Origin of the sequence: Cryobacterium sp. Hz7 (genome assembly GCF_004402815.1) — a bacterium.
In the GTDB taxonomy this organism is placed as follows: domain Bacteria; phylum Actinomycetota; class Actinomycetes; order Actinomycetales; family Microbacteriaceae; genus Cryobacterium; species Cryobacterium sandaracinum.
Map to the genome: position 1 here is coordinate 229,312 of NZ_SOFB01000049.1, position 57,671 is coordinate 286,982.

The window sequence follows — 57,671 nt, forward strand, 5'->3', positions numbered from 1 at the left end:
TTCGGCCGGGTGTTCAAGGCCGAGTCCGCGAGCTATTTCCTGCTGCTCGGCACGACCCTGTTCCTCGTCGTGTTCGGCCTGGTCATGGTGCTGTCGTCTTCCTCGGTCGACTCCTACCTGGAGAACACCGGCTTCTTCGGCACCGTCCTGCGCCAGGGGGGATTCGCGCTGATCGGCGTTCCGGTGATGCTGATGATCAGCCACCTGCCGCTGAAGTTCTGGCGGCGTGTGGCCTGGCCGTTGCTCATCGTCGCCTGTCTCCTGCAATGCCTGGTCGTGTTCACGCCGCTGGGCGTCGAGGTGGCCGGCAACACCAACTGGCTGTCGGTCGGCGGAGTCCAGTTCCAGCCCTCCGAGGCGATCAAACTCGCCCTCGTCGTCTGGCTGGGCATGATCCTGTCGCAGAAGGAGAAACGGCTCGACGACTGGCGCCACGTGTACATTCCGGTCTTCGGCGTGGGCGGCGGCGCCGTGCTGCTCGTGCTCATCGGCGGTGACCTCGGAACCGTCTTGATCCTGGCCGGTATCCTCTTCGGAGCCCTGTTCTTCGCCGGCGTTCGACTGCGCCTCCTGGCAGTGCCTCTCGGCGCCGGGGTCGTGCTCGCGGTTCTGATGGCATTGACGAGCACGAACCGGATGACGCGCATCCTGAGCTTCATGGGAGCCGGCTGCGAAGAGCTCGACGGCCCCATCTCGGCACCCTGCTGGCAGCCGCTGCACGGCACCTGGGCACTCGCCAACGGCGGGATCTTCGGCGTCGGGCTCGGCAACTCCAAAGCGAAGTGGTCCTGGCTGCCCGCGGCCGACAACGACTACATCTTCGCCATCGTCGGCGAGGAACTCGGACTGATCGGGGCCATCGTCGTCCTATTCATGTTCATCCTGCTGGCCTTCGCGTTCCTGCGCATCATGCGCACCAGCACGAGCCTGCAGGCCCGCGTGTCGACGGCCGCCGTGCTCGTCTGGCTGATCGGCCAGGCCTTCGTCAACATCGGCGTGGTCCTGGGCGTGTTCCCGGTGCTGGGTGTTCCACTCCCGCTGGTGTCCGCCGGCGGCACCGCCCTGCTCACGACCCTCGGTGCGATCGGCATCGTGCTCTCATTCACCCGGGGCGACCACGCGGAGCCGCCACGACGCACCGCCATGTCGACCGACACGTCAGGAGCCCGATAGTGACCACCTATCTGCTGGCCGGGGGCGGAACCGCCGGCCACGTGAACCCGTTGCTGGCCGTCGCCGACACCATCATGAGCCGGGAACCGGATGCGACAGTCATCGTTCTCGGCACCAGGGAGGGCCTCGAGGCCCGCCTGGTGCCGGCCCGCGGCTACGAGCTCGTCTTCGTTCCCCGACTGCCTTTCCCACGCCGGCCGAACCGACAGGCCCTCTCCTTTTTGCCACGGCTGAACCGGGCCATTGGCGACGTGGCCGATCTGATCCGGTTCCGCACGGTCGACGTCGTCGTCGGGTTCGGCGGCTACGTCTCGACCCCGGCCTACTTCGCGGCACGCCGGGCGGGGGTGCCGATCGTCATCCACGAGGCCAATTTCCGGGCCGGGCTGGCCAACCGGCTCGGCGCCTGGTTCACCCGCCACGTCGCGGTGGCCTTTTCCGGCACCCGGATCCGCCACCCGACCGTCGTCGGGATGCCGCTGCGACCCGAGATCGCCGAGCTTGACCGGGCTCAGGCGCGCCCGGAGGCCTTGGCGTTCTTCGGCCTCGACGCCGACCGCCCCACCCTGCTGGTCACCGGCGGATCCCTGGGCGCTCGGCGCCTGAACAACACCATCGCTTCCTCGGCTCCCGGTCTGATCAGGGCCGGCTGGCAGGTGCTGCACATCACCGGTGAGAAGTCGGAGGTGACAGACCCAGGTCTGCACCACTACCGCCTGATCTCCTACTGCGACCGGATGGACCTGGCGCTGTCCGCGGCGGACTTCGCGGTGTCCCGGGCCGGCGCCGGAACCGTGTGCGAACTCAGCGCCCTCGGCATCCCGGCCGTCTACGTGCCGTACCCCGTCGGCAACGGCGAGCAGCGCTTCAACGCGGCGGACGTCGTGCGCGCCGGCGGCGGGATCCTCGTCGACGATGCGGACTTCGTGCCGAACTGGGTGCAGCACGAGCTCGTTCCCGTGCTCACCGACCGGGAGCGCGTGCGCCGGATGGGCGTCGCGGCGGCATCCGTCGGGGGACTCGACGGCTCGGCGCGAATGACCGACTTCATCCACGCCGCCCTCGCCTGATCACAGCGGCTAACGTTGTTCCAGCACCAGAACACCAGCACCGAACGCACACCAGCATTCGTCTCCGACTGAGAAGAGCCAGCAACCGTGATCAAGCCCGACCTGAACCTCACCATTCCCCGTGACCTCGGCCCGGTGCATTTCGTGGGCATCGGCGGCTCCGGGATGAGCGGGATCGCACGGCTGTTCCTCGCCGCCGGGCATACCGTGACCGGCTCGGATGTGCGCGAGTCCGACAACGTGCTCGCCCTGCGCGAGCTGGGAGCCCACATCGCGATCGGCCACGCCGCTGAGAATGTCGGCGAAGCCGACAGCCTCGTCGTCACGGGGGCACTCTGGCAGGACAACCCGGAATACGTGCTGGCGAACGAACGCGGCCTCCCCGTGCTGCACCGCTCCCAGGCGCTTGCCTGGCTGATCGAGAAGCACCGCCTCGTCGCCGTCGCGGGCGCCCACGGCAAGACCACCTCGACCGGCATGATCGTGACCGGCCTGCTCGGCCTGGGAACTCATCCCAGCTTCGTCAACGGCGGTGTGATCGAATCGCTCGGCGTGTCGGCCGGCGCGGGCACCGACGACCTCTTCGTGGTCGAAGCCGACGAGTCGGACGGCTCGTTCCTGCTCTACAACACGACCGTCGCCCTGGTCACCAACGTCGACCCTGACCACCTCGACCACTACGGTTCGCTCGAGGCCTTCGAGGCCGCGTTCGTCGAATTCGCACAGAACGCGACCGAGTTCGTGGTCATCTCCTCCGACGACGCCGGCGCGGTCAGCGTGACCGGCAAGCTCGCCGGCAAACGTGTCATCACCTTCGGCGAGGAGGCCGCGGCCGACGTGCGCGTGCACTCGGTCGTCACCGACGGACCGGTGCGTTTCGGCGTGGCCTGGGCCGGAAGCGACTACTTCGCCACCCTCCGAATCCCAGGTCGGCACAACGCCATCAACGCCGCCGGCGCCTTCGCGGTGCTCGTCGGCCTCGGTTTCGCCCCGGAGGCGTCCCTGGCCGCCATCTCGGATTTCGGCGGCACCGAGCGCCGCTTCGAATTGCACGGCACCGTGGGTGGGGTCAGCGTCTACGACGACTATGCCCACCACCCCACCGAGGTGGCCGCGGCGCTGTCCGCCGCCCGCACGGTGGTCGGCGGCGGCCGGATCATCGCCGTGCATCAGCCGCACCTCTACAGCCGCACTCGGCTGTTCGCCCAGGAATTCGCCCAGACGCTTGAGGAGAAGGCGGACCAGACCGTCGTCCTCGGCGTGTACGGCGCCCGGGAAGACCCGGAGCCCGGCGTGACCGGCGCCCTCGTTTCCGAACGGTTCACGGATGCCGGCAAGGTCGTCTACGTGCCCGACTGGCAGGAGGCCGCCGACTACGTCGCCTCGATCGCCCGGGACGGCGACTTCGTCGTCACCCTCGGCTGCGGCGACGTCTACCGGATCGTTCCCCAGCTGCTCGCCTCGCTCACGCAGGCGCGCGGATGACCCGCCGACGATCATGAAGCGGCCCGAGGGCTACGACCGCCCGCCGGCAGGCGCTGAGCGGGCCGCGGGGCCGAAGACGACCGCCGCGAAGAGCGCCGGCGCGAAGCCTGCCGCAGCGAAGACAGCCCGTCCCAAGCCGGGAGGACGCCAGTCGAGCGGTCGCAGCGACCACACGAATACCGAGCCGATCACGCTTCCCGCCGCCGACACGATCGCACCCGTGTCCCGGCTGCGGGCGCCGGACTCTTCCCTTTCGTCCGCGCCCGCATCCACGGAGCCCCGCGACTCTGCGCTGACTCCGGCCGGGGCCAGACGCAAGCTCCGGGCAGCCCGTCGTGCCCGCAAACTCTATGAACGGGAGGAGGTGCGCCGCTTCACCTGGCGCTCCCGTCGGCGGCGCAACGTCTGGCTGGCGGCGCTCGGCACCCTGGCCGCGCTCGTCACCTTCGTGCTCGTCGGCACCTTCTCGCCCCTGATGGCGCTTCGCACCATTGAGGTCGTCGGGGCGAACCGGGTGCCCTCCGAGAAGATCCGATCGGCCCTCGACGACCAGCTGGGCACGCCGTTGCCGCTCGTGGACTTCGACGCGGTGCAAAAGGAGCTGTCCGCCTTCACCCTGATTCAGAGCTACGTCACCGAGAGCCGTCCGCCGAACACCCTCGTCGTGCGCGTCGTCGAGAGGGAGCCCGTCGGCGCCCTCGTGACCGAGTCCGGGTTCGACCTGGTCGACGCGGCCGGGGTAGTGATCCAGAGCAGCGCGGAGCGCCCCGCCGGGTACGCCACGATCGATGCGCGGGCCGGGGTCGGCAGTGCCGGCTTCCGGGCGGCGGCTGCCGTGATCGCGGCCCTGCCGGCAGACATCCGTTCCACCCTCGACACCGTCACCGCCGCCACCACGGACGACGTCACCCTCACGCTCGTGGGGGGCGCGCGCGTTGTGTGGGGGAGTGCGGAGAAGTCGGACTTCAAGGCGGTCGTGCTCGCGGCCCTGATCGTGAGCCACCCGGTCGGCAGCGTCGGCGAGTACGATGTGTCCTCCCCGGATAGCGCCGTTCTCCGCTGAGATCTTGGTTGGATCTTCGCGACACGCGGGCGCGCCTCCCCGAGCCTGTTCGGCTGGCGCATAACTTTCTAAGCAGGAATTGCATACTCAGCATAACTTTAAACTTCGACAAGAGGTTTAGGGTTCCACCGGAGGCCGGACGTGTCAACAACAAATCAGAACTACCTCGCAGTCATCAAGGTTGTTGGAATCGGTGGCGGCGGTGTCAACGCCGTCAACCGCATGATCGAGCTCGGCCTCCGCGGAGTCGAGTTCATCGCCATCAACACGGATGCCCAGGCGCTGTTGATGAGCGACGCCGACGTCAAACTCGACGTGGGCCGAGATCTCACCCGCGGCCTGGGCGCCGGCGCCGACCCTGAGGTCGGCCGCCGCGCCGCCGAGGATCACGCCGAAGAAATCGAAGAGGCTCTGGCCGGCGCGGACATGGTCTTCGTCACGGCCGGCGAGGGTGGTGGAACGGGCACCGGCGGTGCGCCGGTCGTCGCCCGCATCGCCAAGTCCATCGGCGCGCTCACCATCGGTGTCGTCACCAAACCCTTCGGCTTCGAGGGCAAGCGCCGCCAGGCTCAGGCCGAGGCCGGCGTCGCCTCCCTCAAGAACGAGGTCGACACCCTCATCGTCGTGCCGAACGACCGCCTGCTGGAGATCAGCGACCGCGGAATCAGCATGCTCGAGGCCTTCGCCACGGCTGACCAGGTGCTCCTGGCCGGCGTGCAGGGCATCACCGACCTGATCACCACCCCCGGTCTGATCAACCTCGACTTCGCCGACGTCAAGTCGGTAATGCAGGGTGCCGGCTCCGCGCTGATGGGTATCGGCTCGTCCCGCGGCGCGGACCGAGCCATCAAGGCGGCCGAACTCGCCGTTGCGTCCCCGCTGCTCGAGGCCTCGATCGACGGCGCCCATGGCGTGCTGCTCTCGATCCAGGGTGGCTCCAACCTCGGAATTTTCGAGATCAACGACGCCGCTCGCCTCGTGCAGGAAGCCGTGCACCCGGAAGCCAACATCATCTTCGGTGCCGTCATCGACGACACCCTGGGTGACGAGGTGCGGGTTACCGTCATCGCTGCCGGATTCGACGGCGGTGAGCCCGGTGCCAAGGCGGTCGAGGTGCGCCGCGCAGACCTGGTCGCCGCCGGTGTCGCGGTCGGCGCGGGCGTGGGCACGGCGGGTGCTGCGGCGGTCGGCGCGACCGACTCGGCTCCCTACACGGATGCCGCGGCCTCGTCGGTCTGGTCCGGCGTCGAGCCCGGTGCGGCAGTGGCCGACCCGGCCTTCGAGGAAGACCCGGACGACCTGGACATCCCGGACTTCCTCAAGTAGTGCCGCAGGCAGCGAGAATGCCGATGGCAACCAGATGAGTGAGTCGGTCAGGCCCGGGGCCGGTGGCCTCGCGGAACGGTTGACCGCCGTTCAGGGTGGGATCGTCGCCGCGGCTGCCGCCGCCGGGCGCGACCCGGCGGAGCTCACCACGATCGTCGTGACCAAGTTCCAGCCCGTCTCGCTCCTCCAGGAACTTGCCGCCCTCGGCGTGCGCAACTTCGGGGAAAGCCGCCACCAGGAAGCCCAGGCCAAGGCCGCCGAGCTCCTCCAGCTCGACCTCACCTGGCATTTCGTGGGCCAGGTGCAGGGGAAGAAGGCCCGGCAGGTGCGGGCCTACGCCGACGTCATCCACTCCGTGGATCGAGCATCACTGGTCGATGCATTGGCGTCGGAGGATTCGGTCGTCGACTGCTTCGTGCAGGTGAACCTCACGGATGACCCGTCTCGCGGCGGAGTCGCTCCGGGGGAGCTGCCCAAGCTCGTCGAGCACGTGCTCTCCACGGCCGGACTGCGGCTGATCGGGCTGATGGCGGTGGCCCCGCTCGGTGCCGAACCGCGCCCATCCTTCGCCCGGGTTCGCGAACTGGGCGAGCAGATTCAGCAGTTCGCGCCGAACGCGAAATCCTTGTCCATGGGCATGTCCCAGGACTACGCGGAGGCGATCATCGAAGGGGCGACACACCTTCGAATTGGCACAGCAATCACCGGGAATCGCCCGGTATCCGGTTAATCTGGACAAGAAGAATCACCAACACGGAGGTCGAGATGTCCAACCCGCTCAAGAAAACCATGGTTTACCTGGGTCTGGCAGACGAGGAACTCGAGTACGAGGCGCCCACTGCTGCGCCCGCATCGACGGCCACTCACTCGACGGCGACCGGCGCTGCGGCATCGAAGTCCGCTGCTCCCCACTCCGCCCCGAATTCCTCGCACGCCGCGTCGTCCGCGTCGTCGTCACACACCGCCGGCGCACCCGCCTCGGCCGGTCGCGCATCGGTGACACCGCTGCGCAAGACCTCCGCTCCGAAGAATGTGGCTGCCTCAGACATGAATGAAATCCTCACCGTCCACCCGCGTCAGTATAAGGACGCTCAGGTGATCGCGGAGTCCTTCCGCGATGGAATCCCGGTCATCATCAACCTGTCTCAGATGAGCGACGCCGATGCGCGCCGCCTGATCGACTTCGCCAGCGGTCTGTCCCAGGGTCTGTACGGGAAGATCGAGCGCGTCACGGCGAAGGTCTTCCTGCTTTCCCCGTCCCACGTTGTCGTGTCCGGCGACAATGCCGCGGAGGACTCCGATGCCGAGGCGTCCTTCTTCGCGCAGTCGTAGTTACCGCCGTGTTTGCCGTCAGCCTGATCGGTGCGATCGCCTACTACGCCCTCCTGCTCTACTTCTTCGTGATGTGGGGTCGGTTCATCATCGACCTCGTACGCAGTGTCAACCGGTCTTGGCGGCCGCAGGGCCCCCTGCTCGTCGTGATCGAGTTGGCCTATTCCCTGACCGACCCGCCGATCAAGTTCTTCCGCCGGCTCCTGCCGCCGCTTCGAGTCGGCCCGATCGCCTTCGACTTCGGCTGGAGCATCACCATGCTCTGCGTCATCGTCGGCATGTCGATCACCGGGCTCATGCGCTGACCGATACCTCGCGCCCCGGACTGGGCATGTATTCTTGTCCGACGGCGTGCCGGGCTGACGCGGTCTGACTACGCGTCGGACCTTGATAGCGTTGGTTGAACGCAAACACAATGTTCGCAACTCGAGTTTTAAGGGTGGAAAGCCATGGCGCTAACTCCGGAAGATGTAGTCAACAAGCGGTTCCAGTCGACTAAGTTCCGCGAAGGATACGATCAGGACGAGGTCGATGACTTCCTCGACGAGGTCGTCGTTGAACTTCGCCGACTGAGTGCGGAAAACGAGGAGCTCAAGGCTCGCGTCAGCTCTGGCGGCGCAGCGGAGGTCGCACCGGCGCCCGAGGCCGTCGCGGAGCCCGTCGTGGCTCCCGCCGTCGTGGCCGCACCGGTTGTCGCCGGGCCCATCGACGAGACCGCCGGCACGACCAACCTTCTCCAGCTGGCTCGTCGCCTGCACGAGGAGCATGTCAAGGAGGGTGCCGAGAAGCGCGATGCACTTATCGCCGAAGGCCACGCCACCGCAGCCCGTCTCGTCGCCGAGGCCGAAGCCAAGCAGCGCGCGCAACTCAGCATTCTCGACCAGGAGCGCTCCGTCCTCGAGACCAAGATCGACGATCTGCGCACCTTCGAGCGCGAGTACCGCCAGAAGCTGAAGAGCTACATCGAGACCCAGCTGCGCGACCTCGACGCCACGTCGCCGGTCGAGTCGAGCAACGCTTCGAAGTCGAGCTTCCAGAGCTTTGGCGCCTAAGGTTCGAACGAAGAAGCGCCCCGGTGCGTTGATCCTCCTGGCCGTCGTGGCCCTGGGGATTTACGCTCTGGATCAAATCAGTAAGTACCTCATCGTCAGCAGACTGACCGAGGGTGACATCGTCCGGGTTCTGGGAGACGTGCTGCAAATGCACTTCGTCCGGAACCCGGGCGCTGCCTTTTCCCTGGCAGCCGGCATGACGTGGATCTTCTCGATCATCGCCGTGGCCGTGGTGGTGCTCATCGTCTGGTTCGCCGGGCGCATCCGCTCTTTGGCCTGGTCTGTCGTCTTCGGGCTCCTGCTCGGCGGCGTGCTCGGCAACCTGACCGACCGGCTGCTGAGGGAGCCGTCCTTCGGCCTCGGTCACGTGATCGACTTCATTTCCACGCCCTGGCTGATCCCCGCCATCTACAACGTGGCGGACATGGCGATCGTGTCGAGCATGATCATCTTCATGTATCTGACCATTCGCGGAATCGGCCTTGACGGTCGCCGCACCGACGCCTCGGACCCGTCCGAATCCACCCCCACCCAGATAGCATCCTGATTCTCGCCATGGAAACACGCTCCCTTCCTCTTCCGGACGGACTCGCCGGAGTCCGCGTCGACGCCGGCATCGCCAAGCTCTTCGGCTTCTCGCGCAGCTTCGCGGCCGAAGTCTGCGAGGCCGGCGGAGTCACGTTGGACGGGGTCGTGGCCGGTAAATCCGACCGGTTGCACGGCGGTGCGTGGCTGGAGGTGTCCTGGCAGCCCAAGGAGGCCCTGGCGATCGTGCCCATCCCAGTGCCGGATCTCACGATCGTGCACGACGACGAGAGCATCGTGGTCATCAACAAGCCGTCCGGGGTGGCCGCGCATCCGAGTGTGGGCTGGACCGGTCCCACCGTGGTCGGCGCGCTCTCCGCGGCCGGCTACCGCATCGCCACCTCCGGGGCCAGCGAGCGGGCCGGGATCGTGCACCGCCTCGACGTGGGTACCAGCGGTCTGATGGTCGTCGCCAAGTCGGAGACCGCGTACACGGCGCTCAAGCGCGCCTTCCACGACCGCGAGGTCGAGAAGATCTACCACTCCGTCGTTCAGGGTCACCCCGATCCGAGCACGGGCACGATCGACGCGCCGATCGGGCGCCACCCGCGGTCGGACTGGAAGTTCGCGGTCATCGCCGGCGGCAAGGATTCCGTCACGCACTACGAGACGCTCGAGGCCTTCCCCTCGGCGTCACTGGTGGAGGTGCACCTGGAGACGGGGCGCACACATCAGATCCGGGTGCACATGGCCGCCCAGCGACATCCGTGCGTGGGTGACGCCATGTACGGCGCGGATCCCTCGATCACGGCGCGCCTCGGCCTGACCCGCCAGTGGCTGCACGCCAAGCAGCTGGCGTTCCACCACCCGGACACTCGGGAGTGGGTCACCTTCACCACCGACTACCCGGCCGACCTCGCGCACGCCCTCGACGTGCTGCGCGACGCCTGACGCGTAGCGCCCAATTACAACACCTCGGAGCCGTTTTGTCCTCTCAGAATAAGTCGGGTGGATCGACAGATTCCTTCGTGCACCTGCACGTGCATAGCGAGTACTCGATGCTCGACGGCGCCGCGCGGGTCAAACCGCTGATCAACGCGGCCATCGAGCAGGGGATGCCGGCGGTCGCCATCACCGACCACGGCAACGTGTTCGGTGCGTTCGATTTCTGGCGAACCGCGACGGAGGCCGGCATCAAGCCGATCATCGGCACCGAGGCGTACATCACCCCCGGAACCAACCGGCGAGACAAGACCCGGGTGCGCTGGGGAACCAGCGGTCAGAACCGTGACGACGTCGGTGGCGCCGGTTCGTACACGCACATGACGCTGCTCTCGGAGACTACGGCCGGTATGCACAACCTGTTCCGGCTGTCGTCCAAGGCCAGCCTGGAGGGGTACTACTTCAAGCCCCGGATGGACCGGGAACTGCTCGCCGAGTTCTCGGGCGGGTTGATCGGCACGACCGGGTGCGTGGGCGGCGAAGTGCAGACCCGCCTGCGCCTCGGCCAGTACGACGAGGCGAAGAAGGCGGCCGGGGAATTCCAGGACATCTTCGGCAAGGAGAACTTCTTCTGCGAGATCATGGACCACGGCATCGACATCGAGCGCCGCACCATGACCGACCTGCTCAAACTCGCCGGCGAACTCAAACTGCCGCTCGTGGCCAGCAACGACCTGCACTACACCCACGCCCACGACGCGACCGCCCATGCGGCCCTGCTCTGCGTGCAGTCGGCCTCGACCCTCGACGACCCGAACCGCTTCAAGTTCGACTCGAACGAGTTCTACCTGAAGACCGCAGCGCAGATGCGGCATCTCTTCCGCGAGCACCCGGAATCCTGCGACAACACGCTGCTGATCGCCGAACGCTGCCAGGTGGAGTTCAACACCAAGGCCAACTACATGCCCCGGTTCCCCTGCCCGGAGGGGGAGAACGAGGAGAGCTGGTTCGTCAAGGAGAACGAGATCGGGCTGGCCAAGCGCTACCCGAACGGCATCCCGGACGATGTGCGCAAACGAGCCGACTATGAGATCGGCATCATCATCCAGATGGGCTTCCCCGGCTACTTTCTCGTCGTGGCCGACTTCATTATGTGGGCCAGACAGCAGGGCATCCGGGTAGGTCCCGGCCGTGGGTCGGGCGCCGGTTCGATGGTCGCCTACGCCATGGGCATCACCGACCTGGACCCGCTCGTGCACGGGCTGATCTTCGAGCGGTTCCTGAACCCTGACCGCGTCTCCATGCCCGACTTCGACGTGGACTTCGACGAGCGTCGCCGCGGCGAGGTCATCCACTACGTGACCGAGAAGTACGGCGAGGAGCGCGTCGCCCAGATCGTCACCTACGGCACGATCAAGGCCAAGCAGGCCCTCAAGGATGCGTCCCGGGTGCTCGGCTTCCCCTTCGGTATGGGGGACAAGCTCACCAAGGCCATGCCGCCGGCGATCATGGGCAAGGACGTGCCCCTGACCGGCATGTTCGACAAGGACCACGCGCGCTACCGCGAGGCCGCCGATTTCCGCGCCGTGATCGAGTCCGACCCCGAGGCCCGCACCGTCTTCGACACCGCCCTCGGCCTGGAGAACCTCAAGCGTCAGTGGGGCGTGCACGCCGCCGGGGTGATCATGAGCTCCGACCCGCTGATCGACATCATCCCGATCATGAAGCGTGAAGCGGATGGCCAGGTCGTCACCCAATTCGACTACCCGGCCTCTGAGGCCCTCGGCCTGATCAAGATGGACTTCCTGGGATTGCGCAACCTCACCATCATCGACGACACCCTCGACAACATCGCCGTGAACCGCGGGCACCGGCCCGTACTCGAAGAGTTGGGGCTCGAAGACCCGGCCGCCTACGAACTGCTCGCCCGTGGCGATACCCTCGGGGTGTTCCAACTCGACGGCGGGCCCATGCGATCGCTGCTTCGCCTGATGAAACCCGACAATTTCGAAGACATCTCGGCCGTCATCGCGCTGTACCGGCCCGGCCCCATGGGTGCCAACTCACACACCAACTACGCGCTGCGGAAGACCGGCCAGCAGGAGATCATCCCGATCCACCCGGAGCTCGAGGAGGCGCTGGCCGACGTCATCGGCACCACCTACGGCCTGATCGTGTACCAGGAGCAGGTCATGTCGATCGCGCAGAAGCTGGCCGGGTTCTCTCTCGGCCAGGCCGATCTGCTGCGCCGCGCGATGGGCAAGAAGAAGAAGTCGGAGCTGGACAAGCAGTTCGAGGGCTTCTCCGGCGGCATGGTCGCCAACGGCTACTCCATGGAGGCGGTGAAAACCGTCTGGGACATTTTGCTGCCGTTCTCCGACTACGCCTTCAACAAGGCGCACTCGGCTGCCTACGGGGTGCTCTCGTACTGGACCGCGTACCTCAAGGCGAAGTACCCGGCCGAGTACATGGCCGCGCTGCTGACCAGCGTCGGCGACTCCCGCGACAAGCTCGCGCTGTACCTGAACGAGTGCCGCCGGATGGGCATCCAGGTTCTGCCGCCCGACGTGAATGAATCGATCGGGTACTTCGCGGCCGTGGGCACGGACATCCGTTTCGGGCTCGGCGCAGTGCGCAACGTGGGATTCAACGTGGTCGACGCGATCCGCGCCGCCCGCACCGAGAAGGGCGCGTTCGAGTCGTTCCACGACTTCCTGCGCAAGGTGCCGATCCCGGTGGCGAACAAGCGCACGGTCGAGTCCTTGATCAAGGCCGGCGCATTCGACTCGCTCGGCGCGACCCGCCGGGCCATGTTCGAGATCCACGAAGCCGCGGTCGAATCCGCCGTCAAGATCAAGCGCGACGAGCAGCACGGCATGGTCGGCTTCGACTTCGACAGCCTCTTCGACGACCCGCAAGAGAGTGAGCAGGTTCCCGACCGTCCCGAATGGAGCAAGAAGGAGAAGCTCGCGCTCGAACGCGACATGCTCGGGCTCTACGTCTCCGACCATCCGCTGGCCGGGCTAGAGCTCCCGCTGGCCAAGCACGCCAGCACGACCATCGTGGACCTGGTGGGATCGGAGCAGACGCAGGATGCCGACACCGTCACCATCGCCGGGCTGATCACCAGCGTGCAGCACCGGATCGCGAAGAAGTCGGGCAACCAATACGGCATCATCCAGGTCGAGGATTTCGGTGGGGAGATCGCCGTGATGTTCATGGGCAAGGCCTATCAGGAGTTCTCGTCCGACCTGGTCAGCGACTCGGTCGTGGTCGTGCGGGGCCGGGTAAGCCTGCGCGACGATGGCATGAACCTGCACGCGTACAGCATTTTCGCGCCCGAACTCGGCTTGGCCTCGGACACCGGCACGCTGACCGTCACGCTGGCGGAATCCCGGGCCACGACCGACACTGTGACGGCGCTGGGCGAAGTCATCACCCGCCACATCGGCAGCTCCGAGGTGCGGATCAAGCTGGTGAAGGGCCATACGGCGCGAGTGTTCGAGCTGCCCCATCATGTGAAGATCAGCGCCGACCTGTTCGGGGAGCTCAAGAGCCTGCTCGGGCCGAACTGCCTGACCTAAAAGAGCGAGTCCTGGCCGACCGCTGGTGTCGCCCTCGGCAAGTCAGAGCTGACGGCACGCCGTGGACGCTGTTCCTCACCCGTAACGCGAAGTGCCCGGTGTCGAACCAATTCGACGGAGATTCTCGTGTGAAACCGCTTTCTCGGGGTGGAATGGGGCCGATTCGGCCACAATCTCCGTCGAATTCGTTCGGGACAGACCTGACTGGCAGCACCGTGAGGCGCGCTGCCGTCAGGCTCTACCGACGTAGGCCGCGAGGTGCTGGCCGGTGAGGGTGGAGCGGTCGGCGACCAGGTCGGCCGGTGAGCCCTCGAAGACGATCCGGCCGCCGTCGTGACCGGCGCCGGGTCCGAGGTCGATGATCCAGTCGGCATGAGCCATCACGGCCTGGTGATGCTCGACGACGATGACCGACTTGCCGGAGTCCACGATTCGGTCGAGCAGGCCGAGCAGCTGCTCGACGTCGGCGAGGTGGAGTCCGGTGGTCGGCTCGTCGAGCACGTAGACGCCGCCCTGCGCAGCCAGGTGGGTGGCCAGCTTGAGCCGCTGGCGCTCGCCCCCCGAGAGCGTCGTGAGCGGCTGGCCGAGGCTGAGGTAGCCGAGCCCAACGTCGGCAAGCCCGCCCAGGATGGCGTGGGCGGCCGGCGTGCGCGCCGCACCGGCGCCGAAGAACTCCCGGGCCGCGGTCACCGACATCGCGAACACCTCACTGATATCGCGGCCGCCGAGGCGGTACTCCAGCACGGATGCCTCGAACCGCTTCCCCGCGCAGACCTCACAGGTGGTGGCGACGCCCGCCATCATGGCCAGGTCGGTGTAGACGACGCCGGCACCGTTGCAGTTGGGGCAGGCACCCTCGGAGTTGGAGCTGAACAGCGCGGGCTTCACGCCGTTGGCCTTCGCGAAGGCCTTTCGGATCGGGTCGAGCATTCCCGTGTACGTCGCCGGATTGCTTCTGCGGGAACCGCGGATGCCGCCCTGATCGATGGACACCACGCCCGCGCCAGCGGGGATCGACCCTTGCACGAGCGAGCTCTTTCCGGAGCCCGCGACCCCCGTCAGCACGACGAGCACGCCGAGCGGGATATCCACGTCCACTTCCTTCAGGTTGTTCTTCGTCGCGCCGCGAATCTCCAGCGTGCCCGTGGGGGCGCGCACCGCGGGCTTGAGTGCCGCGCGATAGTCGAAGTGGCGGCCGGTGAGGGTGCCGCTGGTGCGTAGACCCTCCACGGTGCCCTCGAAGCAGACGGTGCCGCCCGCCGCGCCGGCGCCGGGTCCGAGATCGACGACGTGGTCGGCGATCACGATCGCCTCCGGCTTATGCTCCACGACGAGCACCGTGTTGCCCTTGTCCCGCAGCTGCAGCAGCAGTGTGTTCATGCGCTCGATGTCATGGGGATGCAGCCCGATGGTGGGCTCGTCGAAGACGTAGGTGACGTCGGTGAGTGAGGAGCCCAGGTGCCGGATCATCTTGGTGCGCTGGGCCTCCCCGCCCGACAAAGTACCGGCCGGCCGGTCGAGCGAAAGGTAACCCAACCCGATCTCCACGAACGAGTCGAGGATCTGGCGCAACGCCTGCGTGAGCGGGGCCACCGACGGCTCACTCTGGCCGCGAACCCACCCGGCCAGGTCGCTGATCTGCCAGGAACAGGCGTCGGCGACGCTCACTCCGGAGATCTTCGACGAGCGAGCCGCCTCGCTGAGGCGGGTGCCGCCGCACTCGGGGCAGGTGGCGAACGTGACCGCGCGCTCCACGAACGCGCGGATATGCGGCTGCAAAGCGGCGACATCCTTGGACAGGAAGGACTTCTGAATCTGCGGGATGAGGCCCTGATACGTCAGGTTGATCCCGTCGACCTTGATCTTGGTCGGCTCCTTGTAGAGCAGGTCGTCCAGTTCCTTCGTGCTGTACCGATGAATTGGCTTGTCCGGGTCGAACCAGCCGCAGCCGCGGAAGATGCGGCCGTACCAGCCGTCCATCGTGTAGCCCGGGATCGTGAGCGCGCCCTCGTTGAGCGACTTGGAATCGTCGTATAGCGCGGAACGATCGATGTCGTTGACGGTGCCCATGCCCTCGCAGCGCGGGCACATGCCGCCGGTGATGCTGAAGCTGCGCCGCTCCTTCACGGTCTTCCCGCCGCGCTCGAGCGTCACCGCCCCGGCACCACTGATCGAGGCGACGTTGAACGAGAACGCCTGGGGCGATCCGATGTGGGGCTGACCGAGCCGGCTGAAAAGGATGCGCAGTAGCGCGTTGGCGTCGGTGGCGGTCCCGACCGTGGAACGGGAGTTGGCCCCCATTCGCTCCTGGTCGACGATGATGGCCGTGGTCAGACCATCCAACACGTCCACCTCGGGGCGCGCCAGGTCCGGCATGAATCCCTGCACGAACGCACTGTAGGTCTCGTTGATCAGCCGCTGCGACTCGGCGGCGATCGTGCCGAACACCAGTGAGCTCTTGCCCGAGCCGGAAACGCCGGTGAACACCGTCAGCCGCCGCTTCGGGATGTCGAGGCTGACATCCCTGAGGTTGTTCACGCGCGCGCCCCGCACCCGGATCCGGTCGTGGCTGTCGGCCACGTGCGGCGCGGGCATGCTCGTGCTCGCGGCGCTGCTCAGGTCAGTGCTCATGGTGTCTCCCTCTGGTGGCCGGTCCGCCCACGTGGTCTCGGTAGTCGTCGCCTGGTCGAGTCAACCAGCTTCAAGGCCGGTTGCTGCGGTTCCGCCGTGGATGATTCCAGTGTCAGTGCGGTCGAGGCTGTGTGCAAGCTCCATAACCGACGACACAGACGGGGGTGGAAGTTCGCGGCGCAGGTTCTGGAGCCGGGCGAGCGTTAGAACGTGCGCCCACGTTTACGGGTGCGCCGCGAGTGCGAGCCGGGTCCCGAAAGGCTCGTGGGACGGACGCGGAATCCCGCACGCAGGTCGTAGCCTTGAGGTATGAGCACAGGCACTCGGGAACCTCTGTACACCACGGCGATTCTGGCCGGGCGGGCCGTGTTCGGCCTGCTGCGGCTGAAGCCATCCGTGACCGGTCTGAAGAATCTTCCGGACACTGGGGGGGCGGTGCTGGCGATCACCCACTTCGGCTACATGGACTTCGCCCTGGTCGAGTGGATGCTGTGGCAAAAGAACCGACGTCACATCCGTTTCATGGCCAAGAAGGGCGCGTTCGACCAGAAGCTCGTGGGCGTGCTGCTGCGCGGCATGCGTCATATCTCGGTCGACATGAAGGCAGGGGCGGAGGCTTACGGCCAAGCCGTGACCGCGCTGCGGGCGGGCGAACTGCTCGGCGTGTTTCCGGAAGGCGGCGTGAACGCCTCCTTCACCGTACGCGAGTTGAAGTCGGGTGCCATCCGGATGGCCGCCGAGGCCGGGGTCCCCGTGATCCCGATCGCGGTCTGGGGCGGGCACCGCGTGCTCACGAAGAACCACAAGCCGGCCCTGCGCGAGCTGTTCGACGTGCCCATCCGCTTCGCCGTCGGCGAGCCGTTCACGGTCGCGGCGGGGGAGGGCACGCAGCCGATGACGCTGGCACTCCACGACACACTGCAGGGTCTCGTCGACAAACTGCAGAAATCCTATCCGGTGGACGGCGCCGGCCAGTGGTGGCAGCCGCGGCACCTGGGCGGCACCGCGCCCACACCGGAGGAGGCCGCCGTTGCCGAGACCGAGCGGCGCCGGCGTCGCGACGAGGCCGGCGCAGCCCCGTCCAGGGGCTAGGCCGGGGCGCCGGGCACGCGGTAGGTGCGCTCGTAGTACAGCAGGGCCTCGTCGTTCTCGCCCATGCCGCCTTCCTCGATCTTCACGACCACGACGGCGCTGTTGTGCACCAGTGTGCGTTCGATGATTCGCCCGACCATCCACGAGGTGACGCCCTTCAGCACAGGCAGGCCGTGGGGTCCGGGCTGCCAGTGGTCGCCGATGAAGCGCTGGTTCGCGGGACCCGACATCACCTCGGCGACGGCACGATTGTGCGCCCCGAGGATGTGGATGACGACCCGGTCGCTCTCGGCGATCGCCGGCCAGGTGCTGGCTGACCGGGCCATGTTGAAGGTGGCCAGCGGCGGAACGGACGACAGCGACGCCAGCGAGGTGGCGGTGAATCCCACCGGGGCGCCGTCCGGGCGCAGCGCGGTGATCACCGCGACACCGGCGGCGTGACGCCGGAAGGAATGTTTGAAGGCGGCCAGGTCCAACGGTGCATTGGGATCTTCGGCCAGCGGTACGGTGGCGGGCTGGGGTACTTCGGTGTCGCTCATGTGACTGAATCAATCTCCTCACCATTGAGCCTATTCCCGGTGCACGGGAGTTGATGGCTAGGCTGGAACGCGATGATCCAGACTATTGACCTCCGAGGGACCCGGCCCACTCCGGCGGAATTGCTTGCAGCCGTCCCGCGTGCGCTCACCGACGTGACCGCGGCCAGCGACGTCGCAGCCGAATTAATCAACGATGTGCGGGCCAGAGGCGAGGATGCCCTCCGCGACCAGGCGGAACGCCTCGACCGGGTGCGTCCGTCCCATGTGCGGGTTCCTGCGTCCCACGTCACCGAGGCACTGGCCGGGCTCGACCCGACGGTGCGCACGGCCATCGAGGAGACCATCCGTCGCGTGCGCATCGCCAGCGCGGCCCAAGTGCCGCCGCAGGTGACCACCACGATCGCAGACGGCGCCACCATCACGCAGCGCTGGCAGCCGATCAACCGGGTCGGCCTGTACGTTCCCGGCGGCAAGGCCGTCTACCCGTCGAGCGTCGTGATGAACGTGGTTCCGGCTCAGATCGCCGGCGTATCCTCGATCGCGCTGGCGTCGCCGCCGCAGAGCGACTTCGACGGACGCGTGCACCCCACCATCCTCGCCGTGGCGAGCCTGCTCGGCATCGACGAAATCTACGCCATGGGCGGGGCCGGCGCGGTCGGCGCCTTCGCCTACGGCGTTCCGGGGCTCGGCCTGGACCCGGTGCAGCTCGTCACCGGCCCCGGCAACGTCTATGTGGCCGCCGCCAAGCGGCTCGTGCGCGGGGTGACCGGCATCGACTCCGAGGCCGGCCCTACCGACATTCTGGTCATCGCGGATGAGACCGCCGACCCCCGCATCGTCGCGGCCGACCTGGTCAGCCAGGCCGAGCACGACGAGCTGGCCGCCGCCATGCTGGTCACCGATTCGGCCGAGCTCGCCGACGCCGTCAATCTGCACCTGGTCGACCTGATGCAGAGCACGACCCACAGCATCCGTGTCACCGCGTCCCTGAACGGGCGCCAGTCGGGGATCGTGCTCGTGGACGACCTCGACGCCGCGGCCGCGTTCAGCAACGCGTTCGGTCCCGAGCACCTCGAGATCCAGACGAGCGACCCGGATGCCGTGCTCGCGCTGATCGAGAACGCCGGCGCCATCTTCCTCGGCCCTCATTCGCCCGTGAGCCTCGGCGACTACGTGGCCGGCTCGAACCACGTGCTGCCGACGGGAGGGCAGGCCCGGTTCTCCTCCGGACTCGGCGCCTACACCTTCCTGAGGCCCCAGCAGGTCGTCACGTACAGCCGGGAGGCACTGCGCGAGGTCGCGGACCACATCGCGGCCCTGTCCACGGCGGAGGCGCTGCCCGCGCACGGCGACGCCGTCACGGCCCGTTTCACGACGGCGCTGTAAGCTGGTCACACGATGTTCTGCCCGTTCTGCCGCCACCCGGACTCCCGAGTCATCGACTCGCGCACGAGCGACGACGGACTTTCCATTCGCCGGCGTCGACAGTGCCCTGAATGCGGCCGGAGGTTCAGCACCACCGAGACCGCCAGCCTGAACATCGTCAAGCGCAGCGGGGTCGTCGAGCCGTTCAGTCGCGACAAGATCGTGGCCGGCGTGCGCAAGGCCTGCCAAGGTCGTCCGGTAACGGATTCCGACCTGGCCATGCTTGCCCAGCGGGTGGAGGAGACCATCCGGCAGACCGGCGCGTCGCAGGTGAAGGCGAACGAGGTCGGCCTCGCGATCCTGCCGCCGCTGCGCGAACTTGATGAGGTGGCCTATCTCCGCTTCGCGAGTGTCTACCAGGCATTCGATTCGCTCGAGGATTTCGAGACCGCGATCGCCCGGCTGCGCACCGAACACGGATCCCGCACCGAACACGGCTCCCGCCCCGAGCAGGGCAGCGGCGCGGGCGCCGCACACCCGTCCGAGTCGTAGGCGGCGCCGTGTACCCGCTGATCTTCTCGCTGTTCCTGACCCGCCTCGACCCCGAACGAGCCCACCACCTCGCCTTCACCGTGATCCGGGCGCTGCCCGCGTTCGGTGTCGGCCGGGTCGTGCACCGCTTCACGCGCCCGCGCACCGACCTCGGTGTCCAAACCCTGGGTCTGCGATTCCAGTCGCCGTTCGGCGTGGCCGCCGGCTTCGACAAAGACGGTGAAGCCGTGCTCGGGCTCGGCCAGCTCGGGTTCGGGCACGTGGAGGTCGGCACCATCACCGCCGTTCCTCAGCCCGGAAACCCGAAGCCGCGCCTGTTCCGCCTGATCCCCGACCGCGCGGTCGTCAACCGGATGGGCTTCAACAACGCCGGTGCCCGCGCCGCCCGGGTGCGCCTCGCGCACGTTCGCACCGCTGCCGGTCGCCCGGTCCTCGGCATCAACATCGGCAAGAGCCGCGTCACCGCGGTCGAGGACGCCACCGCCGACTACCTGGTCAGCGCCGCGCTGCTCGCGCCCCTGGCCGACTACCTCGTCGTGAACGTCAGCTCGCCCAACACGCCCGGGCTACGCGGACTGCAGGAACTCGACCGGCTCGCCCCGCTGCTTCGGGCGATCAAGACCGAGGCCGGCGCCACGCCCCTGCTGGTAAAAATCGCCCCCGACCTCGCCGATGCTGAAGTGACCCGAATCTCCGAACTCGTGGTGGAGCTGGGTCTCGACGGCATCATCGCCACGAACACCACGATTTCCCGCGCCGGACTGAAAACGGATGCCGCAACCGTCGAGGCTGCCGGCGCCGGCGGTCTCTCCGGTGCCCCGCTCCAGGCGCGGTCCCTGGCCGTGCTGCGCGTGATCCGGGCCGCTGTGCCCCGCGAGCTGTGCGTGATCTCGGTCGGCGGCGTGGAGACCGCGGAACACGTGGCCGAGCGCCTCGCCGCGGGCGCGACGCTCGTTCAGGGCTACACCGGGTTCCTCTATCGAGGGCCGCTCTGGGCTCGCCAGATCAACCGTGGCCTCGACCGCATCCTCGCCGCAGAACTGTAGAGAACTGAGACAGGCCGTCGAGCCCGCAACACGCCGTCGCGCCTAGATCAGACCGCGGTCCGCGAGCTGCCGGGCCAGGGCCGAGCCGTCCGGCCCGTACACCCAGCGGGGATCGCGGGGCGCGGGCGCGGCATCCTTCGCCCGGCGACCGGCCAGAACGGCCTGGCTGGGGGAGAGCTGGCGGATCGCGACGGCCTCGACATTGTCGGGGAAGTCTCGCTGGAACTCGCTGTAGATGGCCTCATCGTGCTGGCCGTCGTCGCCGAACAGGATCCAGCGGATCTCCGGGAATTCCTGGGCCAGACGGCGCAGGTTGGCCCTCTTGTGGTCCTGGCCGCTCCGGAACCAGCGGTCGTGGGTCGGACCCCAGTCGGTGAGCAGGAGAGCCCCCGACGGGTACAGGTTGCGGTTCAGGAACCGGGTCAGTGTCGGGGCGACGTTCCAGGCCCCGGTCGACAGGTAGATCATCGGGGCACCCTCGTTGACCGCGGCGAGGCGGTCGAGGAGGACCGCCATGCCCGGCGTGGGAACTCGGGCGTGCTCGTCGAGCACGAAGGTGTTCCAGGCGGCGAGCAGCGGGCGGGGAAGGGTGGTCACCATGACCGTGTCATCGACGTCGGACAGGATCCCGCGGCGTACCGTCGGGGCCACGATGAAGAGCGGGGCCTCGACCGGCGCGGCCGTGTCGTCGGTGTGCAGCCGGGCCATCTGCCAGCCCGGGGTGAGCGTGACCGGAATGACGGTGTCGACCACGCCCCCGCGGTCGGCCTGCACCCGGTGGGAGAAACCGTTGATCTCGATGGTCACCGTCACATCGTTGACCGGAACGCTCGTGAAGCTGTGCCAGCCGCGAATTCCGGCCTCGCGGCGGTCGGCGTGCCAGTGGCGCCGTGCCAGCTTGGAGCCGGGCTTGGCCGGTTTGGCCAGAAGCACCCGGCACAGAATGCGTACCCACTCGGTCGTGCCGTAGCCGGCATAGGGGATGACCGTGGGCAGGTAGCCGCGTTTGCGGGCGTGGCGTTCGCGCTTGAAGTGCAGCCAGTCCTCGATGCGGGCTGCGCGATGCATCATCTTCGCTGGCGTGCCCGTGGGCGGGATTCGAGGATATGTCGGCACGTCCCTAGTCTGGCACGCGCATGACGCTACCCGGCATCGAAGTCGGGTCGCCCGGAGAGCCGAGGGTTATTCCTGCCCAATCGGGCGAGACACGCTGTCACGTCACAGTGAGGGGGACATTGCCGCCTAGTATTAGTGACTTAGTCTCAAGGAGGACAAGTGTCACTCAGTGACCTTTTTGGTGGGGATCCTTTTGTGCCGGCCCAGCAGGCCCGCACCGAGCCGATCCAACAGCGCAGCACGGCACGACTGTCCGGTCTGCTCGACGCCGCCGCCGTCGTCGTGGACGAGGTCGGCTTCGACCGCATCACGACCGCGATGGTGGCCGAGCGCGCGGGCGCGTCGATCGGGACCGTGTACCGGTACTACCCCGATCGCGTCGCGGTGCTGCAGGCTCTGCGCGAGCGCGCGGTGCTGCGATTCCGGAGCCGGGTTGCGGAGCAGCTGAAGACGAACGCTCCCCAGGGCTGGTGGCAGGCCGTCGACGTGGCGATCACGGCCTTCGTCGACCTGTACCGCTCTGAGCCGGGGTTTCGCATCATGCATTTCGACGACCGGCAGGGTGTGCCTGTCGTCGTAGACCCCGACACGGGTTACTTCGCCCGCCGGGTGGCCGGCATGCTGGTCGAGGAGTTCGGCCTCGAGGGCGGCGACGAACTGATCTTCCGGCTTGAGGTCGCCGTCGAGATGGGCGACTCGATTCTGTCGCGGGCGTTCCGCTCCGACCCGCAGGGCGATGAGCGGTTCATCGAAGAGTGCCGCGTGGTCACGCATGACTACCTCGCCGGATACTACGGGCCGAGCGTTCGCTAGGAATTCCGCGATCCGGTGGCTCGCGGCGCCGTGTGATGGTTGGGTGGTATACCTGCTTCCCGTGTTGTGTCGACTTCGGTCGAGAAATGAGCCATTTCCATGATCGAGTTCTGCTCGGTGAGCAAGCAGTTCCCGGACGGCACACTCGCCGTCGTCGATTTCAGCCTGACCCTCCCGTCGCGCCAGACGACGGTGCTCGTCGGCTCCTCCGGCTCGGGCAAGACCACCCTGCTGCGCATGATCAACCGGATGGTCGACCCGAGCAGCGGCACGATCGAGATCGACGGGGCCGACATCGCCCAGCTCGAGCCGGTGCCGCTGCGGCGCGGCATCGGCTATGTGATGCAGGACTCCGGCCTGCTCCCGCACCGCACGGTGATCGACAACGTCGCGACTGTTCCGCTGCTGCGCGGGGTGCCGAGAAAGAAGGCCCGCGCCGATGCCCTCACCCTGCTCGACACGGTGGGCCTGGACCAGACCCTGGCGGACCGGTACCCCAGCCAGCTCTCCGGCGGGCAGCAGCAGCGGGTCGGGGTGGCGCGCGGGCTCGCGGTCAACCCAAATATTCTGCTGATGGACGAGCCGTTTGGCGCCGTCGACCCGATCGTGAGGGCCGAGCTCCAGCAAGAACTGATCCGGCTGCAGAGCGAGCTCGGCAAAACGGTCGTGTTCGTCACCCACGATATCGAGGAGGCGTTCCTCCTCGGTGACCAGGTCGTCATCCTGCGTGACGGCGGACGGATCGCCCAGGTGGGGGCGCCAGCCGAGATCCTGGCGAACCCGGCCGACGACTTCGTGGCCAGCTTCGTCGGAGCGGATCGCGGCAAGCGTGCCCTGCATCTGGAACGCCGCGGCGACTCCGACCTGCTGCTCGACAGTGAGGGCCGCCTGGCCGGTGTGCTCGTGGAGCCGCGGCAGACCGCGCACTCCCCGGATCCCCAGGCTCCGCGGTGACCTGGTTCTGGTCGAATCTCGACCTGCTCTGGGATCGCACCCTGGACCACCTGATCCTCAGCGTGCCGCCGATCCTTCTCAGCTTCCTGATCGCCGTGCCGCTGGGCTGGCTCGCGAACCGGTACCGTGCCGGCCGCGGCGTGATCCTGACGGCCAGTGGGCTGCTCTACGCCATCCCGTCCCTGCCGCTGTTCTTCGTGATCCCGGCCATTGTCGGCACCAGCCTTCGCTCGCCGCTCAACCTGGTCATCGCCCTGACGATCTACGGCGTCGCGCTGATGGTACGCGTGGTGGCCGACGGGCTGGCATCCGTGGACAAGGATGTACGCCAGTCCGCTGTCGCCGTGGGGTATTCCGGCTGGAGCATCTTCTGGCAGGTTGAGCTGCCGCTGGCCGGGCCGGTGCTCCTGGCCGGCCTGCGGGTCGTGGCCGTCAGCACGGTCAGCCTCGCCACGGTGGGGGCCGTGATCGGCGCGCAGAGCCTCGGCAGCCTGTTCACGGATGGCTTCCAGCGCGGTATCCAGGCCGAAATCATCGCCGGGATCGTGCTGACCGTGGCGCTGGCGCTGCTGCTGGACGGCGCCCTCGTGCTGCTCGGGCGGGTTCTGCTGCCCTGGACCCGCCTGGCGGCGACCGACCGGAGGGCCGTCCGGGCCGCCCGGATCGCAGAGGCATCCGCATGAACCTGTTCGTTGACGCGGTGAACTGGATCCTCGACCCGGCCAATTTCGCCGGGCCGGGCGGCATTCCGGCGCGGACGATCGAACACTTGGTGTTCACCCTCGTGGCGGTCCTGATGGCGTCCGTGATCGCGATTCCGGTCGGTTTCCTGATCGGGCATACGGGTCGGGGACGCAGCCTCGCTGTAGCCACCTCCGGCGGGCTGCGGGCCATTCCGACCCTCGGCCTGTTGACACTGGTCGCGCTGTGGGTCGGGATTGGGCTCGGTGCGCCGTACGTCGCGCTCACGGTCCTGGCGATCCCGCCGATCCTCGCGGGCGCCTACGCCGGGTTCGAGGCCATTGACCGGTCCGTCATCGACTCCGCCCGGTCGGTCGGGATGTCGGAGAGCCAGATCGTGGGCACGGTCGAGATCCCGTTGGGGTTGCCGCTGCTGATCGCGGGCATCCGTTCGGCCACCCTGCAGGTCGTCGCCACGGCGACCCTGGCTGCCTACGTGGCAGATGTCGGCCTCGGCCGGTTCCTGTTCGCCGGGTTGAAAACCCGCGACTACGCGGAGATGCTGGGCGGGTCACTGCTCGTGATCCTGCTCGCCCTCGTCCTCGAGGGAATATTCACTGTTGTTCAGCGACTTGTTGTTCCCAGAGGCGTCGCATCCCAACGTCCCCCAGTCGACCGTGCCAGGTCAGCCCGACCTGTCCCGGGGATTGATCCCGCCATCACGAAAGGAACCCACTAATGTTCACAGCTCACAGAGGCCGGCTCGCGGCGGTCGCCGCGGTCGCGGTTGGGGCCGTCGTAGCCCTTGCAGGGTGTGCGTCCGGTGACCCGCTGGACAGCGGAAGTAACGCCGACGAGGGGTCCGCCACCCTGGTCGTCGGTTCGCAGGACTACTACTCGAACGAGATCATCGCCGAAATCTACGCCCTGGCGTTGGAGGGGAACGGCTTCACGGTCGACCGCCAGTTCAAGATCGGCCAGCGCGAGGTCTACCTGCCCGAGATCGAATCCGGTGCCATCGACGTCTTCCCCGAGTACAGCGGCAGCCTGCTGCAGGCCCTGAATGCAGATGCCGCGGGCGGCACCGCCGACGAGACCTACGCGCAGCTGCAGGACGAGCTGCCCGAGGGGCTGAGCGTGCTCGACATGGCCTCGGCCACGGACCAGAACTCCTGGACCGTCACGCAGGCCTTCGCCGACAAGTACAGCCTGACTGACATCGCGTCGCTCGCCGATGTCACCGAGCCGATCACCGTCGGCGGACCGTCCGAACTTCAGACCCGCCCCTACGGACCGACGACCCTGACGGAGAAGTACGGCATCCCCATCGCCGGCTTCACGCCCATTGAGGATGGTGGCGGCCCGCTCACGATCAAGGCTCTCGTCGACAACGACATCCAGATCACGAACGTCTACACGGCCAGCCCGAACATCAAGTCGGACAGCCTCGTCGCCCTCGACGACCCGGACGGCCTGTTCTTCGCGGACAACGTCGTGCCCGTCGTGTCCGACAAGGTCGGCGGGAAGGCCGCCGACGTGCTCAACGCCGTCAGTGCCGCTCTGACCGCCGAGGACCTGGTGGGCCTCAACTCCGAGAGCGTGAACGACCAGCTCTCGGCCGAGAAGATTGCGGCCGCTTGGCTCGAACAGGCGAACCTCTTCTAGGCACCAGCTGACAGGCGCTGCCTGACCAATTCGACGGAGATTCTGCGCCTACGGGCCGGTTTTGGAGCAAAACAGGCTCTGGGGCCGAGAATCTCCGTCGAATTCGTTAGGGGCTGGGGCAGGGGCAGAGGTAGGCCCGGGCTGGGGCTGGGGCTGGGGCTGGGGCTGGGGCTGGCGCGTGCTCAGGTAGGCGCGTGCTCGGGTAGGCCCGGGCTCAGGCGAGGGACAGGAGCAGCGTCGGCAGCAGCAGGAGTGCGGCGGCGCCGGCTGCAACGAAAAGCACGGCGGAGGGCGTCAGCGGCGCCGGCGGGGTGATCAGGCGGCGAACGCGGGGTGTCACCAGGTCGAACGGATGGTCCGGGCCGTCGGCGAGTTCGACATCCGTTCCCAGCGGGTCCACCTGGTGTGCCGACCCGACCAGTGCGATCGCGGTGGCCAGCGTGCGGTCGTCGACGACCCGCCGGGCCTGGTCGTCGGCGAGCATCTCGACCAGCAGGGCGACCGCGTTCTCGGCGCGGTTCGCGATCGGGAACCACGGCAGTGCGCTGTGCCAGGACTTGAAGGCGAGCAGCACGAGGTGGTGCTGCTGCAACAGGTGGGCGCGCTCGTGTGCGATCACTGCGCGCAATTGGTCGGCATTCAGCAATTGCAGAAGGCCGCGGGAAAGCACGGTCGCCGACCGGGTCGCGCCAGGCAGGCAGTACGCGACCGGGGCGTCGTGTTCGATCACACGGGTGCCGGAGTGGCTCGGCAGAGGGTCGCTGAGCAGTCCGATCAGGTGCCGGTGCCTGCGGTGCTGGCGCCCCGCGCGGGAAAAGGTCGCGGCGAGGTTGAGCAGCAGATGGCTGCCGAGGATCAGCGCCGCGCACAGCAGGAGCACCGAGCCGAACGACGTGCCGGCCGGCAATGTGCCGGTGACGAGATGGCCCGCCAGCGAGCGGATGCCCTCGAACAGGTTCTCGCCGAACGGGATCAACCCGAAGCTGAGCAGCGAGCCGATCATCGAGAGCCCGCCGGCCAGGGCGATGGCCTGCCACAACACCAGGGCGACCGCGGGGGAGCGGGCCGGCCAGTCGGCGGTGGCAAGCCAGATCGGGACCGGACCGGCGAGCAGCACGGCCACGATCATGAGCGCTACGGCCGTGACGAACACGACTTGGCCGCTCTGACGCGTGCTGACTGGAGCAGGGACTGGAGCGGGGACTGGATGCCGGTCACTCGCGACCGAGAGGTACGGTGCCGAGGAGCAGGCGCAAAACGTCGGCCTCCTGCGGGGTGACGTCCCCGATGAACCGGGCGAGGGCCGCCTGCCGGTCAGGAGCAGAGCCGAGCACCTTGTGCATCAGCTCCGCGGTATGTTCCGCCCGGGTCGACACGGCCCGGTAGCGGTGCGGTCGGGTGTCTCGGTCGCGGGTGACGAAGCCCTTGGTCTCGAGGCGGGAGAGCAACGTGAGCACGGTCGTGGTGGCGAGTGGTTTGCGCCTAGCGGTGGCGGTCGTCGGGGTGAGTAGCCGATCCCGGAGATCGTTGGCAGGCAGAGACTCCTCGGCTTCCCACAAAACATCCATCAGCAGTCGTTCCAGCTCTCCCAAACTCCCCATATTGGGGAGTCTAGCGGGCGGCAATCAACTCTTCTACGTCTCGTAGAATAGTGATGTTCTACACAGTGTAGAAAAACCCGATGACGCTGGAGGGCGCATGAACGAGTGGCTGGATCCGTTACTCCTGTCGAGATGGCAATTCGGTCTGACTACCGTCTATCACTTTCTCTTCGTACCGCTCACGATCGGGCTGGCGTTCACGGTCGCGCTCTTCCAGACCGCCTGGGTGCGCACCGACAAGGCCAAGTACCTCGAGCTGACCCACTTCTTCGGCAAGATCTTCCTGATCAACTTCGCCATGGGCGTCGTTACCGGAATCGTGCAGGAGTTCCAGTTCGGAATGAACTGGTCGGACTACTCCCGCTTCGTCGGTGACGTCTTCGGCGCCCCGCTCGCCTTCGAGGGCATCATCGCCTTCTTCCTGGAGGCCACGTTCATCGGACTGTGGATCTTCGGCTGGGACAAGCTGCCCCGCGGCCTGCACCTCGCCACCATCTGGCTGACGACGGCCGGTTCGATCGCCTCGGCCTACTTCATCCTCGCGGCGAACGCGTTCATGCAGAACCCGATCGCGTTCCGCATCAACGAGGAGCGCGGCCGGGCCGAGCTCACCAGTATTGGCGAGCTTTTGACCAACCCGATCGCCCTGGCCTCCTTCCCGCACACGATCTTCGCCTGCTTCATGGTGTCGTCAGGCCTCGTCATCTCGGTGGCCGCCTGGCACCTGCTGCGCAAGCAGCACGAGGAATCCATGCGTCCCGCACTCAAGTTGGGCATGTGGATGATGGTTGTCTCCGGTGCGCTCACCACCTTCTTCGGCGACTCGCTGAGCCTGGCCATGACCGCGGCCCAGCCCATGAAGATGGCGGCGGCCGAGGCGATGTACAAGACAGCGACGGGCGCCGAGGCATCCTTCTCGATCTTCACCCTCGGCACCCCCGACGGCGTCAGCGAATTATTCTCGATTCGTATCCCATACCTTTTGTCGTTCCTGTCGACCCACACCCTCAACGGCACGGTCGAAGGCATCGACAACCTGCAGGCGCAGTATGTGAGCCTGTACGGCCCCGGCGACTACACCCCGACCATCTGGATCACCTACTGGGCCTTCCGCTGGATGATCGGTCTCGGCATCGCCCATATCCTGGTTGCCGTCGTCGGCCTCTGGCTGACCCGCGGCGGGCGCAGCCCCCAGGCCACCTGGGTCTGGAAGATCGCTATCTGGAGCTTCCCGTTCTCGCTTCTCGCCATGAGCGTCGGCTGGATCTTCACCGAGATGGGGCGGCAGCCCTGGCTCGTGTTCGGGCTCCTGCGCACCGAGGACGGCGTATCACCCAACGTCAGCGGCGCCGAGATCCTGATCTCGCTGATCGCGTTCACGCTGATCTACGGCGCCCTCGCTGTCGTCGAATTCAAGTTGATCCTGCAGGCCGTGCGGAAGGGACCTGCCCCGCTGGCGGAACCCGACCCGGTTTCCGGCAAGGTCAAGCCACAGGTCACGGTCTACTAGGAGCGCATGATGGATCTCAACATTCTCTGGTTCTGGATCATCGGTGCACTCTTCATCGGCTACTTCGTTCTCGACGGCTTCGACTTCGGCGTCGGCATGTCGCTGCCCTTCCTGGGCAAGGACGACCTTGACCGCCGGGTCATCATCAACACCATCGGGCCGGTCTGGGACCTCAACGAAACCTGGCTGATCGTGGCCGGCGCAGCACTCTTCGCCGCCTTCCCGGAGTGGTACGCCACCCTGTTCAGCGGGTTCTACCTGGCCCTGCTGGTGATCCTTCTCGCCCTCATCCTGCGCGGGGTGTCATTCGAGTACCGGCACCAACGCCCGGAAGCAACCTGGAGGAAACGCTTCGACCTCATGATCGTGATCGGGTCTGCCGTTCCCGCTCTGCTCTGGGGTGTCGCCTTCTCCAACATCGTGCGGGGCGTGCAGTTGGACGCGGACTTCAACTACATCGGCTCCTTCTTCGACCTGCTCAACCCATACGCCCTCCTGGGCGGGCTCACCACGCTGCTCCTGTTCTTCACCCACGGCGTGGTCTTCATCTCCCTGAAGACCGAGGGGGACATCCGTCAGCGCGCTCAGAGGCTAGCCGTCAAGGCCGGGGTGGCCACCATCGTGGTGGCCGCCTCGTTCCTGGTCTGGACCACCCTTGCCTTCGGCAGCCTGGCCACCGGTGCCTTCGCCGCCCTCGCCGCGGTTGCCCTGATCGGGGCGTTCCTGGCGAACCTGCGGGGCGCCGAAGGCTGGGCCTTCACGCTGATGGCCGCGACGATCGCCCTCGCGGTGCTGACGCTCTTCGCGTCCCTGTTCCCCGACGTGATGCCGGCGAGCAACGATGCAGCCAACAGCCTGACCATCGAGAACGCCTCCTCGACGCCGTACACACTGCAGGTGATGAGCTGGACCGCCCTGTTCGCCATGCCCGTCATCTTCTTGTACCAGGGCTGGACCTACTGGGTTCTGCGCAAGCGGGTCAGCCGCACGACCGTCTCGGCCCACGTAGAGTCCGCCGGACACTAAACGGAATGCGCCCCTTCGATCCTCGGCTCCTCCGCTACGCGTCCGCCGCCCGGTGGTTCCTGTCGGTGGGTGCCCTGCTCGGACTGGCGCAGACTGTCACGGTCATCGCGTTCTCCTGGCTGCTGAGCCAGAGCATCACCCTCGCGTTGACGGGGGCCTCTCAGGATTCGCTGGCCTTCACCACGGCCGCCCTTGCGGGCGTGATCGTGGTGCGGGCCGCGCTGGTGTGGCTCCTCGAGGTGGCCGCCACCCGCGGAGCAGCCCAAGTCAAGAGCCAGCTGCGCCGCCAGGTTCTCGACCGCGTCGCCGAGCGCGGCCCGGATTGGCTCAGCGGCCGGGCCAGTGTGGGCGTCTCCACTCTGGCCACCCAGGGGCTGGACGCGCTGGACAACTACTTCGCCCGCTACCTGCCCCAGCTCTTGCTGGCGGCGATCAGCACGCCCCTGCTGATCTTGGTGATGCTCTGGCAGGACCTGCCCAGCGGCATCACAGTCATCGTAGTGCTGCCATTCATCCCCGTCTTCATGGTGCTGATCGGCCAGGCCACCCAGTCCGTGCAGCGGCAGCAGTGGGAGTCCCTGCAGCGGCTGTCGACGGGGTTCCTCGACCTCGTCGGCGGGCTCGGCACGCTCAAAATCTACGGTCGGGAGCGACGCCAGTTCGCCCGGGTGCGCTCCATCACCGAGGACTACCGCGGCCGCACTATGAAGGTGCTGCGGGTCTCCTTCCTCAGCGGGTTCGTGCTCGAACTGGCGGCCAGCCTGTCGGTGGCCCTTGTTGCCGTCTCCATCGGGCTGCGCCTGGTTGACGGAAGCCTCGCACTCGGCGTCGGCCTGTTCGTGCTGCTGCTGGCCCCGGAGGCTTTTCTCCCCGTGCGGCAGGTCGGCGCCCAGTTCCACGCCGCGGCCGACGGTCTGGCGGCGGCCGAGGAGGTCTTCGCCATTCTCGACGACGGTGCCGGGCCCCGGGCCGTGGCGACCCCGGCTGCCTCGACTGCCCCGTCTGGCGCGCGCACCGGAGCAGGCCCCGCGGATACCGGCGTGCTCCGGTTCGAGCAGGTCACGATCCAGCGGGGCACGGATGCCCCCGTGCACGACTTCAGCGCCGTCTTCCGCCCCGGCGAACTCGCCGTGGTCGTGGGCCCGAGCGGCACCGGAAAATCCACGCTGGTGGCCGCCCTGCAGGGATTCGTCCCCTTCGACGGGCGGATCCTGCTGAACGGTGCGGAGCAGACCCCGGGCACACCGCGCCCGTGGCTGGCGTGGGCCGGGCAACGGCCGGGACTGTTCCAGGGAACGATCGCCGACAATCTCGCGCTCGGTGACGCGTCCGTCGATCGGGACACCGTGGCCCGGTCGCTGGAGTGCGCCGGAGCGGGCGATCTGGAGCCGGCCACCATACTCGGCATCGCCGGCGAGGGACTCTCCGGCGGACAGGCCCAGCGGGTCGCAGCGGCCCGCGCCATCTACCGCGCTGAGAGCCACGACTGCGCCGTGGTCGTTCTCGACGAGCCCAGTTCGGCGCTGGACGAGGCGGCGGAGGCCTCTCTCGTCGCCGGCCTTCGCCGGCTCACGACCGAGGGGCGGATCGTGATCGTGGTCAGCCACCGGCCTGCCCTGCGGGACGCCGCCGACCAGATCGTTGCCCTGCACGAGGTGGCCCATGTCTGATTCCGGACCCAGCCCGAGCGGGATCGCCGGCCCCCGGCCGGCCGGCCGGGCCGAGGTGCGCGCCGTCCTGCGCCTGGCCCAGCCGCCTGCCCGCCGGTTCGCCCCCGGCCTGGCCGCGGGCGTGCTGAGCGCGGTCTTCGCGGTGGCCCTCCTGGCGTCGTCGGCGTGGCTGATCACCCGAGCCGCCGAGCAACCGCCGGTCATGTTCCTCTCGATGGCGGTCGTCGGGGTGCGTGCGTTCGCCCTCGGCCGGTCTGCGTTCCGCTACCTCGAGCGTCTGGCCAGCCACGACGCCGCATTCCGCCAGCTGGCTGACCTGCGCGTGGGCATCTTCTCCCGGATCCTGCCGCTCTCCCCGGCCGGCCTCGGAGGCACGAGCCGCGGCGACCTGCTCAGTCGCCTCGTGCGCGACGTCGACGACCTGCAGGACTTCCCGCTGCGGGTGGTGCAGCCTCTGGCCACGGCGGGGATCCTCTTGAGCGTGAGCGTGGTCGGGGTCTGGCTGGTTCTCCCCGCCGCCGGTGTCACGCTGGCGCTGGCGCTCCTCGTTGCCGGTCTGCTCGCCACCGTCACCTCCAGCGCGCTGTCCGCCCGGTCGGAGCGCCAGCTTGCACCCCTCCGCGGAGCCCTCGCCGGCGAGGTGCTCGAGGTGGTGGAGAACCTCGACGTGCTGAGCGCCTTCGGGGCCCTCGATGCCCGCCTGGCCACCCTTGCGGCGGCCGACGACCGGCTGCGCCGGGCCTCCCTGCGCCGGTCGCTGGGCGTGGGCGTGCAGGGAGCCGTGCTGTCACTGTTCGCGGGTCTGGCGACGGTCGCCGCGCTCCAGGTCGGCATTCCGGCCCTCTCCGGGCCGGCTGGCCTCAGCGGACCGGGCTTCGTCGTGGTCGTGCTCGTGCCCATGGCGGTGTTCGAGGTGTTCGGAATGATCCCGCTCGCGCTCGGCGTCTGGCGCCAGGTGCGCTCCAGCGCCGCGCGGGTGGCGACGGCGGTGCCGACCAGCGTCCCCACGGAGATCCCGGCGGAGTCGGTAACCGAGCCGACGGATGCGCCGGCGGATGCGATGTCCACCACGAGCGTCAGCGCCCACCCGGTGCTCGAACTCACCGACGTGGGTGCCCGCTGGCCCGGTTCCGTTACCCCGGCGGTCACGGGCATCACCCTGCGCCTGGCGCCGGGGGACCGCGTGCACCTGGCAGGGCCGAGCGGCGCCGGCAAGACCACCCTGGCCCAGACCCTGGTGCGCTTCCTCGACTACACGGGCTCGTACCGGCTCGACGGCGTCGAGGCGCGCACGCTGGCCCCGGCCGAGGTGCGTCGCCGGGTGGGACTGTGCGAACAGCGTCCCTGGCTCTTCGACGACAGCATCCGTCAGAACCTGCTCTTCGCCCGCACGACGGCCACCGACGACGACCTCGAGGCCGTGCTCGCCCGGGTCGGACTGGGGGAGTGGGCCGCCAAGCGTGGGGGCCTCGACGCCCGGGTCGGCGAGCGGGGTGCCCTGGTCTCCGGCGGTCAGGCCCAGCGCATCGCGCTGGCGCGGGCGTTGCTGGCGGATTTCGCGGTGCTCATCGTCGACGAACCCACCGCCAACGTCGACGAGGCGCAAGGCGACGTGCTCGTGCGGGACATCCTGGTCACGGCGGCGGAGGACGGCCGTGCGGTGCTGCTCATCTCACACACGCCGGTGCCGGACGACCTGATCACCGCGAGGGTCGTCGTGCCCGAACCTGCCCGCTGAACTTGACAGCCGAACGAGGGGTCGCCCGACCGAGCGTGCGGTCAGACGACCGGAGGCTCCGGCTGTTCCATGTGTCGCTCCTCGCGGCGGTGCAGCCAGCGTTTGACCAGGAACACGAGCAGCACGAAGAGCGCGATCGCGCCGACGAAGAGGTATCCGGCGAAGTGGAGCCGGTCGGAGAGCTCGCGGTAGCCTTCGGCGGCGGCCGAACCGATCGACACGTAGGCCACCGCCCAGATCACGCAGGCCGGCACGGTCCACTTCATGAAGGTGCGGTAGGGCATCGGGCTCATCCCCACGGTCAGCGGGATCAGCGAGTGCAGCACGGGCAGGAACCGCGACAGGAACACGGCGATGCCGCCGCGCCGTGCCAGGTAGATCTCGGCCCGGGCCCAGTTGCGTTCCCCGAGCCGGCGCCCGAGGCGGCTCATCCGGATCCACGGCCCGAAGTGGCGGCCGAGCGCGAAGCCGATGCTCTCGCCGATCAGGGCTCCGACGATCACCGCGGCGACGAGCCCCAGGAACTCGGCCGTGTTGCTCACCGCGGTGCTCGCCACGATCACGATGGAATCGCCCGGCACGACCAGGCCGACGAGAACGGATGTCTCCAGCAGCATGCCGAGTCCGGCCAGGAGGGTGCGCAGCACCGGATCCACGCTGGAAACCGTATCCAGGATCCAGCTGAGGATATCGTTCACGACCCACAGCCTAAGCCGTGCACCCGCAGCGGGGCTGGGGACCTGCCCTTGCCCCGCGACTGGGGGATACGCTAGCGTCGCTGCAGGGCCGCTCAAGGACGACCGGCCCACGTTCGATCCAGTCTGAGGGACCCTCATGAAACAGAATCGGAATATTCGTCTCGCCGCCATCGGCACGGCCGTGGCCCTGTCGGTCAGCGTCGGGCTGCCCGCCTACGCCGATAACGGAACGGACACCGGCGCGCTGCGCGAAGCCGTTACGGCAGCCGGAATCATCGACCACCTGGAGAAGTTCCAGGAGATCGCGGACGCCAACGGCGGCACGCGTGCGTCCGGCACGCCGGGGTACGAGGCATCCGCCGTCTACGTCGAAGAGCGGCTTAAGGCCGCGGGCTACACGCCGATCCGTCAGGCCTACTCCTATGAGCAGTTCGTGCTGAACGCGGAGTCGTTCGCGCAGTTCACGCCCACCCCCACCACCTACGCTGCCGGCACCGACTTTGCCACGATGAGCTACTCCGGCTCCGGCACGGTCTCGGCGGCGGTACAGGCGGTCGACATCAACCTGGTCGGCGACCGGGCCTCGACCAGCGGCTGTGAAGCCGCGGACTTCGCGGGCTTCACGGCCGGGAACGTCGCCCTGATCCAACGCGGCACCTGCACCTTCCGGGTCAAGGCCGACAATGCGATCGCGGCCGGCGCCGCCGGCGTGATCATCTTCAACCAAGGCAACGCCGACGACCGCCTCGGTATCGTCAACGGCACTCTGGACGCCCCGCAGACCGCCGTTCCGGTCATCGGAACGACCTTCGCGCTCGGCGCGGCTCTGGCCGGGCAGCCTGCCCCGACCGTGCGGCTGGCCGTGGATGCTGAGGTCACCGTCACTGAATCCTTCAACATCCTGGCCGATTCGGCCGGTCGCGCGGACCGTACGGTCGTGGCCGGAGCGCACCTCGACTCCGTCGCCGAGGGCGCGGGAATCAACGACAACGGCAGCGGCAGCGCCGCCATCCTGGAAACCGCCATCCAGCTCGCCGCCTCCGGCAACGCACCCACCAACCGGGTGCGGTTCGCGTTTTGGGGCAGTGAGGAGGATGGACTGGTCGGTTCCGAGTACTACGTGTCACAGCTGACGAAACGCCAGATCAAGGCGCATGCCGTCAACCTGAACTTCGACATGGTCGCGTCGCCGAACTTTGTGCGCTTCGTCTACGACGGTGACGGCTCGTCCTTCGGCACCACCGGCCCGAACGGGTCGGCGCTGGTCGAGAAGGTCTTCCTGGACTACTTCGCCTCGCAGGGGCTGGCCGTAGAACCCACCGAGTTCGACGGTCGGTCCGACTACTTCGGGTTCATCGAGAACGGCATTCCCGCCGGCGGGCTCTTCACCGGTGCGGAAGACCTGATGACGGAGGCTGAGGCGGTCACCTACGGTGGCGTCGCCGGCGCACCGTACGATGCCTGCTACCACGCCGCATGCGACGACATCACGAACATCAATGCGGAGGTGCTGGAGCAGATGGCCGATGCCATCGCCCACACGACGATGACGTTCGGCGAGACCACCTCCGCGGTCAACGGCACGACCAGGGGCGGCGGCTCCGGCTCGACGGGGCTCCAGTTCAAGGGCAGCCTCGCTGTGAAGTAGCCACGCTGCAGCACCTGACGGAGAAAGGTGGGGACGCCGCCCGCGGGCGGCGTCCCCACTGCGTCCCCGGTGGGGTCGTGGGCGCTGTCCCGGCACCCAGATGAGTGGGTCCGAACGAATTCGACGGAGATTTTGCCCGGATCGGGCGCAGACACACGGGAAAAGCCGTTTTTCCGGAGAATCTCCGTCGAATTCGTTCCAGACACGGCACCGAGTTCGGCAAGCGTGCGGCCGGGGCGGCAGATCGCTGCACTCCGGGGAGAATCAGGGCACCTAGGCTGGGTGTGTGACCGGGCCGACTCAGAGCATCCTCCTGCCCGAGTGGTGGGATCCGGCCCGCGTCTTCGACACCCTCTACCGCAACAGCCCGTACGCGTTCTGGTTGGATGCGGGCAACGCCGCCGAAACCGGCCTCAGCTATCTTGGGTCTGCGTCGCCCGGGTCCCGGTTCGTCACCGCCTCGGTGCCGGAGGGGACCGTGACGGTCTCGGTCGCCGGCGATCCGTCCGTGCCGGGCCACCTCTCACCCGGGACGATCTTCGAGTTCCTGCGAGCGGAGCCGGCCGGCTTCCCCGACGATGCCACCGAGGATACCGGCACCGACGATACCGGCGGCTTTCGGCTGGGCTGGGTGGGCTGGCTCGGTTACGAACTCGGCGCCCAGACCCTCGGCACGCCCGTGCACGACTCCCACTACCCGGATGCCGCCCTGCTCGAGGTGCACCAAGTGCTGGTGTTCGATCACGCGGCACGCACGGTCAGGGCGCTCGCTCGCCGCGCTTCCGGCGACGCGACGGATGCCCCGCAGGTGTGGGCCGATGCCGTGCTCAAGGCTCTCGCCACGTCGGAGCCGCCGCCCGCAGCATCCGCGACCCGGCCGGTCACGTGGCCTGTCGGCCCCGCTGCCGGCCCCGTTGCCGCTGCCGGCGCAGCCCGGTGGCGGCACGACGTGCACCACTACGCCGAGCTGATCGAGGAATGCCAGGCGTTCATCCGGGCCGGTGACGCCTATCAGCTCTGCCTCACCAACGAGATCCTGGTCGACGTGCGGCCGCATCCGGTCGACGCCTACCTGGCGTTGCGCGCCGGCAGCCCCAGCCACCACGGCGGGCTGCTGCGTTTCGGGGACACCGCCCTGCTCAGCGCCTCCCCGGAACAGTTCCTGACCGTGACCCCGGGCGGCCTGATCACCACGAAGCCGATCAAGGGCACTCGGGCGCGCTCCCGGATGGCCGACCGGGACCGCGAGCTCCGCGACGAGCTCGAGGGCAGCGACAAAGAGCGCGCCGAGAACCTGATGATCGTCGACCTGATGCGCAACGACCTCGGCCGGATCGCCGAGCTCGGCAGCGTGCAGGTCACGAACTTGCTCGCCGTGGAGAGTTACGCGCACGTGCACCAGCTGGTCAGCACGGTCGAGGCGCGCCTGGCCGCGGGGCTGACCGGGGTGGATGCCGTTGCGTCCTGCTTCCCCGCCGGGTCCATGACCGGGGCACCCAAGATCAGTGCGATGACCATCCTCGACGCCCTCGAGTGCGGACCGCGCGGGCTCTACGCCGGGGCCTTCGGCTATCTGGGGCGAAACGGCGCGGTCGACCTGGCCATGGTCATCCGCAGCATCGTGCTCAGTCCGGACGGGGCCTCCATCGGCACGGGCGGCGGCATCACAGCGCTGTCCGATCCGCTGGAGGAGATCGAGGAAACCCGGCTGAAAGCGGCGGCGCTCCTGGCCGTCCTCGGCGTTCCTCGATCCGGAGCCGCCACGGGCCAGGGCCAGGTTTAGTAACCTAAGAGCTTGGACGCCGCCTCCGCGCGGCCCTGTGCCTGCTGGCGCAATCCCCACTGCAACGAAGAGAGTCACGTGGCACACGAGTACGACCACACCCGCACCGGCCAGGACAGCGAAGAAAAAGTTTACGATTTCGCCGCCATCCAGGCGAAGTGGCAGCCGATCTGGGAAGAGCTCGACCCCTTCCGCACGAACGATCCCGACGACGTTCGTCCGCGCAAGTACGTGCTCGACATGTTCCCGTATCCCTCCGGCGACCTGCACATGGGCCACGCCGAGGTCTACGCGCTCGGCGACATCGTCGCCCGGTACTGGCGTCAGCAGGGCTTCAACGTGCTACACCCCATCGGCTGGGACTCCTTCGGGCTGCCCGCGGAAAACGCCGCGATCAAGCGCGGCATCGACCCGCGCGGCTGGACCTACGACAACATTGCGCAGCAGAAGAAGAGCATGAAGCTCTACGCGGCATCCTTCGACTGGTCCCGCGAGCTGCACACCAGCGACCCCGAATACTATAAGTGGAACCAGTGGCTGTTCCTGCAGCTGTACAAGAAGGGCCTCGCCTACCGCAAGGACAGCTGGGTGAACTGGGACCCGGTAGACCAGACCGTCCTCGCCAACGAGCAGGTGCTCGCCGACGGCACCTCGGAGCGCAGCGGCGCCGTGGTGGTCAAGAAGAAGCTCACCCAGTGGTACTTCAAGATCACCGACTATGCGGACCGCCTGCTCGACGACCTGAATCAGCTCGAGGGTACCTGGCCGGCGAAGGTGCTCAACATGCAGCGCAACTGGATCGGCCGCTCCATCGGCGCCGACGTGGACTTCGTGATCGAACGCCGCGAGGAGCGCATCAGCGTCTTCACGACCCGCCCCGACACCCTCTACGGCGCGACCTTCATGGTCGTCGCCCCCGACGCGGACCTCGCCGTCGAGCTGGTCGCGGATGCCTCGCCCACCGTCAAGGAACGGTTCCAGGAATACCTGGTACAGGTTCAGAACAGCACCGAGATCGAGCGTCAGGCCACCGACAGGGAGAAGACCGGCGTGTTTCTCGAGCGCTACGCGGTCAACCCGGCCAACGGCGAACGCCTGCCGATCTGGGCCGCGGACTACGTGCTCGCCGACTACGGCCACGGTGCCGTGATGGCGGTGCCGGCCCACGACCAGCGCGACCTCGACTTCGCCCGCCGTTTCGACCTGCCCGTGGTCGTGGTCGTCGACACGACCGCCGCGGTCACCGGCATGATCCCCGTGATCACGCAGGACATGATCGACGGCACCGAGGAGCTCACCTCCCTCGACCCGGCTCGCACTGGCATCGCACTGACCGGGGAAGGCCGCCTGATCAACTCGGGCGCGCTCAACGGCCTTAGCAAGAACACCGCGATCAAGCGCATGATCGAGCAGTTGGCCGCCGACGGTACCGGCCGCGCCGCCAAGAACTACCGTCTGCGTGACTGGCTCATCTCCCGTCAACGCTACTGGGGCACGCCGATTCCGATCATCCACGGCCAGGACGGCGCCGAGATCCCCGTGCCGGAAGACCAGCTTCCCGTGTTGCTGCCGCCCACCGACGGCCTCGACCTCAAGCCCAAGGGCACGTCGCCGCTGGGCGGCGCGGCCGACTGGGTCAACGTGCCCAACCCGATCGACGGCACCCCCGCACGCCGCGACGCGGACACCATGGACACCTTCGTCGACAGCTCCTGGTATTTCCTGCGCTTCCTGAACCCCACCGACGACACGAAGGCGTTCGACCCGAAGGAAGCCGAGAAGTGGGCGCCCGTCGACCAGTATGTCGGTGGCGTCGAGCACGCCATCCTGCACCTGCTCTACGCGCGCTTCATGACCAAGGTGCTTTTCGACCTCGGCTATGTCAGCTTCACCGAGCCGTTCACGGCTCTGCTGAACCAGGGCATGGTCATCCTTGACGGGGCCAAGATGTCCAAGAGCAAGGGCAACCTGGTCTACTTCACCGAGGAGGTCGACCAGTTCGGCGTCGACGCGGTACGGCTCACCATGGCTTTCGCCGGACCGCCGGAAGACGATATCGACTGGGCGGATGTCTCGCCGGTCGGCTCCGCCAAGTTTCTGGCCCGCGCCTGGCGCGTCGCCCGCGACGTCACGAGTACGCCCGACATCGATTGGAGGTCCGGCGACGCCGGTCTCCGCCGGGTCACCCACCGCTTCCTGGCCGATGCGCCCGGCCTGGTCGAATCGTTCAAGTTCAACGTGGTCGTCGCCCGACTGATGGAACTCGTCAACGCCACTCGCAAGGTGATCGACACCGGCGTCGGCCCCGCGGATGCCGCGGTGCGCGAGGCCGCGGAGGTCACCGCCATGGTGCTCAACCTGTTTGCTCCGTACGCGGCCGAGGACATGTGGCAGCTCCTCGGCCATGAGCCGTGTGTCGCCCTCGTGCAGTGGCGCAAGGCCGACCGAACCCTGCTCGTGGAGGAGTCGGTCACGGCCGTCGTGCAGGTCGACGGCAAGGTGCGCGACCGCATCGAGGTGTCCCCGAAGATCTCCGGCGACGAGCTGGAACGCCTCGCACGTACCTCGGCCGAGGTCATCCGCCGGATCGGTGACCGCGAGATCATGAACGTGATCGTGCGCGCGCCGAAACTCGTCAGCATCGTCACCCGCGGCCAGTAGCACCGCCTGCCTCGCCTCCCCAGGGCGGCACCTCGCGGCGCCGCCCACAGTGTACGGCCGTCCGCTGGGGGACCGGCACCCGTCGGCTTAGCCTGCGGGGATGGAGCCTGACCCGGTAATCGCGGCACTCGACCGCCTGGCCCCGAGCGCGCAGGGGCGCGCTCCTGCGCGCGTGCGCATCGGGGTGGGCGCAGCCGTCGTGCTGTTGATATTGGCGTTGGCCACCGCGGTAATCGTGTCCGCGCTCGGTCAGCAGGCCGGGCACCAGGTGGTGTCCCCGGCGCACCCGACCGCGGGTTCGGGTTCCGGTGGAGCCGACAGCGGCCCGGACCCGAGTTCCTCGGGGGCAGCCTCGGCATCCGGTGCCCTCATCTTGGTTCATGTGCTCGGCGCCGTGCGGCGTCCCGGTCTCTTCGAACTCTCCACCGGTGCCCGGGTGATGGATGCCGTGGCCGCCGCCGGCGGGCTGACCGAGACCGCCGATCCGGCCGGCACCAATCTCGCTCGCAAGGTCAGCGACGGCGAGCAGCTCTACCTGCCCCAGCTCGGCGAAGTCCCCGAGGGACCGCCGCCGGGCAGCGGTGCATCCCTCGGCGGCGCATCCGACCCAGGTGGCGGCGGCCCGGCGGTCCTGGTCAACCTCAACACGGCCAGCCTGGCCGACCTCGACACCCTGCCGCGCATCGGCCCGGCCATGGCCCAGCGCATTCTGGACTTCCGCGACGCCAACGGGCCGTTCGCGGCCGTCGAGGACCTGCGCAATGTCACCGGTATCGGTGAGAAGACGTTCGAGGGGCTCAGAGCCCTGATCACCGTGTGAGAGTGGCCGTGAACGGAGGGTGCCTGAAGTCCTGACGCATCGGTGCGGCGGGCGTATCCGGTGCTTGAAAACTGACCGACTGGCGGCAATGGGCGCCGTCGGCGGCCTGCTCGCGGGCTGAAGCGTGTCGTTTTTGACGAGCCGCTCCGTCGCCGCGGACCGGTGGCGAGGTCACCGGGCACGCCTCCACACCCCCGGTCCCGCGTCAACCGGGCACAGATTCCGGTGGCCACCGGGGGGAGCCGCGGGCGCACCTAGCCTCCCGGTATGGATTTTACGCGCGACATCGTAGCTCGCCGCCCGGATCACGGCATGACCGGGCTCGACCTGCGTCTGGTTTTCCCCGCGGCGACTGCCTGGCTGGCGGCCTGGTTGCTCATCGCCTTCCCCGGGTGGGCACCCGGCGCTCAGGCCGCGTTGTGGGCCGCCGCACTGGGCGTGGGTCTGGTTGTGGCGCGTCGACTGGTCCGCGCCCGGGTGGTGTCGGCCTGGGGTGTCGGCCTGGTCTGTTGCGCTGCGGCCGCGTTGATGGCATCCGCGGTCACGGTTGCTGCGCCCGGGCGGCTGCCGGAAACCGTGCGGGAGAGCGCCGCCCGGCAGGAGTCAGTGACCGTGCTTCTCACGGTGGCGTCTATCCCGGTGCAGACCCAGTCGTTCGGTGCTCCCGCACTCTTCGGCCCGGCTGGCTCTGACTCCGGAGCGTCCGCCCGGGTGCGCTTCCGCGGCACCCTGACCGGGATCGAGCAGGGCGAGGTCGCCCGGAAGGGTGCTGGGCGGGGTCTGTCGGTTCCGGTGGTCGTGTTCGCGGAGACTGCGAGCGGACAGGCGACCGCGCTTCAGATCGGCAGTGTCGTGCGGCTGGACGCCACCCTTCGGCTCACGGCGGCCGGGGATGCGGCATCCGCCCTGGTGTTTGGGCGTGGTCCGCCCGAGCTCCTCGTGACACCACCCTGGTGGCTCGGCTGGGCCGGGGAACTGCGCACCCTGTTCACGACCGCCGCGGGCGATCTGCCCGGCGACGGCGGTGACCTGCTGCCCGGCCTGGCCATTGGTGACACGAGCTCGGTCGAGGCAGACCTCGACGCGGCCATGAAGACGAGTTCGCTCAGCCACCTCACGGCAGTGTCTGGAGCGAACTGCGCCGTGGTGATCGCGGGCGTCATGCTGCTGACCGGGTTTCTGGGACTGCGCCGCGGCATCCGGATCGCGATCTCGCTCCTCACCCTGCTCGGGTTCGTGGTGCTCGTGACGCCCGAACCCAGTGTGCTGCGTGCCGCTCTGATGGCGACGATCCTGCTGCTCGGGATTGCCTCCGGTCGGCCGGGCCGAGGTGTGCCGTTGCTCGCACTCGTCGTGATCCTACTGCTGGCGGCCGACCCATGGCTGGCCCGCAGTTACGGGTTCGCTTTGTCGGTTCTGGCCACGGCCGGCCTACTCGTGCTGGCCGGGCCGCTGACCCGAATGCTGCATCGGTGGCTGCCCACCTGGCTCGCCGCCGTGATCGCCATCCCGCTGGCCGCGCAGCTGGCCTGTCAGCCGGTGCTCGTTCTGCTCACGCCCACCCTCCCGCTCTACGGGGTGCCCGCGAATCTGCTGGCCGGTCCGGCAGCCCCGGCCGCCACCGTCATCGGTCTGATCGCGTGCCTGCTCTTGCCCTGGCTGCCCGGTGTCGCCGGGGGAGTGCTCTACCTGGCCTGGCTGCCGGCCGCCTGGATCGCGGCGATCGCCCGAACATCCGCAGAGCTGCCCGGCAGCCGCCTACCCTGGCTGGGCGGCCCGCTCGGTGTTCTCGTGACCGTTCTACTGACGGTGGCCGCGGTGGCGCTGGTGATGCGGGGCCGGGGGCAGGTTCGGGCGCGCTGGCCGATCGCGGCGATCGCGGTGCTGGTTCTCGCCGCCGGAAGCTACGCGGGCAGCCTGATCGGGGCAGGCGTCGGCCGGGCCGTGGCCTTCCCCGCGGACTGGCAGATCGCGGCCTGCGACATCGGGCAGGGTGATGCGGTCGTCGTGCGCGACCGCGACCGGTACGCGCTCGTCGACGTGGGGCCCGACCCGGCCCTGCTCGCCGACTGCCTCGACACGCTGGGGATCGACCGAATCGACATCCTCGTGCTGACCCACTACGACCTGGACCACATCGGCGGGGTCGCCGCCGTGATCGGCCGCGTCGACACGGCGCTGGTCGGCATCCCGGAGAACGCCGACGATGAGCGACTGCACGATGCCCTCGCCGCGGGCGGTGCCGAACTGCGGGGCGCTGCCCGCGGCGACACGGGCACCCTCGGGGAGCTGCGCTGGGAGATCCTCTGGCCGGTGCGGGGCTCAGCGGTGATGCAGACCGGAAACGAGGGGAGCGTGACGATCGGATTCGACGGTCGCGGCATCCGTTCCCTGTTCCTCGGGGATCTCGGCGAGGAATCCCAAGACGCGCTCCGGCGCAGCTCCAGCCCGGGCGAGGTGGATGTCGTCAAGGTCGCCCACCACGGGTCGGCAGACCAAAGCCCGGAGCTCTATGCCGATCTTCGGGCAACGGTGGGGCTGATTTCGGTAGGCAGGGAGAACGGCTACGGCCATCCCACCGACACGGTCCTGGACATTCTTGCGGCCGCGGGCACACTGCCCCTCCGCACCGACCAGCAGGGACTGCTGGTGATCGCTCCGGGGCCAGGTGGTGGTGCGCTGACGGTCTGGAGCGAGACCGTGCGGAGCGAGACCGTGCCGGACACCGACCCCGGATAGTCTTAATGGATTCCGCACAGCCTCAATCGAAGGAACCCCGAGTGGCCGCACGCACAGCTTCATCCGGCCGGACCGCGCCCCGCGCCGTGCCGAAGTCGGCCGCCATCCCGCAGCTGGCCTGGCACCAGGTGCGGCCGGCGCCGATCATCCTGGTCTCCGGAACCGAAGTGTTCCTGGCCGAACGCGCGATCCGCCAGCTGCGGGACTTCCTCAAACTCGAAGACCCCAGCCTGGAGATCAGCGACGTGCAGGCCGACAGCTATGCGCCCGGCGAACTGCTCACCATGGCCAGCCCGTCCCTCTTCGGCGAACCGCGGCTGATCCGCGTCAGCTCCGTCGAGAAGTGCAGCGACACGTTCCTCGCGGAGGCCCTCGACTACCTGCAGAACCCGGCCGAGGACACCTACGTCGTGCTCCGGCACGGCGGCGGCGTGCGCGGCAAGAAGCTGCTCGACACCATCCGTTCGGGCGTCGGCGGCGCCATCGAGGTCGTCTGCACCGAGCTGAAGAAAGACTCCGACCGGCACGACTTCGCCTCCGCGGAATTCAAGACGGCCGGCAAGCGGGTCACTCCCAGCGCGCTGCGGTCCCTGGTCGCCGCGTTTTCCGGCGATCTGGCCGAACTCTCCGCGGCCTGCCAGCAGCTCATCGCCGATGTCGGCACCGAAGTGACCGAGACGACCGTGGACCGCTACTACGGCGGTAGGGTCGAGGCCAACGCGTTCAAGGTAGCCGATGCCGCCATCGCCGGGCATCAGGGGGAGGCGCTCGTCATCCTGCGCCACGCCCTGTCCTCCGGCGCCGACCCGGTCCCGGTGGTGGCCGCGTTCGCCATGAAGATCCGCACCATGGCGAAGCTCTGCGGGGTGCGCGGCGGCTCGGCCCAGCTTGCCTCCCAGTTCGGCCTCGCCCCCTGGCAGGTCGAGCGGGCCCAACGTGACCTGCGCAGCTGGTCCGACGAGGGTCTCGCCCGCTGCGTCGTGGCGCTGGCCGAAACGGATGCCGCAGTGAAGGGTGCCGAGCGCGACCCCGTCTTCGCTCTCGAGCGGCTCATCGGTGTGATCGCCCGCCGCGGTGGGAGCTGACCAGACCCGGCTTTCGCGCGCCTCCTTACCCTCGACGGTGAGCTCCGCGCCAGGGAGGGGTCGCTCACCGTGGTGCGCGCCGACTGATGTCCGAACTGAGAGGTGTGGGCCTGGGCGGACTCGGCGCGCACGACACGATCAGCGCGGCGAGCGGCAGAGAGGCGACGGCTGCCAGGACCGCCGTCAGGGCGATGCTGCTGCGCCTGACCGGGCCTGGCCGTGATGAATTTCAGGTGACCGGTCCCCGACGGTTCGAGCCTCTGCCCGGACACACGAAAGCCCCCACCGAGATGGCAGGGGCTGTTGTGTATGCCGGTCAGGGCCGGTGAACGATCCTGATCCCGGTCAGGCGCAGACTAGACGAGGGCGTTGACCGACTTGGCGATCGCGGACTTCTTGTTCGCGGCCTGGTTCTGGTGGATGACGCCCTTGCTGACGGCCTTGTCGAGCTTTTTCGAAGCAACGGCGAGGCTGGCAACAGCCTTGTCCTTGTCGCCCGCGGCGATCGCCAGGCGCGTCGCGCGGACAGCGCGCTTGAACTCGCTCTTGACCGACTTGTTGCGCTCCTGGGCCTTTTTGTTGGTGCCGATACGCTTGATCTGCGACTTGATGTTTGCCACGTTTATACGCTTTCGTTAGATTCTTTTTCGGATGGGCCGCTTGGCGGTAGAGGGCGCCGTACGGCAATTATCGTGTGGGGTGGGACCCGACACGCAAGCCAACAGGCAACGATACCAGCTATTCGTTCAGGTCGACAATCGGCCCGGGCCAGTCGATCGCAACCTCCGTGAGGATGCCGCTCAGCACCGCGGCGAAGCGTTCCGGTTGGGCCAGGCTGACGAGGTGCGACGCCCGGGGGACGATCACGAGGCGCCCGTCCTGGCAGGCGGCGAGGAAGCGGCGCTCATGCAGCCGGAACTGATCCAGAGAACCGTTGACCAGCCACACCGGGCCGGGATAGCGAGCCAGGCTGTCCAGCGGGCGGAGGCTGCCGGTGGCGCCGAGCCCGGCATCCATCACCGTCAGCGGCACACCGCCGGCGAGCGTGTCGGCGGCCCCTGCCGATGGAAGGAGCACCCGCACGAGTGTGGTGTGGAGCCACAATCCCTGGTCGGGCAGTCGGCGGATCAGCCGGGCCAGGCCCCGGTAGGCGTCCAGCAGCCAGCCGGCCGGGAGCGCGCAGCTTCCCGCGGCGACCAGCCCGGCCACCGTCTGCGGGTGGCGCGCGGCGTACTCGATGGCGTAGTAGCCGCCGAGGGAGAGGCCGACCAGCAGCACCCGGCCGCCCAGAGCAGCGACGCCCTCGTCGATGGCGGCCAGGGCGCCCGCCACGGTGAACGTTTCGTCCATGCGGGCGCCGTGCCCCGGCAGATCGATCGCGAGTGCCGGATGCCCGGCCTCGCCCAGCATGGACAGCTGTCGTCGCCACATGGTGCCCGACGTGCGGATCCCGTGCACGAAAAGAACCGGGACGGCGGGTGTCATTCATTCCTCCTGGTGAGCAGCCGCACGAGAGGGTGACGGCGATACCGATGATAGACATCAGGGAGTAGCCGCACCAGATCAGCAGTGACAGCACCCGGTTCGCGTCAATCACTTCTGGCTCTTCCGTGGGTGAGTGCTCGGCCGGGCGCTGCGTCTGTGGCCAACTCAGGACATCCGTCGCACGGGTGGCCGGGCCACCGCGGACCAGTGCGGAACCGGTGCGGATGTCCGGCCTCGCCCGGTCGGATCTCCTGAATTGGCCACACTACCCGCCGAAGAGCCACGGCAGTGGTTCACGGCAGTGGTTCGCTGCGAGCCGCCGGGCGCGGCCGTTCCCGCGCGCAAGCCTGGAACGATGCGCTCCCGCGCGCAAGCCTGGAACGATGCGCGGCAACGGCGAAACCGGGACCCAGCCACCTATGGGAGAATTGTCAGACCATGTCACCGAGACCCCTCACGGCGCTTGAACCGGCCGCCACCCCGCCCGAGTTCATCCGCAATTTCTGCATCATCGCCCACATCGACCACGGCAAGTCCACGTTGGCCGACCGGATGCTGCAGATCACCGGCGTCGTCGATGACCGTTCGATGCGCGCCCAATACCTTGACCGGATGGACATCGAGCGCGAGCGCGGCATCACCATCAAAAGCCAGGCCGTTCGTATGCCGTGGGAACTCGACGGGCAGACCTACGCCCTGAACATGATCGACACCCCCGGCCACGTGGACTTCACCTACGAGGTGTCTCGCAGCCTGGCCGCGTGCGAGGGAGCAATCCTCCTCGTCGACGCCGCCCAGGGGATCGAGGCGCAGACCCTCGCCAACCTCTACCTGGCGCTGGAGAACGACCTCACCATCATCCCGGTGCTGAACAAGATCGACCTGCCGGCTGCCGACCCCGACAAGTACGCGAAGGAGCTCGCCAGCCTGATCGGTGGCAGTCCCGACGACGTGCTCCGGGTTTCCGGCAAGACCGGTGTCGGTGTCGCCGAACTCCTCGACCGCGCCACCCGCCTCATCCCGGCTCCGGTCGGCGACCCGGCCGCCCCGGCCCGCGCGATGATCTTCGACTCGGTCTACGACAGCTACCGTGGCGTCGTCACCTATGTGCGCATGATCGACGGCAAGCTGGGCCCGCGCGAGAAGATCCAGATGATGTCGACCCGTGCCACGCACGAGATCCTCGAGATCGGCGTCACCTCGCCCGAGCCCACCACCAGCAAGGGCCTCGGCGTCGGCGAGGTCGGCTACCTGATCACGGGCGTGAAGGATGTGCGCCAGTCGAAGGTCGGCGACACGGTGACCACCGCGCTCCGCCCCGCCACCGTCGCCCTTCCGGGCTACACCGAGCCGAAGCCCATGGTCTTCTCGGGCCTCTACCCGATCGACGGCAGCGACTACCCGGCCCTCCGGGAGGCCCTCGACAAGCTCAAGCTCTCCGACGCGTCCCTCGTGTACGAGCCCGAGACATCCGTCGCCCTCGGTTTCGGTTTCCGCTGTGGTTTCCTCGGGCTGCTGCACCTGGAAATCATCACCGAGCGGCTCGACCGAGAGTTCGGCCTCGACCTGATCACCACGGCGCCCAGCGTGATCTACGAGGTCACCACCGACGACAAGAAGTCTGTCACGGTCACCAACCCGAGCGAGTTCCCGAACGGGAAGATCGCCAAGGTCGAGGAGCCGATCGTGAAGGCGGCCATCCTCGCACCCAAGGACTACGTCGGCGTGATCATGGAACTCTGCCAGAGCCGCCGCGGCACCCTGCTCGGCATGGACTACCTCGGCGAGGACCGGGTCGAGATCCGCTACACGATGCCGCTCGGTGAGATCGTGTTCGACTTCTTCGACAATCTCAAGAGCCGCACCGCCGGCTACGGCTCGCTCGACTACGAACCCATCGGCTCTCAGGAGGCCGACCTGGTCAAGGTCGACATCCTGCTGCAGGGCGAACAGGTCGACGCGTTCAGCGCGATTGTGCACCGCGACAAGGCCTACGACTACGGCGTGCTGATGACGGGAAGGCTGCGCAAGCTCATCCCGCGCCAGCAGTTCGACGTGCCCATCCAGGCCGCGATCGGCGCCCGCATCATCGCCCGCGAGTCCATCAGTGCCATCCGCAAGGATGTTCTCGCCAAGTGCTACGGCGGCGACATCTCCCGCAAGCGCAAGCTGCTGGAGAAGCAGAAGGAGGGCAAGAAGCGCATGAAGATGGTCGGCCGGGTCGAGGTTCCCCAGGAGGCGTTCATCGCCGCCCTGTCCGGTGACGAGCCCCCGAAGAAGAAGTAGACGGATGCGCCGCGCCACCTTCACCGATACCGCCGTCACCTACGCGTCCATCGGCGGCACCCTCGCCCCTGACCTGCTCCGGTTCCCACCCAAGGGCTACCGGCCCCTCGAGCGCACCGTGCGCCTTGGCAGCGGTGAGGAGCGCTTCCAGCTGGCCTCGAAGTCGCTGATGACCTGGGGCGTGCAGCGGGGGAGCGGAATGACCGTCACCGACCTGCTGGACGGCACCGGCCAGCAGTACACGGGACTCGTCTTCGACGCCGACGGCCAGGCCGCCCGCGACCAGAAGCCCGAGCCGGACGAGGCCGTCTTCGCCGAGGACGGCACGCCCTACATCGTCAACGGCATGTCCGCGCACCTCACGAGCAAGTTAGGCCCCTTCACCATCGACGCCCCCGTGCGCGTGGTCTACGTGATCGATGAACCCGACCGCCTCGGCTTCGCATACGGCACCATGGCCGGGCACCCGGCCAGCGGCGAGGAATCGTTCATCGTCGACAGACGCGAGGACGACTCGGTCTGGCTGACCATCCGCGCCTTCTCCCGCCCCGGCAACTGGTTCTACCGGCTGGGCTGGCCGTTCGTGCGGCGGCAACAGGCCAAAATCACCGCTCGGTACCTACGCGCGCTGCATCCGATCGGCGCGGTCTAACCGCATGGGCAGTGCCCTTCCCCTCGGCGACTCCGCACCCAGCGACGGACTGCTGCCGGCCTCGGCCGCCGTGGGAGCAGCCCAGCGCGATTTCGGCGTCTACCTGCACGTGCCGTTCTGCCGGGTCCGCTGCGGCTACTGCGACTTCAACACCTATACCGCCACCGAGTTGCGGGGCGCAAGCCAGCATGACTATGCCGGCCAGGCGATCACCGAGGTCCAGTCGGCTGGCCGGATCCTGACTCAGTCGGGCGTGCCGGCCCGCCAGGCGGCGACCGTCTTCTTCGGCGGCGGCACCCCCACCCTGCTCCCGGCCGACGACCTGGTGCGGATGCTGGAGGCCGTGCGCTCCACCTGGGGGATCGCACCCGGCGCCGAGGTGACCACCGAGGCGAACCCCGACTCCGTCGACGCCGCCTACCTCGGCCGCCTCGCCGACTCCGGCTTCACCCGGGTGTCCTTCGGCATGCAGTCCGCGGTACCGAGCGTGCTGGCCACCCTCGAGCGCACCCACGACCCCGAGCGGGTGCCGCTTGTGGTGCAGTGGGCGCGCGAGGCCGGCCTCGACGTGTCCCTCGACCTGATCTACGGCACACCGGGGGAGACCCTCGTCGATTGGCGCACCAGCCTCGAGCACGCCATCCGGCAGGCTCCCACCCACGTCAGCGCCTACTCGCTTATCGTCGAGGAGGGCACCAAGCTGGCCCGCCAGATCAAGCGCGGCGAACTGGCCCCTGTCGATGACGACGTTCAGGCCGAGTTCTATGAGCTGGCCGACGACCTACTGTCCTCGGCAGGCTACGGCTGGTATGAGGTCAGCAACTGGGCGACGGATGACGCGCACCGCTCGCGCCACAACCTCGCCTACTGGCGCAGCCAGGACTGGTGGGGTGTGGGGCCCGGAGCCCACAGCCACATCGGTGGGGTGCGCTGGTGGAACGTCAAGCATCCGTCGGCCTACGGCGATCGGATTCGCGCCGGCGACTCACCGGCTGCCGGGCGGGAGACCCTCGATGCGGCCACTCAGGAGGTGGAGCGGGTGCTCTTGCTCACCCGAATCCGCGAGGGTATCCCCATCGACTCGCTCAGCCCGCTCAGGCGCCACGAGGTGGCGGGACTCATCGCCGACGAACTCATCGACGCGAAAGCAGCCCTCTTCGGTTCGATCGAACTGACCCTCAGAGGACGCCTCCTGGCGGATGCCGTCGTGCGCCGCCTGCTCGCCGACTGAACTCAGTTCACGAACTTGATCGACAGCGGATACGTGTAGTACTCGCCCCGGTTTGCGGCCAAGGCGGCCATGATGCCGAACACGACCATCAGAACGGAGGCAGCCAGGAGAACGAGGTAGCCGACGAGGATGATCGTCAGGACGCCGCCGACCGCGTAGGCGATCAGGAGCGTGAGCTGGAAGTTCAGTGCGGTCGCGGTGTGTGCCCGGATGAACGGGCCGCGGTCCTTGAGCACGATGTAGCCGATCAGGGCCGGCACGAAATAGAACAGAATGCCGCCGACGTGCACGAGGGTGGCCCACAGTTTTTCGTCGGCCGGGTTCATCGGGGTGGGAGCCTGGTTCGGGTTGGCGGGCGGTGGTGGGGTGGAATTGGTCATTGGTGCTCCTTCTGAAGAAAAACCGAGTGCGCCGGGCTACTTGATCAGGCGCAGGGCGAACGGGTACCGGTAGTGGTTGCCGTCCTTCGCCTGGAGGTAGCCGAGCACCGAGAAGACAACACCGAGGATGTACAGCACCCAGGCGAGACCGCCGATGACGCCGCCGATGCCGAATGTGAGGAAGCCGATAACCGTCGCAAAAAAGTTGATCGCGAAGTAGCCGATCAGAAGCGTGATCTGAAAGTTGAGCGCTTCCTTCGCCTCGACGCTGGTCAGAGGTCCGCGGTCTTTGAAGAGCAGCCACAGCACCAGGGACGGCACGAACATGAGGATCCCGCCCAGATGTGCGAGGGACGCCCATTGGCGGTCATCCGCCTCCGTCAGGGGTGCCGACGGTCCCGGGGCGGCAGGCTGGTAGGGCGGTTGCGGCGGCCGTTGGCCCTGGTACGGATCATCGGGTCCGGGACCAGTGAAATTACTCATGATCATGCCTTTCAGTGCACCGGGGAAGAGGTGCTACATGCCTAAGTTACTGCGCCCCAACATTGGGGAGCAATGGGTAAGCCCAGCCGGTCGCGGTATGATTGGCAGTCACATACCGCGAGTGCCAATCGATGCTGCACTCGCGACGCTGGGAGGAGGCGAGCGCCATGGTGTCCGATCGCAGTCTCGAAGTCCTGCGTGTGATCGTTCAGGACTATGTAGCCTCCCGCGAACCCGTCGGTTCCAAATCTATCGTCGACCGGCATTCCTTCGGGGTCTCGGCGGCCACGATCCGCAACGACATGGCCCTGCTCGAAGAGGAAGAGTTGATCGCGGCTCCGCACACCTCGTCGGGCCGCATCCCCACCGATAAGGGCTACCGCCTGTTCGTCGACCATCTCGCCGATCTGCGCCCGCTCTCGGCGGCGCAGCGCCAAGCCATCGAGACGTTCCTCGGTCAGTCGGCCGACCTTGACGAGGTGCTGGCCCGCAGCGTGCGGCTGCTCTCGCAGCTCACCCATCAGGTCGCCCTGGTGCAGTATCCGTCGCTGTCCCGCGCGAAGGTGCGCCACATCGAACTGGTGCCCCTGTCCGAGACTCGCCTCCTGTCGGTTCTGATCACGGATGCCGGACGGGTCGAGCAACGCGTCGTCGACCTGCCCCGGCCTCTGGCTGAACCCGTTCTGATCGAACTGCGCACCCGGCTGAATTCTGCCCTGGTCGGGCTCGGCATGAGCGAGGCCGCCAGCACCCTTACCGGCAGCTCTCTCACCGCCGGCTCCGGCCTCGGCCCGCTCGAGCAGCAGGAGGCGGTGGATCTGATCACCGGCACCCTGCGGGACCAGGTCGGCGCGAACAGGCAGGACCGGCTCGTGATGGCCGGCGCCGCCAACCTCGTGCGCACCGAGGAAGACTTCACCGGCAGCATTTTCCCGGTGCTCGAGGCCATCGAGGAACAGGTCGTGCTTCTGCGGCTGTTCGGCGAGATGGCCTCTGACCAGCACGGCGTGTCCGTCAGTATCGGCCGGGAGAATGCCCCGTTCGGTCTGGCCGAGACATCCGTGCTCACCAGCGGCTACTCCTCGCAGGGCGGCAACCTGGCGCGCCTCGGCGTACTCGGCCCCACTCGGATGGACTACTCGAACAACATGGCGGCCGTCCGTGCGGTCGCCCGCTACCTTTCACGCCTTCTCGGCGAGAATTGACCAGTTCCCCTCGGCCGAGAAGCCGGCGGAACACCACATTTCAGAACAGACCTAGGAGAGCCAGCTTTGGCTGACCATTACGAAGTACTCGGCGTTGCCCGCGACGCCTCGACCGACGAGATCAAGAAGGCCTACCGCAGGCTGGCCCGGCAGCTGCACCCCGACGTGAACCCGGGCGCGGATGCATCCGAGCGCTTCAAATCCGTCACGCACGCCTACGACGTGCTCAGCGACGTCAAGCAACGCGACAACTACGACCGTGGCGGCAACGGCCGCTCGGGCGGCGGCGGAGGCGCCGGTTTCGACGGCAACTTCGGCAACTTCGGCGACATTTTCGAGACCTTCTTCGGCGGCGGGGGATCCAGCCGCGGGCCTCGGTCGCGCCGTGAGCGCGGCCAGGATGCCCTGATCCGGGTCGACCTCGACCTCGATGAGATCATCTTCGGCACGCACCGGGAGCTCGAGGTCGACACGGCCATCATGTGCGCGACCTGCAGCGGCACGTGCTGCCAGCCGGGCACCGCGCCCGTCACCTGCGACATCTGCCACGGCACCGGCACCATCCAGCGCGCCGTGCGGTCGCTGCTCGGCAATGTCATGACGAGCAGCCCCTGCGGTTCCTGCCGCGGCTACGGCACGATCATCGCCACTCCCTGCGTCACCTGCCAGGGCCAGGGCCGCGTGCGAGCGCGTCGCACGGTCCCCGTCGACATCCCGGCGGGGGTCGACACGGGCCTGCGCCTGCAGATGCCCGGCAGCGGCGAGGCTGGTCCGGCCGGCGGTCCCAACGGCGACCTCTACCTTGAGATGAAGGTGCGCCACCACGACGTGTTCAGCCGTGACGGCGACGACCTGCTCTGCACCCTCGAGGTGCCGATGACGGATGCCATCCTCGGCAGATCCGCGACCGTCAAGGCGCTCGATGGCGACATCGAGGTCGAGCTCAGGCCGGGCACGCAGAGCGCCGAGATCATCACGGTCAAGGACCGCGGCGTAACCCGTCTGCGCGGGAACGGACGCGGCGACCTGAAGGTCGGCGTGCACGTGGTCACACCGACCCGTCTCGACCACAAGGAGCGGGAGCTGATCGAGGCCTTTGCGGCCCGCCACAAGGCGCCGGTTCCTGCCCTCAGCGCCTTTCAGCAGGGACTTTTCGCCAAGCTGCGCGATCGGTTTCGCGGCTAGGCGTCGATGGCACACTTCTTCATCGATGAGGCGCTCCACGCCGCCGATTGCGTGCCGGGGGCGGTCGTCGGCATCGGTGGCGCCGAGGCCCGGCACGCGGTCACCGTCAGCCGGGTGCGCCCGGGCGAGCGCCTGCAGATCGGGAACGGGGCCGGGCTCATGCTCGCCGCCACCGTCGTTGACGCAGATGCGCGGCTGCTGACCCTGCGCGTCGAGACGGTGACCGTGACCGCGCTGCTGACGCCGCGCATCCGTCTGGTCCAGGCTCTCGCCAAGGGAGACCGGGACGAACTGGCTGTGCAGGCGGCCACGGAGCTCGGCATCGACGGGGTGATCCCGTGGGCCGCATCCCGCTCCGTGACGCGCTGGGAGGGAGCCAAAATCAAGAAGGGCCGGGATCGCTGGTCCAGCATCGTGCGCGAGGCCTCGAAACAGTCGATTCGCGCGTGGCTGCCCACGGTCGGGGAACCGGCGAGCACCAAAATGCTGGCCGAGCTGGCCGGCACTACCCGGATGCTGCTGCTGGAGCCCACCGCGAGCGAACGGTTGACCTCGCAGGCGGCGCCGACCGACGACCGGGATATCCTGCTCGTCGTCGGACCCGAGGGCGGCATCTCCCCGGCCGAGCTGACCCTGCTCGAGCAGGCAGGCGCCACCCGGGTGCGCCTGGGCGACAATGTGCTGCGCACCTCCACCGCCGGCCCGGCCGCCCTCTCCATCCTGAACGTGACGCTCGGCCGCTGGTAGCGCGTGAGCTTAAGATAGAGATATGTCTTCCACCGGCCAAGAACCGTCCATCTTCACTCGCATCGCCGCGCGCGAGGTTCCGGCGACCATCGTCGCCGAAACCGAACGGATCATCGCCTTCACCGACATCGCCCCGCAGGCGCCCGTGCATGTCGTCATCACGCCGAAAACATCCGAGTACAGCAACGTGGTCGAGCTCGCGGCCGGAGACCCCGGGCTGCTGACCGAACTCATCGAGGTGGCGGATGCTGTGGCGGCCCGGCTGTCCAACGGCCAGTTTCGGCTCGTGTTCAATACCGGCGCCAGCGTCGGGCAGACCGTTTTCCACGTCCACGCTCACCTGCTCGCTCCGCAGGCCGCCGGCGGAACCCTCGGGGAGGGAACGCTTGGTTTCCGGTGAGCCCGGGCCGGGCCAGGCCGAGGTACACATCACGGTCGACGGCATTGCCATGGTGCGCCTGCTCGGCGCCGACGACCGTCTGCTCGCCGCCGTCGAGAAGGAACACCCCGGCGTCAGCGTGCACGTGCGCGGCAACGAGGTCACCCTGATCGGTGAGACCGAGCACGTCGAGGCGGCGCGTCGCCTGATCGAGGAGCTCCTGCTCATGGTGCGCGGCGGGCGTGACCTCGCCGAGTCCGAGGTGAGCACCTCCTCACGGATGCTCGACACGGACAGCTCCACGAGCCCTTCCGAACGTCTGGGCCCGGCCATCCTCAGCTCCCGCGGCAAGAGCATCCGCCCCAAGACCATCGGGCAGAAGGAATACGTGGACGCCATCGACACCGACACCATCGTGTTCGGGATCGGGCCGGCCGGAACCGGCAAGACCTACCTGGCAATGGCCAAGGCCGTGCAGGCGCTGCAGCGCAAGGAGGTCGAACGGATCATCCTCACCCGCCCGGCCGTCGAGGCCGGGGAACGACTCGGCTTCCTGCCGGGCAGCCTCACCGAGAAGATCGACCCGTACCTGCGCCCCCTGTACGACGCCCTGAACGAGATGATGGACCCGGAACTCGTGCCCAAACTGCTCGCAGCCGGAACCATCGAGGTGGCCCCGCTCGCCTATATGCGCGGCCGCACGCTCAACTCCTCCTTTGTCGTGCTCGATGAGGCGCAGAACACCACTGCCGAACAGATGAAGATGTTCCTCACCCGGTTGGGGTTCGGCTCGAAAATGGTCGTGACCGGGGACATCACTCAGATTGACCTTCCGGCGGGCTCGAGCGGGCTGCGCTTGGTGAGCCGGGTGCTCGACGGGGTCGACGACATCCGTTTCGTGCGTCTGAGCAGTGCCGACGTCGTGCGGCACTCCCTGGTCGGCCGGATCGTCGACGCCTGGACCGCATACGACGCGCAGAAGCAGGCCGAGCGCTACGAAAGCGATCAGGCGCGGGAATTCGCAGGTCGCGGACCCGGCCGCCCCAACACTCCCCGCGACCGCCTTCCGAAACGGAGATCCTCTTGAGCATCGAAATCAACAACGAATCGACTATCCCGGTCGATGAGGCCGCCATCCTGCGTCTGGCCGCCTACGCTCTGGACTCCATGCACGTGCACTCTGACGCCGAACTGGCGATCGTCCTCGTCGACGAGGGTGCGATGGAGCAGCTGCACGTGCAATGGATGGATGAGCCGGGCCCCACCGACGTGCTCAGCTTCCCGATGGACGAATTGCGCCCGGGCACCGAAGACGCCGAGACCCCGCCGGGGCTGCTCGGCGATATCGTGCTCTGCCCGCAGGTGGCCCAGGGCCAGGCCGAGACAGCCGGGCACAGCGCCCTCGAGGAACTCCTGCTGCTCACCACGCACGGCGTGCTGCACCTGCTCGGATTTGACCACGTGGAACCCGCCGAGGAGAAGGAAATGTTCGGCATCCAGCGAGACATCCTGATCGGCTTCGCCCTGCAGGAACGCCTCCGCGACCGATGATCGGGTGGTTTCTCACGGCGGCCATCCTGTTGGTCGCCTTCGGCGGCCTGATGGCCGCGGTGGACTCCGCCGTCACGAGCCAATCCCGGGCCGACATTCTTGACCTGGCCGAGAAGTCCCGTGCCAAGCGCTCCCTGACGGCGATCGCCGCCGACACCGGGGCGCACCTGAACACGATCAGTTTTGTACGGATCATCGCCGAGACCACGGCGGCCGTGCTGGTGACCCTCGTCTTCGCGACCACGATCGAGGAGCTGTGGCTGGCACTGCTACTGTCCTCCCTGCTGATGACCGCGGTCTCCTTCGTGCTCGTCGGCGCCAGCCCGCGCAGCGTGGGCCGTGCCCACCCCGTGGAGTTGCTCTCCGCGACCGCCCCGCTGGTGCACTTCCTCCGGGTGCTCCTCGGCCCCATCGCCAACGCGCTTGTCGCCCTCGGCAACCGGGTCACCCCCGGGCGCACCCGGCTGGCCACGTTCACGTCGGAGGTCCAGCTGCTCAGCATGGTCGACGAGGCCACCGAGCTCGACGTCCTCGAGGAGGACGACCGGGAACTGATCCACTCGATCTTCGAGTTCAACGAGACCGTCGTGCGCGAGGTGATGATTCCGCGCACCGACATGGTCACCATCGAAGCGGACTCATCGATCGGCGCGGCGATGGGCCTGTTCCTGAGTAAGGGCTTCTCCCGGGTGCCGGTCATCGACGGCGAAGTGGATGACGTCACGGGCATCCTGTACCTGCGCGATGTGGCCCGGCTCGTCTACGAGCGGCCGCCGAACGCGGAGAGCCTCACGGTGCGGGAGCTCGAGCGACCGGCCGTCTTCGTGCCCGAGTCGAAGAAAGCCGACGCGCTGCTCCGCCAGATGCAGCTCGAGTCAAACCACCTCGCGATGGTGGTCGACGAGTATGGTGGCATCGCCGGACTGGTCACCCTTGAAGACCTGATCGAGGAACTCGTGGGAGACATCTCCGACGAGTACGACCGCGACGTTGTGGAGGTCGAGGTACTCGGCGACGGTCGCTTCCGGGTGAGCGCGCGGCTTCCGGTCGACGAGCTCGGTGAACTGTTCGACCTGGAACTGGACGACGACGAGGTGGATTC

General features: G+C 67.9%; 51 protein-coding genes (2 of these 51 only partly in view). 41 read left to right on the top strand and 10 right to left on the bottom strand.

What is annotated here, in order from left to right; genetic code table 11:
* The 12 genes from ftsW to dnaE form a co-directional block, all read left to right on the top strand.
* Window positions 1-1,173 carry the 3' portion of a putative lipid II flippase FtsW gene (ftsW, locus tag E3N86_RS11360; RefSeq protein WP_134372936.1) on the top strand. 66 nt of this gene lie to the left of the window's left edge, so the window shows 1,173 of its 1,239 coding nt (coding positions 67-1,239); its start codon lies off the left edge, out of view; it ends in the stop codon at window positions 1,171-1,173.
* The gene (locus E3N86_RS11365; protein WP_134372939.1) at window positions 1,173-2,243 is read left to right on the top strand and encodes a glycosyltransferase; all 1,071 of its coding nucleotides are present in this window, start codon (window positions 1,173-1,175) and stop codon (window positions 2,241-2,243) included. Before ftsW ends, E3N86_RS11365 begins: the two co-directional genes overlap by 1 nt.
* A gap of 87 nt (window positions 2,244-2,330) precedes the next feature.
* Window positions 2,331-3,728, top strand: coding sequence for a UDP-N-acetylmuramate--L-alanine ligase (gene murC, locus E3N86_RS11370; protein WP_134511963.1), 1,398 nt, complete (start codon window positions 2,331-2,333; stop codon window positions 3,726-3,728).
* Between the two features lie 13 nt (window positions 3,729-3,741).
* The gene (locus tag E3N86_RS11375; protein ID WP_134511964.1) at window positions 3,742-4,791 is read left to right on the top strand and encodes an FtsQ-type POTRA domain-containing protein; all 1,050 of its coding nucleotides are present in this window, start codon (window positions 3,742-3,744) and stop codon (window positions 4,789-4,791) included.
* Window positions 4,792-4,932: 141 nt separating this feature from the next.
* The gene (ftsZ, locus tag E3N86_RS11380; RefSeq protein ID WP_104099517.1) at window positions 4,933-6,117 is read left to right on the top strand and encodes a cell division protein FtsZ; all 1,185 of its coding nucleotides are present in this window, start codon (window positions 4,933-4,935) and stop codon (window positions 6,115-6,117) included.
* A 34-nt stretch (window positions 6,118-6,151) separates the two neighbouring features.
* Window positions 6,152-6,847, top strand: a complete 696-nt coding sequence (locus tag E3N86_RS11385) for a YggS family pyridoxal phosphate-dependent enzyme (RefSeq protein WP_104194790.1) — start codon at window positions 6,152-6,154, stop codon at window positions 6,845-6,847.
* A 35-nt stretch (window positions 6,848-6,882) separates the two neighbouring features.
* Window positions 6,883-7,449 carry a cell division protein SepF gene (locus E3N86_RS11390; RefSeq protein ID WP_104099515.1) on the top strand — a complete coding sequence of 189 codons (567 nt, stop codon included), beginning with the start codon at window positions 6,883-6,885 and terminating at the stop codon, window positions 7,447-7,449.
* 8 nt (window positions 7,450-7,457) lie between these two features.
* Window positions 7,458-7,754, top strand: a complete 297-nt coding sequence (locus E3N86_RS11395; RefSeq protein WP_104099514.1) for a YggT family protein — start codon at window positions 7,458-7,460, stop codon at window positions 7,752-7,754.
* Window positions 7,755-7,898: 144 nt separating this feature from the next.
* On the top strand, window positions 7,899-8,501 hold the full coding sequence (locus E3N86_RS11400) for a DivIVA domain-containing protein (RefSeq protein WP_134511965.1): 603 nt from the start codon (window positions 7,899-7,901) through the stop codon (window positions 8,499-8,501).
* On the top strand, window positions 8,491-9,048 hold the full coding sequence (gene lspA / locus E3N86_RS11405; RefSeq protein WP_233191149.1) for a signal peptidase II: 558 nt from the start codon (window positions 8,491-8,493) through the stop codon (window positions 9,046-9,048). Before E3N86_RS11400 ends, lspA begins: the two co-directional genes overlap by 11 nt.
* A gap of 8 nt (window positions 9,049-9,056) precedes the next feature.
* On the top strand, window positions 9,057-9,977 hold the full coding sequence (locus E3N86_RS11410; protein WP_104099511.1) for an RluA family pseudouridine synthase: 921 nt from the start codon (window positions 9,057-9,059) through the stop codon (window positions 9,975-9,977).
* A gap of 107 nt (window positions 9,978-10,084) precedes the next feature.
* Window positions 10,085-13,552, top strand: a complete 3,468-nt coding sequence (gene dnaE, locus E3N86_RS11415) for a DNA polymerase III subunit alpha (RefSeq protein WP_104099546.1) — start codon at window positions 10,085-10,087, stop codon at window positions 13,550-13,552.
* A gap of 231 nt (window positions 13,553-13,783) precedes the next feature.
* On the opposite strand, the gene E3N86_RS11420 is transcribed toward dnaE, so the two are convergent.
* On the bottom strand, window positions 13,784-16,183 hold the full coding sequence (locus E3N86_RS11420; RefSeq protein ID WP_174843018.1) for an excinuclease ABC subunit UvrA: 2,400 nt from the start codon (window positions 16,181-16,183) through the stop codon (window positions 13,784-13,786).
* A 309-nt stretch (window positions 16,184-16,492) separates the two neighbouring features.
* Between E3N86_RS11420 and E3N86_RS11425 the strand changes: the two genes are divergently transcribed.
* Window positions 16,493-17,275, top strand: coding sequence for a 1-acyl-sn-glycerol-3-phosphate acyltransferase (locus E3N86_RS11425; protein WP_134511966.1), 783 nt, complete (start codon window positions 16,493-16,495; stop codon window positions 17,273-17,275).
* On the opposite strand, the gene E3N86_RS11430 is transcribed toward E3N86_RS11425, so the two are convergent.
* Window positions 17,272-17,814, bottom strand: coding sequence for a flavin reductase family protein (locus E3N86_RS11430; RefSeq protein WP_104100025.1), 543 nt, complete (start codon window positions 17,812-17,814; stop codon window positions 17,272-17,274). The two genes, E3N86_RS11425 and E3N86_RS11430, sit on opposite strands and share 4 nt — an antisense overlap.
* 72 nt (window positions 17,815-17,886) lie before the next feature.
* On the opposite strand from E3N86_RS11430, the gene hisD reads away from it, so the two are divergent.
* Genes hisD through E3N86_RS11445 form a run of 3 tightly spaced genes read left to right on the top strand, consistent with a single transcriptional unit; the run spans window position 17,887 to window position 20,777 of the window.
* Window positions 17,887-19,200 (top strand): histidinol dehydrogenase, encoded by a 1,314-nt coding sequence (hisD, locus tag E3N86_RS11435; protein WP_104100024.1) that lies wholly within the window; start codon window positions 17,887-17,889, stop codon window positions 19,198-19,200.
* Window positions 19,201-19,212: 12 nt separating this feature from the next.
* Complete coding sequence (nrdR, locus tag E3N86_RS11440; protein ID WP_104100023.1) at window positions 19,213-19,731, top strand: transcriptional regulator NrdR; 519 nt, start codon at window positions 19,213-19,215, stop codon at window positions 19,729-19,731.
* An 8-nt stretch (window positions 19,732-19,739) separates the two neighbouring features.
* Entirely contained in the window at window positions 19,740-20,777 is a 1,038-nt protein-coding gene (locus E3N86_RS11445) for a quinone-dependent dihydroorotate dehydrogenase (RefSeq protein ID WP_134511967.1), read from the top strand.
* Window positions 20,778-20,819: 42 nt separating this feature from the next.
* On the opposite strand, the gene E3N86_RS11450 is transcribed toward E3N86_RS11445, so the two are convergent.
* The gene (locus tag E3N86_RS11450) at window positions 20,820-21,848 is read right to left on the bottom strand and encodes an App1 family protein (protein WP_233191253.1); all 1,029 of its coding nucleotides are present in this window, start codon (window positions 21,846-21,848) and stop codon (window positions 20,820-20,822) included.
* 204 nt (window positions 21,849-22,052) lie between these two features.
* On the opposite strand from E3N86_RS11450, the gene E3N86_RS11455 reads away from it, so the two are divergent.
* From E3N86_RS11455 to E3N86_RS11475, 5 genes are all read left to right on the top strand, one after another.
* On the top strand, window positions 22,053-22,706 hold the full coding sequence (locus E3N86_RS11455) for a TetR/AcrR family transcriptional regulator (protein WP_134511968.1): 654 nt from the start codon (window positions 22,053-22,055) through the stop codon (window positions 22,704-22,706).
* 99 nt (window positions 22,707-22,805) lie between these two features.
* The gene (locus tag E3N86_RS11460; protein WP_134511969.1) at window positions 22,806-23,660 is read left to right on the top strand and encodes an ABC transporter ATP-binding protein; all 855 of its coding nucleotides are present in this window, start codon (window positions 22,806-22,808) and stop codon (window positions 23,658-23,660) included.
* Window positions 23,657-24,343: an ABC transporter permease gene (locus E3N86_RS11465; RefSeq protein WP_134511970.1), complete on the top strand. Its 687-nt coding sequence runs from the start codon at window positions 23,657-23,659 to the stop codon at window positions 24,341-24,343. The genes E3N86_RS11460 and E3N86_RS11465 overlap by 4 nt, the downstream gene beginning before the upstream one ends.
* Complete coding sequence (locus E3N86_RS11470; protein WP_104100018.1) at window positions 24,340-25,080, top strand: ABC transporter permease; 741 nt, start codon at window positions 24,340-24,342, stop codon at window positions 25,078-25,080. The genes E3N86_RS11465 and E3N86_RS11470 overlap by 4 nt, the downstream gene beginning before the upstream one ends.
* Complete coding sequence (locus E3N86_RS11475) at window positions 25,080-26,006, top strand: ABC transporter substrate-binding protein (protein ID WP_104100017.1); 927 nt, start codon at window positions 25,080-25,082, stop codon at window positions 26,004-26,006. Before E3N86_RS11470 ends, E3N86_RS11475 begins: the two co-directional genes overlap by 1 nt.
* A 214-nt stretch (window positions 26,007-26,220) precedes the next feature.
* On the opposite strand, the gene E3N86_RS11480 is transcribed toward E3N86_RS11475, so the two are convergent.
* Window positions 26,221-27,159 (bottom strand): M56 family metallopeptidase, encoded by a 939-nt coding sequence (locus E3N86_RS11480; RefSeq protein WP_104100016.1) that lies wholly within the window; start codon window positions 27,157-27,159, stop codon window positions 26,221-26,223.
* A 61-nt stretch (window positions 27,160-27,220) separates the two neighbouring features.
* Window positions 27,221-27,607 carry a BlaI/MecI/CopY family transcriptional regulator gene (locus E3N86_RS11485; RefSeq protein ID WP_104100015.1) on the bottom strand — a complete coding sequence of 129 codons (387 nt, stop codon included), beginning with the start codon at window positions 27,605-27,607 and terminating at the stop codon, window positions 27,221-27,223.
* Between the two features lie 97 nt (window positions 27,608-27,704).
* Between E3N86_RS11485 and E3N86_RS11490 the strand changes: the two genes are divergently transcribed.
* The 4 genes from E3N86_RS11490 to cydC are packed head-to-tail and all read left to right on the top strand — an operon-like array spanning window position 27,705 to window position 33,551.
* The gene (locus E3N86_RS11490) at window positions 27,705-29,117 is read left to right on the top strand and encodes a cytochrome ubiquinol oxidase subunit I (RefSeq protein ID WP_104100014.1); all 1,413 of its coding nucleotides are present in this window, start codon (window positions 27,705-27,707) and stop codon (window positions 29,115-29,117) included.
* A gap of 9 nt (window positions 29,118-29,126) precedes the next feature.
* Window positions 29,127-30,143: a cytochrome d ubiquinol oxidase subunit II gene (gene cydB, locus E3N86_RS11495; protein WP_134511971.1), complete on the top strand. Its 1,017-nt coding sequence runs from the start codon at window positions 29,127-29,129 to the stop codon at window positions 30,141-30,143.
* 5 nt (window positions 30,144-30,148) lie between these two features.
* A complete protein-coding gene (gene cydD / locus E3N86_RS11500; protein WP_134415204.1) occupies window positions 30,149-31,813 on the top strand; it encodes a thiol reductant ABC exporter subunit CydD in 1,665 nt (554 codons plus the stop codon).
* A complete protein-coding gene (gene cydC, locus E3N86_RS11505; RefSeq protein ID WP_134511972.1) occupies window positions 31,806-33,551 on the top strand; it encodes a thiol reductant ABC exporter subunit CydC in 1,746 nt (581 codons plus the stop codon). The genes cydD and cydC overlap by 8 nt, the downstream gene beginning before the upstream one ends.
* 41 nt (window positions 33,552-33,592) lie before the next feature.
* Here cydC and E3N86_RS11510 read toward each other — a convergent pair whose 3' ends face one another.
* Window positions 33,593-34,249, bottom strand: coding sequence for a DedA family protein (locus E3N86_RS11510; RefSeq protein WP_104100010.1), 657 nt, complete (start codon window positions 34,247-34,249; stop codon window positions 33,593-33,595).
* Between the two features lie 136 nt (window positions 34,250-34,385).
* On the opposite strand from E3N86_RS11510, the gene E3N86_RS11515 reads away from it, so the two are divergent.
* The 6 genes from E3N86_RS11515 (at window position 34,386) to holA (ending at window position 44,985) form a co-directional block, all read left to right on the top strand.
* The gene (locus E3N86_RS11515) at window positions 34,386-35,897 is read left to right on the top strand and encodes a M20/M25/M40 family metallo-hydrolase (protein WP_134343364.1); all 1,512 of its coding nucleotides are present in this window, start codon (window positions 34,386-34,388) and stop codon (window positions 35,895-35,897) included.
* A gap of 286 nt (window positions 35,898-36,183) precedes the next feature.
* Entirely contained in the window at window positions 36,184-37,680 is a 1,497-nt protein-coding gene (locus E3N86_RS11520) for an anthranilate synthase component I family protein (RefSeq protein WP_134375032.1), read from the top strand.
* Between the two features lie 78 nt (window positions 37,681-37,758).
* Window positions 37,759-40,341 carry a leucine--tRNA ligase gene (gene leuS, locus E3N86_RS11525; protein ID WP_134511973.1) on the top strand — a complete coding sequence of 861 codons (2,583 nt, stop codon included), beginning with the start codon at window positions 37,759-37,761 and terminating at the stop codon, window positions 40,339-40,341.
* A 100-nt stretch (window positions 40,342-40,441) separates the two neighbouring features.
* The gene (locus tag E3N86_RS11530) at window positions 40,442-41,161 is read left to right on the top strand and encodes a helix-hairpin-helix domain-containing protein (protein WP_134375031.1); all 720 of its coding nucleotides are present in this window, start codon (window positions 40,442-40,444) and stop codon (window positions 41,159-41,161) included.
* A gap of 267 nt (window positions 41,162-41,428) precedes the next feature.
* The gene (locus E3N86_RS11535; protein WP_134511974.1) at window positions 41,429-43,900 is read left to right on the top strand and encodes a ComEC/Rec2 family competence protein; all 2,472 of its coding nucleotides are present in this window, start codon (window positions 41,429-41,431) and stop codon (window positions 43,898-43,900) included.
* Window positions 43,901-43,941: 41 nt separating this feature from the next.
* Window positions 43,942-44,985: a DNA polymerase III subunit delta gene (gene holA, locus E3N86_RS11540; RefSeq protein ID WP_241980905.1), complete on the top strand. Its 1,044-nt coding sequence runs from the start codon at window positions 43,942-43,944 to the stop codon at window positions 44,983-44,985.
* Window positions 44,986-45,341: 356 nt separating this feature from the next.
* On the opposite strand, the gene rpsT is transcribed toward holA, so the two are convergent.
* Together rpsT and E3N86_RS11550 are read right to left on the bottom strand one after the other, a co-directional pair.
* Window positions 45,342-45,605, bottom strand: a complete 264-nt coding sequence (gene rpsT, locus E3N86_RS11545) for a 30S ribosomal protein S20 (protein WP_134375027.1) — start codon at window positions 45,603-45,605, stop codon at window positions 45,342-45,344.
* Between the two features lie 118 nt (window positions 45,606-45,723).
* Complete coding sequence (locus tag E3N86_RS11550) at window positions 45,724-46,470, bottom strand: alpha/beta fold hydrolase (RefSeq protein ID WP_134511975.1); 747 nt, start codon at window positions 46,468-46,470, stop codon at window positions 45,724-45,726.
* Between the two features lie 438 nt (window positions 46,471-46,908).
* On the opposite strand from E3N86_RS11550, the gene lepA reads away from it, so the two are divergent.
* Genes lepA through hemW form a run of 3 tightly spaced genes read left to right on the top strand, consistent with a single transcriptional unit; the run spans window position 46,909 to window position 50,639 of the window.
* Window positions 46,909-48,756 (top strand): translation elongation factor 4, encoded by a 1,848-nt coding sequence (lepA, locus tag E3N86_RS11555; protein WP_104100001.1) that lies wholly within the window; start codon window positions 46,909-46,911, stop codon window positions 48,754-48,756.
* Between the two features lie 4 nt (window positions 48,757-48,760).
* Complete coding sequence (locus E3N86_RS11560; RefSeq protein ID WP_104100000.1) at window positions 48,761-49,408, top strand: DUF1990 family protein; 648 nt, start codon at window positions 48,761-48,763, stop codon at window positions 49,406-49,408.
* Between the two features lie 4 nt (window positions 49,409-49,412).
* Window positions 49,413-50,639: a radical SAM family heme chaperone HemW gene (hemW, locus tag E3N86_RS11565; protein ID WP_134375025.1), complete on the top strand. Its 1,227-nt coding sequence runs from the start codon at window positions 49,413-49,415 to the stop codon at window positions 50,637-50,639.
* 2 nt (window positions 50,640-50,641) lie between these two features.
* Here hemW and E3N86_RS11570 read toward each other — a convergent pair whose 3' ends face one another.
* Window positions 50,642-51,019, bottom strand: a complete 378-nt coding sequence (locus E3N86_RS11570) for a DUF4870 domain-containing protein (protein WP_241972999.1) — start codon at window positions 51,017-51,019, stop codon at window positions 50,642-50,644.
* A gap of 36 nt (window positions 51,020-51,055) precedes the next feature.
* Entirely contained in the window at window positions 51,056-51,502 is a 447-nt protein-coding gene (locus E3N86_RS11575; RefSeq protein ID WP_104169704.1) for a DUF4870 domain-containing protein, read from the bottom strand.
* Between the two features lie 167 nt (window positions 51,503-51,669).
* Here E3N86_RS11575 and hrcA point away from each other — a divergent pair, with 167 nt between their 5' ends.
* The 7 genes from hrcA to E3N86_RS11610 all read left to right on the top strand — a co-directional run.
* The gene (gene hrcA, locus E3N86_RS11580; RefSeq protein ID WP_134375024.1) at window positions 51,670-52,707 is read left to right on the top strand and encodes a heat-inducible transcriptional repressor HrcA; all 1,038 of its coding nucleotides are present in this window, start codon (window positions 51,670-51,672) and stop codon (window positions 52,705-52,707) included.
* A 66-nt stretch (window positions 52,708-52,773) separates the two neighbouring features.
* On the top strand, window positions 52,774-53,892 hold the full coding sequence (dnaJ, locus tag E3N86_RS11585; protein WP_104099997.1) for a molecular chaperone DnaJ: 1,119 nt from the start codon (window positions 52,774-52,776) through the stop codon (window positions 53,890-53,892).
* 6 nt (window positions 53,893-53,898) lie between these two features.
* Window positions 53,899-54,639, top strand: a complete 741-nt coding sequence (locus tag E3N86_RS11590) for a 16S rRNA (uracil(1498)-N(3))-methyltransferase (RefSeq protein WP_134375022.1) — start codon at window positions 53,899-53,901, stop codon at window positions 54,637-54,639.
* Window positions 54,640-54,661: 22 nt separating this feature from the next.
* Window positions 54,662-55,039, top strand: coding sequence for an HIT domain-containing protein (locus E3N86_RS11595; RefSeq protein ID WP_104099995.1), 378 nt, complete (start codon window positions 54,662-54,664; stop codon window positions 55,037-55,039).
* Between the two features lie 49 nt (window positions 55,040-55,088).
* Window positions 55,089-56,105, top strand: a complete 1,017-nt coding sequence (locus E3N86_RS11600) for a PhoH family protein (RefSeq protein WP_104100031.1) — start codon at window positions 55,089-55,091, stop codon at window positions 56,103-56,105.
* Entirely contained in the window at window positions 56,102-56,569 is a 468-nt protein-coding gene (ybeY, locus tag E3N86_RS11605) for an rRNA maturation RNase YbeY (RefSeq protein WP_104099994.1), read from the top strand. Before E3N86_RS11600 ends, ybeY begins: the two co-directional genes overlap by 4 nt.
* On the top strand, window positions 56,566-57,671 hold the 5' portion of the coding sequence (locus tag E3N86_RS11610; RefSeq protein ID WP_134343373.1) for a hemolysin family protein. It continues 211 nt past the right edge of the window; the window shows 1,106 of its 1,317 coding nt (coding positions 1-1,106); it begins with the start codon at window positions 56,566-56,568; its stop codon lies off the right edge, out of view. Before ybeY ends, E3N86_RS11610 begins: the two co-directional genes overlap by 4 nt.

Bases quoted from the DNA above. Each gene is read 5' to 3' on its own strand.
- E3N86_RS11375 (WP_134511964.1), top strand. From the start codon at position 3,742: ATGAAGCGGCCCGAGGGCTACGACCGCCCGCCGGCAGGCGCTGAGCGG.
- E3N86_RS11385 (WP_104194790.1), top strand. From the start codon at position 6,152: ATGAGTGAGTCGGTCAGGCCCGGGGCCGGTGGCCTCGCGGAACGGTTG.
- E3N86_RS11390 (WP_104099515.1), top strand. From the start codon at position 6,883: ATGTCCAACCCGCTCAAGAAAACCATGGTTTACCTGGGTCTGGCAGAC.
- E3N86_RS11400 (WP_134511965.1), top strand. From the start codon at position 7,899: ATGGCGCTAACTCCGGAAGATGTAGTCAACAAGCGGTTCCAGTCGACT.
- E3N86_RS11410 (WP_104099511.1), top strand. From the start codon at position 9,057: ATGGAAACACGCTCCCTTCCTCTTCCGGACGGACTCGCCGGAGTCCGC.
- dnaE (WP_104099546.1), top strand. From the start codon at position 10,085: ATGCTCGACGGCGCCGCGCGGGTCAAACCGCTGATCAACGCGGCCATC.
- E3N86_RS11420 (WP_174843018.1), bottom strand. From the start codon at position 16,183: ATGAGCACTGACCTGAGCAGCGCCGCGAGCACGAGCATGCCCGCGCCG.
- E3N86_RS11425 (WP_134511966.1), top strand. From the start codon at position 16,493: ATGAGCACAGGCACTCGGGAACCTCTGTACACCACGGCGATTCTGGCC.
- E3N86_RS11430 (WP_104100025.1), bottom strand. From the start codon at position 17,814: ATGAGCGACACCGAAGTACCCCAGCCCGCCACCGTACCGCTGGCCGAA.
- hisD (WP_104100024.1), top strand. From the start codon at position 17,887: ATGATCCAGACTATTGACCTCCGAGGGACCCGGCCCACTCCGGCGGAA.
- nrdR (WP_104100023.1), top strand. From the start codon at position 19,213: ATGTTCTGCCCGTTCTGCCGCCACCCGGACTCCCGAGTCATCGACTCG.
- E3N86_RS11450 (WP_233191253.1), bottom strand. From the start codon at position 21,848: ATGATGCATCGCGCAGCCCGCATCGAGGACTGGCTGCACTTCAAGCGC.
- E3N86_RS11460 (WP_134511969.1), top strand. From the start codon at position 22,806: ATGATCGAGTTCTGCTCGGTGAGCAAGCAGTTCCCGGACGGCACACTC.
- E3N86_RS11470 (WP_104100018.1), top strand. From the start codon at position 24,340: ATGAACCTGTTCGTTGACGCGGTGAACTGGATCCTCGACCCGGCCAAT.
- E3N86_RS11475 (WP_104100017.1), top strand. From the start codon at position 25,080: ATGTTCACAGCTCACAGAGGCCGGCTCGCGGCGGTCGCCGCGGTCGCG.
- E3N86_RS11485 (WP_104100015.1), bottom strand. From the start codon at position 27,607: ATGGGGAGTTTGGGAGAGCTGGAACGACTGCTGATGGATGTTTTGTGG.
- E3N86_RS11490 (WP_104100014.1), top strand. From the start codon at position 27,705: ATGAACGAGTGGCTGGATCCGTTACTCCTGTCGAGATGGCAATTCGGT.
- cydB (WP_134511971.1), top strand. From the start codon at position 29,127: ATGGATCTCAACATTCTCTGGTTCTGGATCATCGGTGCACTCTTCATC.
- cydD (WP_134415204.1), top strand. From the start codon at position 30,149: ATGCGCCCCTTCGATCCTCGGCTCCTCCGCTACGCGTCCGCCGCCCGG.
- cydC (WP_134511972.1), top strand. From the start codon at position 31,806: ATGTCTGATTCCGGACCCAGCCCGAGCGGGATCGCCGGCCCCCGGCCG.
- E3N86_RS11515 (WP_134343364.1), top strand. From the start codon at position 34,386: ATGAAACAGAATCGGAATATTCGTCTCGCCGCCATCGGCACGGCCGTG.
- E3N86_RS11530 (WP_134375031.1), top strand. From the start codon at position 40,442: ATGGAGCCTGACCCGGTAATCGCGGCACTCGACCGCCTGGCCCCGAGC.
- E3N86_RS11535 (WP_134511974.1), top strand. From the start codon at position 41,429: ATGGATTTTACGCGCGACATCGTAGCTCGCCGCCCGGATCACGGCATG.
- E3N86_RS11550 (WP_134511975.1), bottom strand. From the start codon at position 46,470: ATGACACCCGCCGTCCCGGTTCTTTTCGTGCACGGGATCCGCACGTCG.
- lepA (WP_104100001.1), top strand. From the start codon at position 46,909: ATGTCACCGAGACCCCTCACGGCGCTTGAACCGGCCGCCACCCCGCCC.
- E3N86_RS11560 (WP_104100000.1), top strand. From the start codon at position 48,761: ATGCGCCGCGCCACCTTCACCGATACCGCCGTCACCTACGCGTCCATC.
- hemW (WP_134375025.1), top strand. From the start codon at position 49,413: ATGGGCAGTGCCCTTCCCCTCGGCGACTCCGCACCCAGCGACGGACTG.
- E3N86_RS11570 (WP_241972999.1), bottom strand. From the start codon at position 51,019: ATGACCAATTCCACCCCACCACCGCCCGCCAACCCGAACCAGGCTCCC.
- E3N86_RS11575 (WP_104169704.1), bottom strand. From the start codon at position 51,502: ATGAGTAATTTCACTGGTCCCGGACCCGATGATCCGTACCAGGGCCAA.
- hrcA (WP_134375024.1), top strand. From the start codon at position 51,670: ATGGTGTCCGATCGCAGTCTCGAAGTCCTGCGTGTGATCGTTCAGGAC.
- E3N86_RS11590 (WP_134375022.1), top strand. From the start codon at position 53,899: ATGGCACACTTCTTCATCGATGAGGCGCTCCACGCCGCCGATTGCGTG.
- E3N86_RS11595 (WP_104099995.1), top strand. From the start codon at position 54,662: ATGTCTTCCACCGGCCAAGAACCGTCCATCTTCACTCGCATCGCCGCG.
- E3N86_RS11600 (WP_104100031.1), top strand. From the start codon at position 55,089: ATGGTGCGCCTGCTCGGCGCCGACGACCGTCTGCTCGCCGCCGTCGAG.